This is a genomic window from Marinobacterium rhizophilum DSM 18822, from assembly GCF_000378045.1.
In the GTDB taxonomy this organism is placed as follows: domain Bacteria; phylum Pseudomonadota; class Gammaproteobacteria; order Pseudomonadales; family Balneatricaceae; genus Marinobacterium_A; species Marinobacterium_A rhizophilum.
Genome location: NZ_KB899097.1, coordinates 54630 through 112300, shown reverse-complemented (window position 1 = coordinate 112300; position 57671 = coordinate 54630). Strand labels below are relative to the sequence as shown.

Here is a 57671-nt window from a genome sequence, read left to right as displayed (position 1 = left end):
AGCACGACTCTGATCGCGCAGTGGCAACAGGGACTTGGCGGCGAGATCCGTGTCGGTGCCGGTCCTCTCATCGCCCTGGGTGCGATCAACGGCTTCTTTACGGAAGCCGTTACGGACACCCGCTCGGTACTTCATTTTGTCACGGCAACGGCTTCCACCCTGATCAGGCAGTTGCATGAAGGTGACCTGGATCTGGTGCTGACCCCAGCCAATATCGACGTGGTACAGGACAACCTGACCCGCCAGATCATCTTCCACGACGAAATGCGTATCTTCGCGGGCGTCGACTCCCCTTTTTATGGCCGTAAATCGTCCATTGAGCCCGAGATATTGAAATCTCAGCCCTGGATCGCGTCGGGCGCCAGCTCAGGAATCTTCGAAGCCCTCGATGCAGGACGTTTCAGCGGCCCGGCCCGGATGATCTTCACCGGCGGGATCGATATGGTGATATCGCTGTTGCAGCGCAGTGATGTGGTCGTGACGCTGCCTTACCGTATGACCATGCTCTCCGAGCGTCTCAACGACGATCACGTGTTGAGCGTCAAAACCCTGTTGCCAACGCGGGACATTGCCCTCTGGGTTCCTCAGCGCAACCTTGAGCGCCCGGACGTGATGGATGTCGCGGAGCGTCTGAAGCGTTACTTCCTGAATCTCGACAAAACATCGGTCGGCAGCAGCTGAAAAGCGGCAACGGAGAGGATTTCGCTGTCATTGGCATCATGGTGCCGCCCTGAATGTCTGGAAAAGGCTTCCGTTCATGTCGACTGGCGAAGCGACAGAGCGAAATTAGTTTTTCGAGTCCCGACACCCGTATATGCGGCAGTGCTGGATGCGGAGCCACCGCCCTTTGTCTGGGTGCCCTTATAACGTGCTACTACAGCGGCCGCTCTGTGCCGTTAATTGACGCTCAGACTGTATTGACTGTCAGGCGGTCATCCAAAGTGCTCTTCCACCTACAAATGCGAGGTTGTCTTTCCGGGGAGGTGGTCGCGACTGAACCTGGTTGGAAAAGGCTTGTTCATGTCCGGTGCGTTGGTAGAGCGTACGAATCTAATGAGGCGTGACAACATGGCATCCGGTTTACTTGCTCAGCTCGGCTGAATGCGGCTCGTTCTGTCAGGCGAGTTCCAAGACATACCGCTGTCTAGCACTGCCTTAACGGCAGTTAGTGGACGTCAAAAGACTTTAGTGGTTTTAGCCGACTTGTCTTGTGGGTAGGGGCGGTACAGAATGCGGTCTTATCCCGTTGAACGAACGGGAAGAATCTGTTTGTTAGCAATGGGTTGGGTGCTGCGTTAGTTGCCCTTCACCCGCTCCAAGTCGTCATCCCATCAGGCCCCACACTTTCCTGAAAGATCGCGCTAAATCAACAGATACGGACTTACTGGATCGGCTATAACGCCGAACTGCGGTTGCTGTGCTTAGGTATACCCACTGCCCGGCAATGGTCACCACGACGACACTGCCGTTACCCAGTGATCTTTTCCAGTTTAAAGACAAAAGCCTTTTACCTTTTACCTGAATCCAGCGAGCGCGGGATAAGCACGCTCAGGGAGGCCGCGAGCAACAAGGTCGCGCTCAGGCTGAAGGTGCTCTGATAACCGTAGTGGTCAAACATAATGCCGTCGACAGTCGATCCCTGCCCGGTGGCGAGCTGAGCAAAGGCCGTCATTAAACCGCGCCGAAAAGACGCGGCCAGCCTGAAAGGTTGTCGACTCGGGTAACAGGTGTCTCGGGACAGTAGGCTGGTTATTAACCCGCGTTCTTCTCGGGGCGCAGAATGCGTTGAATCGCCTGTTTAACGCGGAGTCCTTCTGCTTTACCGTTGGATCCGAGAGTCCATCCCAATTCAGTCGTGAGTACAGTCGCCTTTATGGAACGCCACCCAAACGTGATATCGAAGACTTGCGCAACAGATCCAGCGGGCTGGGGCTAGCTGAGTGAAAGGCTCAGTGCGAATGACACACCTTGTGCCGTCACCGTGCGATCGGCTCTATGATTCCGGAGGACTTTGACAGTACAAGGCGGTCATGGCTTATTTGGCAAACAGCTGACCGATGTCCTTGAAGGCTTTCAGTTCAATGGCGTTGCCGGCCGGGTCGTTGAAGAACATGGTGGCCTGTTCGCCGGGCTGTCCCCTGAACCGAATGTACGGGGAGATAACGAACTCGACACCGGCCTGCGTCAGGCGGTCGGCCGTTTCCTGCCATTCCTCCATTGATAGCACGACCCCGAAATGGCGCACCGGAACGCCATGGCCGTCGACGCTATTGGTGTGTCCCTTGCCCGTTTCCTCAGGCGCCAAATGCGCCACGATCTGATGGCCGTGAAAGTTAAAATCGATCCAGTCGGGCGAACTGCGGCCTTCGCCACAACCGAGCAGGCCCGTGTAGAAGCCGCGTGCAGCTTCGAGGTCGTCGACGGGAAAGGCGAGGTGAAAGGGGCGAATGGGTTGCGTGTTCATAGGTAACTCCCGGGTGATGTTGTACGCAGGATAGAATTTTCCAAGATAAACGAAAAACTGTATATTTTTGCGGTGAGATCAAAATAATCTTATGAGTCGCCATGATCACCGAACTCAGAACGCTTGTTGCCGTTGCTCGATATGGAACCTTTGCGGCGGCAGGGGCGCGAATAGGCCTGACCCAGGCCGCCGTCAGCGGGCAGATGAAGCGTCTTGAGGACAAGCTGGGCATGCAGCTTTTCGACCGGACCGGTCGCTCGGCAACGCTGAACCCTGTTGGCCACACCGTACTGGCGAGGGCTGGCGAGGTGCTGGCGCTTATCGAGAACCTGGCCGAACCTGCAGACTGGTCATCAAGTACGGGTCGCTTGCGCATCGGGGCCATTTCGTCTGTACAGCCGACCCTCCTCAAGCGCGCTTTAAAGGCGTTTCACACCGCGTTTCCCCGCTTTCATATTCAGGTTGTACCGGGCACCTCCCTGGAACTGCTGGACCGGCTGGATGCAGGCGAACTGGAGCTGGCCGTGATGGTGCGCCCGGGCTTCGGTTTGCCGCAGAGCCTGGTCTGGGAGCCCCTGCTTGAAGAACGTTTCGTCTTGGTCACGCCGCCCGCGATGCCGGTTTCGCATTGGCAGAAGACGTTGAATGAACAACCTTTTCTGCGCTACAGCCGCCATTCGTTTGGCGGACGTCAGGTTGAACGCCTGCTTGAGCAACAGGGGGCAGGTGTTATCGAGTGGGTCGAAATCGACGACATTCCGGCCCTGTTGAGCATGGTGGCTGATGGCATGGGTGTCGCCATACTGCCGCAAGCCGAAGCCTACGCCGACCTCTTCGATCGTGTGACTGTCACTGAACTGGAGGACGTCGGGATCGTCCGGGAGATTGGCATTCTGGCTTCGCCGGTCCGTGGCGAGCCGATTACCCAGCTCATCAACGAGTGCCGCAAGGCAAGGACAAGCGCGGCATGACTCGCCCTAGTGGCCCAGGGCGCCAGATCAGCCCGGCGCTTGAAATGCGCGCCGTGCGGTGCCCGGTGTCTCGTTGAAGCGGCTCTTGTAGGCACGCGAAAAGCTGGAGGCATCGGCGAAGCCGACTTCGAGTGCGACGGCGGCGAGCGGCATTCGGCTGTTGAGCAGCAGATAGCGGGCGCGCTGCAGTCGTCGCTGCATCAGGTACTGCTGTGGTGTGACGCCGAACTGGCGCTGGAACAGGTGATGGAAATGGCTTTCGCTCAGGTTCATGGCGTTCGCCAGTTCCATATTGCTGGGTGGCTCTGCAAGCTGGCTGTCGATATAGCGGTTCAGCTGAGTGGCGTCGAGGCGCGTCCGGGCCGGGGCTTGAGCCGTGTCGCTCAGGTACAGCTGGCACAGCTGCGTCATGAAAAGGGATACCAGCTGACAGCTGACCAGGGCATTGCTGCGGCCTGTGCCGCGCTGCAACTGCGAAGCGGCAAAATCCAGCAGTGGAAGCGTATCGGCATCCAGAACAATGAATTCCGGCCGCTGGAACAGGGTCTCGCTGAACTGCAGGCCGCAGGCCGCTTCGAGAGAGGCGATGTAGGGATCGGCCAGGGCTACGTCAATGACCAGCAACTCGCTGCTGTCACTTAACCCTTCATACAGGTGATTCGCCGAGGTCGGCACAATGGCTGCCGTACCGCTGGCAAGGCGCCCGCCTGTGTCGGTGAAGTGGCAGTTCATCCGTCCGCGCCATCCAATCAGTACCTGGGCGTAATCATGACTGTGTTCGCCGCTCTTGCGAGCGATCAGGTTGCGACGTGCCTGGCTGTTATTCATCGAATCAGGTTCCGCACCCGGTGTGCATGGAGTCGTTCCGTAGCCTGGGTATAGAACATCAGTGCCTCGGTCAATGGCAACGCATTTGGATTCGTTACCATGAAGTAACAGAATAACAGCCGGAGAAACCGTTATGCAATTGAATGCCGAGCAGGTCTGTAATGCACTGCCCTGGGACCTGATGATCGATGCGCTGAACGATATTTTTGCCCGTGACGATGTCTGTTCGCCGGTGCGACACCATCACAGCATCGACGTACCCAGTGAGCCGCAAGCCACGCTGCTGCTGATGCCGGCCTGGATCCCGGGCGAGTACCTGGGCGTCAAGCAGGTCAATGTGTTTCCCGGCAACAGCGCCCGCCATCAGCCGGGCCTGAGCAGCCATTACCTGCTCAGCTGCGGCCGAACCGGCAACCCGTTAGTGCAGCTCGAGGGTAATGAAGTCACCGCCCGCCGCACCGCTGCGGCCTCGGCGCTGGCATCGCGCTTTCTGTCCCGCGAAGACAGCCAGGAGCTGCTGATGGTCGGTGCCGGCCGCATGGGCCGCCGGCTGATTCCGGCCCACATGACAGTGCGCCCGATCTGCCGCGTCAGTGTCTGGGATCGCAACGAAGCCGCATCCCAGGCACTGGTTGACGAATTGCGGGCCGCCGATATCGATGCCCGAGTGTGTCCGACCGACCAGCTGCAGCAGGCAGCGGGTAACGCGGATATCATCAGTTGTGCGACCCTGGCCACGGATCCCGTGATTCTGGGCGACTGGCTCAAGCCCGGCGCCCACCTTGACCTGGTCGGCAGCTTTACGCCGACGATGCGTGAAACCGACAACCGGGCCATGCAGCGTAGCGCGGTCTTCGTCGATACTCGGGCAGGTGCGCTGAGCGAAACCGGCGATCTGATTACCCCGATCCGCGAAGGCGCGATTACGCCCGAGCATATCCACGCAGAATTCGCCGACCTGTGCCGCGGCCGGCACCAGGGGCGCACGTCGCTGGCGAATCCGCAAAGTGCCATCACCCTGTTCAAGTCCGTAGGCGATTCGCGCGAAGACCTTGCGGCAGCGATCCTGGCGTACCGGAACCAGGAATAGAAAAGTGCTGCCTGGGCTCATCCTTTTGGGTGGCCCTTCTTTTGTACAGGGATGTACGTCACCGATGTTTGCTCCCGCAATCTCGATATTTCCGTGAGCGCTGGCGTTCAGCCTGCGGGCTCAGACGTATACACGGCTGCAGGGGTGCGGAGCAGGGTCTATTAACATCGACAATAAAAAAGGATGAAGACGGCGATCTCTCATCTTGCGGAGTTAAGTACATGAAACAACAAGCCCCCCAAAATGCAATGCCCAACCTCTGGGTTGCACTGATACCCATCGTGCTGACCATTGGCTTGCTGGGCCTGCAGATCTTTTATTATGACGACTTCACACCCCATATCGCCCTGGCGATAGGCTTTGCCATTACCGGCCTCGTTGGCTGGTCTCAGGGGTACCGCTGGAAGGACATCGAAGCCGGCGCGTTTCATGTGTTGCACGTGGCGATGCCGTCGATTGCGACCCTGATCGTGGTCGGCATGCTGGTCAGCACCTGGATCGCCAGTGGGACGGTTCCGCTGTTGATTTATTACGGGCTCGATATGATTGATCCGGCCTGGTTCCTGGCCGCTTCCATGCTGCTGTGTTCGGTGGTGTCGCTGTCGATCGGTTCAAGCTGGACCACCGTTGGCACCATCGGTCTGGCGCTGGTCGGCATTGGTACGGCTTTCGGTATTCCGCTGTACTGGACAGCCGGTGCCGTTGTTTCCGGGTCCTTCTTTGGAGACAAGATCTCACCGCTGTCGGATACGACCAACCTTGCGGCGGCCGTGACCGAAACCAATGTGTTTGATCACATCCGCAACATGATGCCGACCACCATCCCGGCGATGGTCATTGCATTTGTGATCTACCTGCTGGTGGGCGGCCAGGCCAATGTGGACGCGTCCCAGCTGGAGCAGATTCGCCTGTACAAGGCCGGTCTGAGTGAGCATTTCGATCTCGGCTTCCTGCCGCTGATTCCGTTGCTGACGGTCATTGGCATGGCGTTTTTCAAGGTTTCGCCGATCCCAGCGCTCTTTACAGGCTTCGTGATGGGCGGCCTGGTGGCCGCGGTTAACTACGGCTATGGCTTGAACGATATCCTTACCATCGCCCACAGCGGTTTCAAGATCAGCACGGATTCCGACGCATTGGACAGCCTGTTGAACCGTGGTGGTGTTGCATCGATGACCTGGGTGGTGACCCTGATGATGTTTGCCCTGGCGTTCGGTGGGGCACTGGAAAGGACCCGTTGCCTGGAGTCGGTTGTCAGCGCAATCATGCAGCGCATCAGGGGTTTTCGCGGGTTGCAGACCAATGCGATTCTGACTTCGGTGGCGACCAACATCGTTTCCGGCGATGTTTACCTGTCGATTGCGCTGCCGGGTCGCATGTACGGACCTGAATACAACAAGATGGGGTACAGCCGCCTTAATCTGTCCCGTGCAATAGAGGAGGGCGGAACCCTGGTGTCGCCGCTGATTCCCTGGAATGCCGGCGGTGCCTTCGTGATCGGCGCGCTGGGGTTGACGGTTGTTTCCGGTGATTACAGCAACCTGCTCTATGCACCTCTGGCCTTTGCCTGCTGGTTGTCGCCGGCGATCGGTATCCTCTATGCGCAGACCGGCTGGTTCTCGCGCCGCGCCGATGACAGCGGGGTGCCAGTACCGGGCGGGCCGACGCAAGACAATGGCGCTAAACCAATGAAACAAGCTGTGAAAGGGCTCGCCTGATGAAACACCTCGGCTCGGAATCCGGGCCTGCAGGCAGGCCCGGTACGGTGGCGATTGTCGGTGGCGGGATAGTGGGGCTCTGTACGGCGCTGGAAGCTCAGCGCCAGGGGTTCGAGGTGACCCTGATTGACCGGGAGGCGCCTGGGAAGGGCGCATCCTTTGGTAATGCCGGTTACCTGGCCACCGAGCTGGTCGAGCCGCTGTCCAGTGCGAAAACGCTGCGTTCGGCGCTGTCGATGTGGCTGAATCCGCACGGGCCGCTGGCGCTGCCGCTGGGTTATCTGCACCGCATCCTGCCCTGGCTGGCACGTTTTGTGGCGGCGGCGCGTCCGGCGCAGGTGGAGCGGTCGCGCCAGGGGCTTGTGGCGTTGAACCGTGCGGCTGTGCCCGCCTGGCAGCGTTGCCTGGATGACATTGGCGCCAGTGAGCAGCTGTGCCGTTCCGGCTACCTGCTGGTGTGGGAGTCGGCCCACCGGCTCGAGGATGCCCGCCGTCATGCCGACTACTTGCAACGCTGGAATGTCCCCACCGAACTGGTGCGCGGAGCACGGCTGGCCGAGCTTGAGCCGGCGCTGGCGGGCACTGTCAGCCATGCGCTCTACTTTCCCGAGGCGTGCCAGGTACGCGAACCCTTTCGGTTGTGTCAGCTGCTGTTTGCGGCTTTTCAGGCGCGCGGTGGATCTTACCTGCAACAACCTGTTGGCGCCTTGCAGCCTGCAAGCGATGGCGTGGTGCTGCAAACGGACACGGGGAACTTGAATTTTGATCGGGCTATTGTCTGTACGGGCGCCTGGAGCAAGCAGCTGTTGCAGACGGCGGGCATCAATGTGCCGCTGGAAGCTGAACGGGGCTATCACCTGAGCTTCGATGCCGGCGTCAACTCATTGCAGCGGCCGATCGGCTCGGCGGAGCGGCGGTTTGTCATGAGCCCACTGGACTCGGGGCTGCGCGCTGTGGGGTTCACCGAGCTGGGCGGTTTGAAGCTCAAACCCGTTCGGCAGCGGTTCGCGACCTTGCGTCGGCACAGCCAGGCGTTGTTGCCCGAACTGGCCGATCCGGCTATGGACGTGCGTGAGTGGATAGGGCACCGGCCGACGCTGCCCGATTCGCTTCCAGTCATCGATTTCCACCCGCAATATGAGCGGCTGCTGTTTGCCTTCGGCAATCAGCACCTGGGCCTTACCCAGGCTGCCATCAGTGCCGAGCTCGTGGTTAGCCTGATGAAGGGTATGCAGCCACCGATTGATCCGGAGCCATACAGCGTCGCGCGTTTCTAAAACAGGAGACTGCGCTCGCTGCTGCCTTAATACAGGGTTGTCCTCATGGAGAGTGAGGGCTATAAAGTCGTCTTCTTAAGACAGGGGTGGACCGTGGGAATTTTGCTGCACAACTACAATATTGTTCGCATCACCGATGGCAGCAATATTATTGAATGCACGATCATAAAAATGTGCCTGGATTATGCGGTCGTCAAGTACAAGGGAGCGCAGTACAAAATCACCTATGACCTAGTCGATAAAGTGGTTGGCCACGAGCTCCTGCTTCCTTACAGTTAACATCTGAACCGGTGCCGCCGGGCAATCCATCCATGCTCAGGGAGCCTTGATCCTGCCCGGTATTGCCAGAGGATGCCGATGGCGGGGGCGTCCTGCCATCCTGTTCCCCTGGACCTATAATGCGACGTCTTTGACGTTTTCCATCACCACGAAGGTGGTGGTTTGCAGCACATGTGGCAGAGCGGATATTTCCTCGCCCAGAACCGCGCGATAGGAGGCCATGTCTTTCGTGCGTATCTTCAGCAAATAATCGAACCCCCCCGCAATCATGTGGCATTGCTCCACTTGTGCAATCTTGCAGACTGCTTCGTTAAAAGCCGCCAGTGCCTTGCTGCTGGTGCTGTTGAGTGTCACCTGGCAAAAGGCGATGTGGTTGCGTCCCAGTTTGCTTTGGTTAACCAGCACGGTATAGCCCGTGATGTAGCCTTCTGTTTCAAGGCGGCGCAGGCGTACCTGGCAGGGTGTCTTTGACAGACCCACCCGGGACGCGAGCTCGGTGACCGTGATCCGGGCATTTTTCTGCAATTCACTGATGATTTTCAGATCTGTTCTGTCCAGAATTCCCATAATTTCGTCTTTTGTCCAAAAAAATGTTTCTTTATGGTCGAATCGTTTTTAATTTTGCTGAAAATTAATTCTATTGTCCTGTAAGTCGAATGTATAGAGAGAAAATGCCCTCCCAGGCTCGCGTAGAATGGTGTGGTTGTCTGTCGATGCTCAGGTGATCCTGCATCCATCCGGGGTCCGTCTGGCTTGATCGGCAGATTCGTGCCTTTACGGCGACCAGTCACTGGCAGGCGCTGGCGGCCAGCAGTTATCGCAATGAGCTTGATGACCAGCTACGTGCCCTGACCCAGGGCGTGCTCGACATGGCGCAGGAGGACCGGGAGAAGCCCGGGGTTTCTGCTGTGCTTGAGTACGGGTTCAAGCACCGGCACGTGGTGCTCGCCCGCTGGCACCCAACGCTGGCCGAAATTCAGGAGATGAAAGCGGTCGACTGTGGCGTATTTTCCGTTGCATTGAGGGGTCTGCCGGAGCTTGCCTGGGAGGCTGGGCTGGAGCGCTCGACCTGCTGCGGGTCATTTGGGGTTGTCGGTTTTTTGTACAGTTTTAAGCTACGTTAAATAAGGTCGTTATTTGCAGGCCGCCTTCTTGTGGCTTGTTCGGTGGGAAGTCAACCGTGTACGTCGGCAATGCCGCCGATTTATCGCTTTTAAACACCGCAATAAGCAGCCCAAGTCAGCCGGCTCTCATGACGGCGAACATTTTCGGGCGGCTTGCTGGGTTCGATCGCCGGCTTACCGGCGCGTGGCCCCTGAGCCGCCCCAGCCTGCACATCCTTGCGTCGGTTTTTTTCGGGAGGGCATTGGTTTTCAGATTGCTGTGGATGACGCGGGCTGCAGGGCATGGTTAGGTCGAATTAACTAAAACTTAATATTTTAGTAGTCATAAATAACAAATAGTTATTTTTATAAAGTTCAATTGAATTGCCATTTTGCCATCTATAGGGAAATTGTTTTTTCGCAGGTGAGTAGAATGGATCTATTGAGATTTTCATACATAGGAGAAGGGCAGATGAATAACACAACGCTGTCGATGGCCGATTGCCGGCAGACAATTCGTAGTCACTACCTGGCGGATGAAACGACGGTTATCAAAGCATTGGTTGCCAATGCCTGCATCTCCTCCGACGTCCGTCGTCGCATCTCGGCGCGTGCTGCCGAGCTGGTCCGTGACGTTCGCGCCAATTCCACCCCGACCATGATGGAAAAATTCCTGGCGCAGTATGGCTTGACCACCAAAGAAGGCGTGGCGCTGATGTGTCTGGCCGAAGCGCTGTTGCGCGTGCCGGACAAAAGCACGATTGACGCGCTGATTGAAGACAAGATCTCCTCCGGCAAGTGGGGCGATCACCGCGGACAGTCGAACTCCTCGCTCATCAACAGCTCTACCTGGGCACTGTTGCTGACCGGTAAGCTGCTCTCGCCGGTTGACCCGCAGGGGTTGGCCAATACATTACGCGCAATGGTCAAGCGCATGGGTGAGCCCGTGGTGCGGACCGCCGTCGCGCAGGCGATGAAAGAAATGGGGCGTCAGTTCGTACTGGGACGCGATATTCAGGAAGCGGTCAAGCGCGCGAGCAAGTACGAGTCCCGCGGCTACACCTACTCCTACGATATGCTGGGCGAAGCGGCCCGCACCGATGCGGATGCACTGCGTTATCACCGCTCCTATTCAAATGCGATTGCGGCGCTGGCGCCGAGCTGTGTACACGATGAGATCCGCAACAATCCCGGTATTTCGGTCAAGCTGTCTGCACTGCATGCCCGGTATGAATTCGGCCAGAGAGACCGGGTCATGGGTGAGCTGGTGCCCCGTGCGCTTGAGCTGGCCAAACAGGCTAAAGCGGCCAATATGGGCTTCAATATTGACGCGGAAGAGGCGGATCGTCTGGACCTGTCCCTCGACGTTATAGAAGCTGTGCTGTCCGATCCTGAACTGGCGGGCTGGGATGGCTTTGGTGTCGTGGTGCAGGCCTTCGGACCGCGTGCCTCTCACGTGCTCGACTGGCTGTACGCGTTGTCCAGCAAACTGGACCGGCGCATCATGGTGCGGCTGGTGAAAGGCGCCTACTGGGATGCGGAAATCAAGCGCGCCCAGATTATGGGGCTGCCGGGCTTTCCGGTATTTACCCGCAAGGTCAACAGTGACCTGTCCTATATCGCCTGCGCCAAGAAACTGCTGGGCATGACCGATCGTATCTATCCGCAGTTCGCCACCCACAATGCCCATTCGGTTTCGGCCATTCTGGAACTGGCCGAGGGGCGGGACTGCTTTGAATTCCAGCGTCTGCACGGCATGGGTGAATCGCTGCACGATGCGATCGTCAGCAAGAAGCAGGCACGCTGCCGTATTTATGCACCCGTGGGTGCGCACCAGGATCTGCTGGCCTACCTGGTTCGGCGCCTGCTTGAGAACGGTGCCAACAGTTCTTTCGTCAACCAGATTGTCGATACCCGCATCAAGCCCGAAGATGTTGCCCGTGACCCGTTCGATGCGGTCGAGGCGATGGGGGATTCACTGTCGAGCAAGGCGATCGTTCGACCTGCCGCGCTTTACGGTGCCGAGCGTCGTAATGCCAAGGGCTGGGATATCACCGACCCGGTAGAAGTCGCGGAGATTGAAGCAGAGCGGGGTCGCTTCAAAACCTGCCAGTGGCAGGGCGGCCCGGTACTGGGCTGCGAGGTTAAGGGTGGGGAAGTGCAGGAAGTGCGCAATCCGGCTGACCCTTCAGACCTGGTGGGGCATGTCACCCAGGCATCCAAAGAAGATATCGAGGGTGCTATCGAGGCTGCACAGTCAGGCTTTGAGGCCTGGTCTGCGCTGTCGGTTGAGGAGCGTAGCGCCCGTATCCGCCGCGTAGGCGACCTGTTTGAAGCCCATGCGCCTGAGCTGTTTGCGCTGTGCACCCGGGAAGCCGGCAAGAGTCTGCTGGATGCCATCGCTGAAATCCGCGAGGCCGTCGACTTTGCCCGCTACTATCCCAACGAAGCGGAGCGCAACAAGGATTTCGGTGCCGGTCGTGGTGTGATCACCTGTATCTCGCCCTGGAATTTCCCGCTGGCCATCTTTGCAGGTCAGGTGCTTGCGGGGCTTGCGGCGGGAAATGCCGTTATCGCCAAACCCGCCGGCCAGACTGCGCTGATTGCGACCCGTGCTGTCGAGCTGATGCATGAAGCCGGGATTCCGAAAGCCGCCATGCAGCTGTTGCCCGGTGGCGGCAGCACGGTCGGCGCGGCGCTGACCTCCGACCCGCGCATTGCAGGCGTCTGCTTTACCGGATCGACTGCCACGGCACAGCACATTAACAAGGTGATGGCCCAATCCATGGCGCCGGATGCGCCTCTGGTCGCCGAGACCGGCGGTTTGAACGCCATGATCGTGGATTCAACGGCCCTGCCTGAGCAGGTGGTGCGTGACGTGCTGGCCTCGTCCTTCCAGAGTGCGGGGCAGCGCTGCTCAGCCCTGCGGATGCTCTATGTTCAGAAGGATATCGCCGATCACCTGCTGGAGATGCTGTTCGGTGCCATGGACGAGCTGCGTGTGGGTAACCCCTGGCCGCTCTCCACCGACGTGGGGCCGGTTATCGATCTGGCGTCAAAGCAGAAAATCGAGGCGCATTGCAAAAAGTTCGCGGCCAGAGGGCGCGTGCTCAAGCAGCTGCCCATTCCCGCTGAAGGCCTGTTCGTAGCGCCGACGGTGATCAAGCTCGACGGAATTCACGAGCTGGAAGAGGAAATCTTTGGGCCAGTCCTGCACGTTGCCACTTTCGAGGCTGACGAGATCGACCAGGTGGTCGACCAGATCAATGCCCAGGGCTTCGGACTGACCTTCGGTCTGCATACCCGTGTCGACAAGCGGGTCGAGCGCATCATCAACCGCGTTAAGGTCGGCAATATCTACGTCAACCGCAACCAGATCGGTGCCATCGTCGGTTCCCAGCCCTTTGGTGGCGAGGGGCTTTCGGGTACCGGTCCCAAGGCGGGTGGCCCCCAGTATGTGCGCCGCTTCATGAAGACCGAATCGGCTCAGGGGGTTGAGATTTCTGCGGCCGAAACGGTCACCGCGCAGCAGTTACAAAGTGCGATCAACCAGCTGAATGGCCAGGAATGGTCAGTGGCCAAGGATCGTGCGCAGCGGCTTGAGCCGATCTTTGGTGCCGTGCCCGCGGCGCTGGATGCCGCACCGGAAGAGATGCCGGGGCCGACCGGTGAGCTCAACCGTCTCTCCTGTCGTCCGCGCGGCGTGATTGTCTGTCTGGGACCCGACCTTGCATCGGCAATGCAGCAGGCCGGCATCGCGCTGTCGCAGGGCAATACGGTGGTGGTGGTGGCTCCTGGTGCGTCGCAGGCGCTGGGCGCGGCAGAGGCTGCAGGCATTCCCGTGAAGGGACTGGATGGCCTGATTCAGCCCGCGGCACTGCAGACCGTTGACGGTTTCGTCGCCGTGGTCAGCGCGGCCCCGCTGCAGACGCTGCGCGAATACCGCGTGGCTCTGTCGCAACGCGACGGCGCCTTGTTGCCGCTGCTCACTCAGCAGGATGCGCCCGAGCGTTTTGTGATCGAGCGTCATCTCTGTGTCGATACCACCGCCGCGGGCGGCAACGCAAGCCTGATTGCCGCCTCGGAATAAGTTCCCCAGGCACCTGACGGCTGGCTCCCTGCCATGAAGGCAGGGCGACAGCCGTCGTTTTTCACTGCAACGCATGAGGAGATGCGGTCTTGGAAAATTCCCGCGCAGTATTCGTAGATACACCGTCTCACGGCTTTTACAGCCATGAGTCCGAAGCACAGAAGACGTCCGACGACCTTAAGCCGCGCGATGCGCAGCTTGACTGGGACGACGAAGATACCTGCTTTATCCGTTCTTCCAACTGAACCACAGCAGGCTCAATTTTGAGCCTGTACGGTGGAACGGTTGGTTCCACGCCTCTGATCACAGGGGCACATCTAATAACCAATAACTAAAAATCTTATCAGCGATGGCGGTTCGTACCGCTGCATCGTTCGTCATTTAATTGCCAGCGGACTTGATACGCCCGACGTTGTATCCCTGATGTTTTCTGATCCATCTGTATGGATCGGTTACTAAGCGGGGGAGTGTCACGCCTTGGTAGCTGCAAAACAGCGGCGACCAGAGTGAGGTGGGTCATGTCATTACTAATTAGAACAAGAATTGACTAGAGCAACCCCAAAAAGCGATTACATGAGGTGAACTAACATGACAGATCCATCGAAAACGGAAAGCAGACTGCCCAGTCTTCCATTGGCCCTGACGCCCATTGTCCTGACGCTGTTGGTACTCGGTATTCAGCTATTCTATTTCGGCGATTTTACCCCGCATATTCCCCTGGCGCTTGGTTTGTCGATCACGGCCCTCGTCGGAATAAAGCTCGGGCTGAAGTGGCGCGATATCGAAGACGGTGTTTTTCACGTCATTCATGTTTCCCTGCCCTCTGTGTCCGTGCTGATCTGTGTCGGCATGATAGTTGGCGTATGGATTGCCAGTGGCACCGTTCCCACGCTGATTTACTACGGCCTTACTCTGCTGACGCCGCAAATATTCCTGGCCGCAGCGATGCTGCTCTGCTCTGTCGTTTCACTGGCACTGGGCACATCCTGGGGTACCGTCGGCACTGTGGGTCTGGCTCTGATGGGTATCGGGGCCGGTTTTGATATTCCGATGTACTGGACAGCCGGCGCGGTGGTCTCGGGAGCCTTTTTTGGCGACAAGGTCTCGCCACTGTCGGACACGACCAATCTCGCCCCGGCCGTGACCGGAACGGACGTCTTCTCTCACATCAAGAACATGATGCCGACGACAATCCCGGCCATGCTGATCGCCTTCGCGATTTATCTCTTCGCGGGCTTTGCCCTCATTGAGCAGGATGGTGCCTCCTTCGACAAGATCAATGCCATTACCGCGTCCTTGCAGGACAACTTCACGATCTCGGCCTGGCTGCTGCTGCCCGCTGTTCTGGTTATTGTGCTGGCCGTCAAGCGTATGCCCCCCATTCCGTCGCTCTTCGCGGGCGTTCTGGCGGGTGCCGCAACGGCGATGCTGGTGCAGGGTGCCGGGCTGCACGATGTCTTTACGTATGGTAACAGCGGCTATTCGATCGATACCGGTGTCAGTGAGATAGACAGCCTGCTCAACCGGGGGGGTATCCAGTCGATGATGTGGACGATTTCCCTCGTGCTTATCGCACTGGGCTTTGGCGGTGCGCTGGAAAAGACCCGCTGCCTCGAGGCGATCATTGGCGTGATCATCACCAAGGTGCGCGGGTTTGCAGGTGTGCAAACTGCGGCCGCAGCTACCTCGGTTGCTACCAACCTGGTTGCCGGTGACCCTTACCTGTCCATCGCGCTGCCGGGTCGCATGTATGCACCGGTCTACAGAGGCATGGGGTATTCGACCCTGAACCTGTCACGCGCGATCGAGGAAGGCGGTACTCTCGTCTCGCCGCTGGTTCCCTGGAACGCCGGCGGTGCCTTCGTGATCAGTGCGCTGGGGCTTGGTATTGCGGATGGGAATCTTGAAAACCTGCTGTACATCCCGCTGGCCTTTGCATGCTGGGTATCTCCGCTGATCGGCATAGCCTATGCCAATCTCGGAATGTTCTCGCCACGCGCAAGCGAGGCTGAACGCAGGGCCTGGGCAGAAAACGATGAGCTCATTACCGATCTGAACGATGTCGACTGGGTTGATGACGGTGTGACAGCTGCAACTTCCCCGGTACGCTAGCCGTTATTTAATCTGATGTGCAAAAAGGGTTCATTCTGAACCCTTTTTGCAGTTCGGCGCCGATTTTCGCGAGACCCGAAGAGAGGGCGGACTGCGCGTCGGAACCCGTTTCATTACGTTGGTCATTTGCTTGCCAGGCGAGGGCTGCCGGATTTTCAAGATTACCCCTGGGTGAGATTCACTCTAAACTGAGAGTAACTGGCGAGAGGCTTGTTGTGAAAACACCGACGGTCATGTCCAGGCGGCGGACCTGTTAAGCCTGCCGGTGGTAAAGGGAAAGTCTGAATTTTCTCGCAAGGAAGCTTCCCCTTGGATGGGAGCTGTGATGAAAGTCGTTGTTCTGTCGCGCAACAGGAAACTCTACTCTACCCGGCGCCTTGCCGAGGCCTGCGCGTTGCGCGGTCACGAGGTGGAGGTGATCAACCATCTCAAGTGCTATGTCGATATCGCCTCAAATCGCCCCAGTGTTCATTACGGTGACGAAAGGCTGCCCGTTTACGATGCGGTGATTCCGCGTATTGGCAGCACTGTCACCGAATATGGTACTGCGGTTCTGCGACAGTTCGAGATGATGGGCACCTATCCGTTGAATGAGTCAGTGGCTATTTCGCGCGCCCGTAACAGTCTGCGCTCGCTGCAACTGCTTGCAAGGGGCGGAATCGGACTGCCGTTGACCGGGTTCGCCTGCTCAACCGAGAGCACTCAGGAGCTGATCAGGATCGTGGGCGGAGCACCGCTGGTGTTGAAGTTGTCGCAGAGTTCCCGGGGCAAGGGCGTGTTCCTGGCCGAGACGGAACAGGCCGCGCAAACACTGATCGATGCGTTTCGCGAGCTTGATGCCAATTTTCTGGTGCAGGAATTTATCAAGGAGTCCCACGGCAGCCGTATCCGCTGTCTGGTTATCGGCGAAAAGGTGGTGGCGGCGATGAAGTACACGGCAAGGCCCGGTGAGTTCCGTTCAAATCTTCATCGCGGCGCCAGTACAGAAGTGGTGCGCCTCACGCCGGAAGAGCGCTCAACCGCGGTGCGGGCGGCAAAAATCATGGGACTCAATCTGTCGGGGGTGGATCTCCTGCGCTCCTACCATGGTCCTGTCGTGCTGGAAGTCAGTTCCACGCCGGGACTTAGAAGCATCGAAGAAACGACGGGCAAGGACATCGCCAGGCTGATTGTTGATTTTATCGAGAAAGTTGCCAAACCTCACCACACCCGCGCCCGGGGGCAGGGATAGGCCTTGGGGCTGTCATCAACGCTCAGCGGACGGCTTTCTAGCGCCGAATGCCTCGTGGGTTGGTTTCAGGGGCGCGAGGGCGGTGTTGGTGTTTCTGGCTGTCCTTGTGCTGTTTGTCTCGCGTGCCTTACTGTCTGCAATGGCGGTGGATTGCATTATAATGTTCAGCTTTGTCACTGTGGCGCTGTTGGCGCTTGCCGGGTGTTGTCGAGCTTATGAGTTGTAAAGAGACTGTGCGCGTTTTGTTGGTCTGTTTGGGTAATATTTGTCGTTCTCCGACCGCTCACGGGGTCCTTGAGCATCGCCTGCAGGAAGCTGGGCTGGATTGGGTCGGCGTCGATTCGGCCGGTACGGCGGCTTATCACCTGGGTAAGGCGCCGGATGCGCGCTCGACTGCCGCCGCGGCACAGCGCGGTGTGAAGCTTGCACACTTGCGTGCCCGCCAGGTGGTTGCGGCGGATTTCGACACCTTCGATCTGATACTGGCCATGGATGCACAGAATCTCGATGACCTGCGCGAAATGGCCCCCTCGGGTTGCCTTGCATCCGTGCGGCTGTTCATGGATTTCGCCCCCGACGCCACTGTGAGCGAGGTGCCCGATCCCTACTATGGGGGAGTGTCCGGTTTTGAGCAGGTGCTCGACCTGGTCGAAGCGGCATCCGCTGGCCTGGTGGATCAGTTGCATCGCGGAGTCTGGCGATGAGCAAGCTCGAGCACAATGTGGATTTGAGTCGGTACAACAGCTTTGGCTTTGCCGCCCGCGCCGAGAACTTTGTTCGGGTTGAATCACTGGTGCAGTTGCAGGATGCGGTTGTGCTGGCCAGGCAGAATCGCTGGCCCATGCTGGTGCTTGGGGGTGGTAGCAACCTTGTGCTGCGAGAGCGCGTACCGGGTCTGGTCATTCAGATGGGGATTGTTGGGCGGCAGGCTCAGCCTGTGGGCAGGGACGAGGTCCTGGTGACACTGGGCGCCGGTGAAATCTGGCACCCCAGCCTGATCTGGATGCTGGATCAGGGTTACTACGGGCTGGAAAATCTGGCGCTGATTCCTGGTACTGTGGGTGCTGCACCCATGCAAAACATTGGCGCCTACGGCGTAGAGCTGGAGCAGGGTTTTAATTCTCTGCAGGCGCTGGATACCGAAACGGGCGTGCTCAGGCGTTTTAGCCGCGAGGAGTGTTGCTTCGGCTACAGGGACAGCTATTTCAAATCTGCAGCGCCAGGCAGGTATATCATCGTTGATGTCAGCTTTAGCCTATCGCTGCAGCCTCGGCCGGTGCTGCGTTATCAGGTGCTGGTGGATGAATTGCAGGCGCGGGGAATTGAGCAGCCGCACCCCAGGGACCTGTTTGAGGTGGTGTGCGATATTCGCAGGTCCAAGCTGCCCGATCCAGTCGCTGTGGGCAATGCCGGCAGTTTTTTCAAAAATCCGCTGATATCGGAGACGCACTACGCTGACCTGCAGCGGCAGTACCCGGCACTGGTCGCTTATCCGGCAGGGAAAGATTACAAGCTGGCAGCCGGCTGGCTGATAGAGCAGTGCGGCTGGAAGGGGCACACCCGTGGATCGGTCGGGGTGTATGCGCGTCAGGCGCTGGTGCTGGTCAATTTGGGAACCGGTACGGCAAGTGAGTTGATGCTGTTGGCGGACGAGATCGTGCAGTCGGTTGAAGCGCGTTTCGGTGTGACGCTTGAGATGGAGCCGCGACTCTACCCGGCCTGATTGGCAGGCTCGCGGTCGCAACGCGTGCCTGAACCCGAATGAGGGCTGAGAACTGAGTAATAAAAAAGCCGGCTTAATAGCCGGCTTTTTAGTGTGTAGCACTCAGTGATCAGGAGTGCTGGTTCTCAGCTTTTTCGTCCTGTGCTTTCTGCTGGCTACGACGTTTCTCCCGGGGGTCGTTGGGCGCACGACCTGCACGGCGACGGCGACGCGGCGCGTGCCGTTGTGCTTTTGCATCGGTGTCGGTTGTGTCAGCGGCAACCGGCTCAGCAATGGCATCTTCAGGTGCCGGTTCCGATGCTGCATCAGGCGCTTTGGCGTCAACGGTCGTTTCAGGCACCTGGGCATTGGCTTCGGTTTCAGCGTCGGCTGCCGGAGCTTCAGCTTTTACGTCCGCTTCAGATTCCGCCGGGGCCAGATCTGCCGCCTTGGCTGCTTTTTCGGGTTCAGCAGATTCAGGTTCAGCAGCCTCAGGCGCAGCTGTCTGTGCCGAGTCTTCTGCAACGCTAGTCGATTCCACAGCGGCAGGCTCCGTCGATTCCGGCTGGAGGGCTGCAACAGTGTCTTCTTTCTCCGCTTCTTCAACGATTTCTTTCGCGGCTTCAAGCTCAGCTGATGCGGTTTCCGTTATATCTGCTGTTGCAGTATCAGCTTTTATCGCAGCTTCTTCAGTAGCTTCAGTAGCTTCAGTAGCTTCAGTAGCTTCAGTAGCTTCAGTAGCTTCAACCACTTCAGCAGCGGCCGTCAGCGGCGCGTTAGCGTCGCTTGGGGTGCCCCGTGCTGCAGCGGGTTCTTTGGCAGTTTCGGCTGCAGCCGTCTCTTCCGCTGTCTCTGCAGCTGTCGCAGCTGAGGTCTTGGCGGTGGCTTCAGCAGCCTGCGGTGCTGTTTCCATTTCAGCCGTTTCAGCCGTTTCAGTCACCTCAGTTGCCGCAGGGGCTGTTTCTGCTTCGGATTCAGCCGTGTGCTTTGCAGTCGTTTCGGTGGCAGCAGCCTGTACATCAGGCTTGGCATCACCTTGTGCCGGTGCGGACGTATCCTGCGCAGCTACCGGTGTGGCGGCGGTGTCTGCTGCCGCTTGTGCAGCAACAGCGTCTGCCTCGTCCTGAGGTGCAGCGGGTGCCACTGCAGCTACGGCGTCCGCTGTCTGGGTGCGTTCAGCAACTCGTTCAGAACCGCGACGACGACGACCACGGCGGCGACCGCGGGTTTCGCTGTCATCGCTGCTCTCCCGTGCTTCGCGCTTCTCTGCGGCCGGCTTGGGCTGGGGCGTCTCTTCGACTTCAGGCGCGCTGCCGGTATCCGGCGATTCGGTGCTGGCGGCGGCCTGTGCGGGGCGCTGCTCTTCGCCCGTCTCGGCGCTGCGGGCAGCGTGTTCTGTGCGGGACTCGTCACTGTCACTCTTGCGGCTGCGACGGCGACGACGCGGCTTGCTGGGCTTGGTTTGCTCCTCTGCGCTGGGCGGCGGAGCACTGTCGGCCTGCTGCGGTGTGATGGTGATTATTTCGTCCGAGTCTTGCTGCGAACGGCGACGACGGTCATTGTCCCGGCTGTCGCGGCGACGCTTGGGCTTGCTGCGCTCCTGAGTGGCAGAAGGGGACGTGCGGCTGCGTTCTTCGCGGTTCTGGCTGGGCGCCCGGCCCTGGCGAATCTCAGGCAGTGGCGTGGGTTCCGGCTCAGCCTTTTCTGTTGTTGTTCCAAACAGGCTCTTGAAGAAGCCGGTCAGTTTGCTACCCAGGCTTACAGGCGCTGCAGGCGCTGTGGGTGCTGTGGGTGCCGCCTTGGGGGCAACGGGTGTGCGCTCGACAGGTTTCGGCGCTGCGGCGGGCTCGGGCTGGGTGACCGCTTCAGGTGCTGCAGCGGGTGCAGGCGAGGCGGGGGCTACGCCCTGTACCGCGGCTTCTTCGCGCTTGACAGCCTTGGCTGCAGTCGAGGTGAACTCTTCCTGCTTGGGGGGCGGCTGCAGGTTGTAGCTGGCGTCGTTGGTGGTGGCCACTGTGTGGTCATCACGCAGGCGCACGACTTCATAGTGCGGCGTCTCCATATTTGGATTCGGCACAATGACAATGCGCACGCGGTGGCGCAGTTCGATTTCGTGTACTTCGTGACGCTTTTCGTTCAGCAGGTATGTCGCCGCCGTGACCGGCAGGATGGCACGGATCTGGGATGTGCGATCCTTGGAGGACTCTTCCTCAATCAGGCGCAGGATCGACAGGGCCAGGGATTCGGTATCCCGAATGGAGCCCTGGCCGTTGCAGCGCGGACACACAGTACCGCGGGATTCGGCCAGTGACGGGCGCAGGCGCTGACGGGACATTTCCAGCAGGCCGAAGCGGGAAATGCGGCCCATCTGTACGCGGGCGCGGTCCAGCTTCAGGGAGTCTGCCAGACGGTCTTCCACGGCGCGTTGGTTCTTTATCGGTGTCATGTCGATGAAGTCGATCACCACCAGGCCGCCGATATCGCGCAGACGCAGCTGGCGAGCGATTTCTTCCGCCGCTTCGAGGTTGGTGTGCAGTGCGGTCTCTTCGATATCGCTGCCCCGAGTGGCACGGGCCGAGTTGATGTCGATGGACACCAGGGCTTCGGTCGGGTCGATCACGATCGAGCCGCCGGAGGGCAGGGTGACTTCGCGTTCAAAGGCTGTCTCGATCTGGGATTCGATCTGATAGCGATTGAACAGCGGGGTCTGCTCTTTGTAGAGCTTGATTTTGTTCTCGAAGCTCGGCATCACGTGGCGGATGAACTGACGCGCTTCTTCGAACACCTTATCGCTATCGATCAGCACTTCGCCGATGTCGTTGCGCAGGTAATCGCGGATTGCGCGGATCACCACATTGCTTTCCTGATAAACCAGGAAGGGAGCGTTGCGCTTGGTGCTGGCTTCGGTGATGGCTTCCCACAGGGTGGCCAGATAGTTAAGGTCCCACTGCAGTTCTTCCGAGCTGCGACCCACACCTGCGGTGCGGATGATAATGCCCATTTTTTCAGGCACTTCAACGCCGGACAGGGCTTCTTTCAGCTGGCTGCGCTCTTCTCCTTCGATGCGGCGTGAAATACCGCCTGCACGAGGGTTGTTCGGCATCAGAACCAGGTAGCGACCGGCCAGGCTGATGAAGGTGGTGAGGGCTGCGCCCTTGTTGCCACGCTCTTCTTTTTCAACCTGAACAATGACTTCGGTGCCTTCCTTAAGAACATCCTTGATGTTCGGGCGTCCGCCGCGTTCGGGTTGCTTGCTGAAGTAGTCACGGGAAATTTCCTTCATGGGAAGGAAACCGTGGCGATCGGCACCGTAATCGACGAAAGCAGCTTCAAGGCTCGGTTCTACGCGGGTGATCTTGCCCTTGTAGATGTTGGCCTTTTTTTGTTCGCGGTTGGATGACTCTATATCCAGATCGTATAGCCGCTGCCCGTCAACGAGGGCGACCCGCAACTCTTCTGGCTGAGTTGCGTTTATTAGCATTCTTTTCATGTAGTTAGCATTCTTTAAATAGGGGACTGCACGTCTGGCCACTGGTCGAGCTGTATGACCGTATCTTGTTGGTACGGTCCGGTCTTGTGACGCGGTCAGTGTGACGCGGCCAGCGGCTGATGGTGCCGCCTGGCAATGTGTAGACTCGTATCGTCGGTGGAGGAAACGCCAGCCAATATAGTTCTAAGTTCTTTGCTTGTTGCTGCCGCTTTGGCAGGTTCTGGGCTGGTGTACATCTTCACCTGCAACCGGACCGCTCAGGACCGGTGGCTGGAGTGCATTCCCGAAAACTGTTGTTGAATAGGTCTATTATGCCGGCACTCGGGCTTCTGCGCCCGCCGCATCGCCAGCAATTGCTCGGGGAGGGTCAGGCGGTTCGATAAATTTGCATTCTCTAAGAGCCAACCGCACACGGCAGCGGTAGAATATATCAGCTATCCCTAAAGGCATCAATCAGAGCGCTCTATCCTATTAATATGTCAAAAAATATTGCGGCCGCGCCGGTCAGTGTCCAGTTTGTTGAAGTGACGGAAGATCAGGACGGTCAGCGGATCGATAACTTCCTGCGTACGGCACTCAAGGGTGTCCCCAAAAGCCTGATTTACCGCATCGTTCGCAAGGGCGAGTTGAGGGTGAACAAGAAGCGGGTGAAACCTGATTACAAGGTACAGTCCGGCGACCTGGTCAGAATACCGCCGATTCGAGTGTCTGCGCCGCGTGAGGACGCACCCGTCAAGCAGGGACTGGTTGATGTGCTGGAAGCGGCGATCCTTTACGAAGACAATGAGCTGATTATTATTAACAAGCCGTCAGGGCTGGCGGTACACGGTGGCAGCGGCGTGAGTCTCGGGTTGATCGAGGCGCTGCGTCAGATTCGTCCAGAGCAGCGTTTTCTGGAGCTGGTGCACCGGCTTGATCGTGATACATCAGGCTGCATCATGGTGGCCAAGAAACGTTCGATGCTGAAGTTTCTGCATGAGGGCTTGCGTCAAAAGGGCCGGATCACCAAAATCTATCAGGCATTGGTGGTTGGGCGCTGGTCGACACGCACCCATAAGGTCGATGCGCCGCTGAACAAGAATGAGCTCAAGTCTGGCGAGCGTATCGTCAAGGTGCAGCCCGAGGGCAAGCCGTCGCTGACGCTGTTCCGTGTACTGCGCCGCTTCGGCGTCAGTGCGACGCTGGTTGAAGCACAGCCGGTCACCGGGCGCACCCACCAGATCAGGGTGCATGCCCAGTTTGCGGGCCACCCGATCATCGGTGACGAAAAGTATGGTGTAGATGAGTTAAATCGAGAGATGAAAACACTTGGTATACGGCGGCTGTTCCTGCATGCGGCGCAGCTGCGCTTAACCCTGCCAAATGGAGAACGCCTGCGAGTGGAGGCTCCTTTGGAGTCGCAGTTGCTGGAAGGCTTGACCAAGCTGCAGGAAGACGGGTCTGATGGTGTGGATGTCCAGGAAGGATCAAATGAGTAATAACGAGTTGAAACAACAGGTGTTCCGAGTGGCTGATCAGCTGCTGCTCAGTGGTCAGTCTCCGACGGCGGTGCTGATTCAGCGTCAATTGGATGCAGAAGACGGCGAGATTGAGCCTTGTCTGGCGTTGTGGTGGCAGACTTTGTCTGAACGCGTGGGTCTGGATGCTGCGGTGACGCCCATTCCGGAAGTGCCGGATAGCCTGGCGGCTGCTTTCTCCCGTGTCTGGCAGCAGGCGGTTCAGGAGGCCTCCTCCGCGGTGACGCTGGTTAAGCGCCATGCCGAATACGGTGCTGAAGCGGAGCGCCGTGTATCGGAAGATGCGCTCAAGCAGTCCCATGACCATTATCAGGAGCTCGAGGCGCGCTATCGCGAGCAGGTTCTGAAGCTTGAAAGGGCCGTCAGTGCCGGTAAGACGGCGGAGGCGGAGGTCGCGCATCTGAAGAACAGTCTGACGGCCGAGGCCGCACGTTTTGCCAAGGAAGAGGCTCAGCGCCTGCATCTCGAGCAAGAGCTTGAGCACCTGCACAAGACCTATGAAGATGCCAAGCGCAGCTTCGATCTGCGCATCAAGGAGGAGCAGCGCTACAACCTTGAAGCACTCGCCAAGAGTGAGGCAGATGTAAAGCACTACCGTTCCTTGCAGGAAAAACTGCGTGACGAGTTTGGCAAGAAAGAGTCCGTGCTGGCGCGGGACATCAGTGACCTGCAGGCATTGCAGGCCAAAAAGGATAGCCGGATCGACACGCTGCAGGCCAGCATCCGCAGTCTTGAAGATGAGTTGAAATCCGCGCAGCAGGAAATTGCCGTGCAGCAGCGCGAGCTGGCCAAGGTGAACGCGAGCCTTCTGTCTGAGGTCAATCGCAGCAAGCGGTTGGAGGACAAGGTCAAGGAGCTTGAAGGCGATATCAAGCAACAGGTGCAACGTGGTGCCAGCGCCGCAAGTGAAGCGGCACGGCGGGAAAATGCGCTGCGGGCGCAGGTCCAGGCTCGGGAAGAAGAGCTGCTGCGGGTGAACGCCAAGGTGGTTGCGCAGGAGAAGCGCCTGATAACCCAGGATGAAGAGCTCAAGCGAATGACAGCCCGGCTTTAGGGGCGGGCCTTCAGTCTGGATCTTCGGTTGGGACGCTGTTCATCTTATTCTATACTGTTATAAGTCGCTGTTTTTTTGAACCTGTAGCGATATGTTAACAGCCAGAATGCGAGGTCAGGCAGGCCAATGAAGCTTCAGCAATTGCGTTATATCTGTGAGGTTGCCAAGCATGATCTCAATGTTTCGGCGACCGCGCAGAGCCTGTATACATCCCAGCCCGGCATCAGCAAACAGATTCGCCTGCTTGAGGATGAGCTTGGGGTGGAGGTCTTTGCTCGTAGCGGCAAGCACCTGACAAGGGTCACCACGGCTGGCGAAGCCATACTGGCGGTGGCCGGCGAAATCCTGCAGAAAGTCGAAAGTATCAAGCAGGTGGCGCAGGAGTTCAGCGATGAGCGCAAGGGCAGTCTTGCCATTGCCACTACGCACACTCAGGCGCGTTATGCGCTGCCCTGGTCCATTACCCAGTTCATCAAAAGCTATCCCGATGTATCGCTGCACATGCATCAGGGTACGCCGATGCAGATTTCCGAGATGGCCGCCGACGGTACCGTGGACTTCGCCATCGCCACCGAGGCCATGTCCCATTTCAGCGACCTGATCATGATGCCCTGCTATCGCTGGAACCGTTCGGTCGTCGTCCCCCAGGACCATCCTCTGTGCCAGGTCTCCAGGCTTACGATCAAGGAATTGGCGGCCTATCCGCTGGTAACCTATGTATTCGGCTTTACCGGGCGTTCCAAGCTCGATGATGCTTTTATCCGCGAGGGGCTGACCCCCAAGGTCATTTTTACCGCCGTCGACTCCGATGTGATCAAGACCTATGTGCGGCTCAAGCTGGGTGTTGGCATCATCGCCACCATGGCCTATGAGCCGGATATTGACAGCGATCTGGTGGCGCTGGATGCCAGCCATTTGTTCGAGGCATCCACGACGCGCATCGGCTTTCGCAAGGGAACTTTCCTGCGTGGCTATATGTACTACTTTATCCAGAAGTTTGCCCCGCACCTTACCGAGGATGTGGTGCGACAGGTGCAGGCCTGCTCGAGCCGGGCTGAAATCGATGCCATCTTTGACGGCCAGGTGCTGCCGGAGATGTGATTCTGGCGGGTCGCTGCAACCCGGGTTGCGAACCTGAAGGGCAGGGGGTAGATTGACGGGCTGGTGATTTCGCCTGTCAATTACGCAAGGAGAGTGCTGTGGAGCTGGCCTGTCTTGATCTGGAAGGTGTACTGGTCCCGGAAATCTGGATCGCATTTGCAGAAGAAACGGGTATTGATGCCCTCAAAGCCACCACCCGGGATATTCCTGACTACGATGTGCTGATGCAGCAGCGTCTGCGCATTCTCGACGAGCATGGCCTTACGCTGCCGCAAATTCAGCAGACGATCAGCCGCCTTCAGCCACTGGAGGGGGCGAAGGAGTTTATCGACTGGCTGCGCGAGCGATTTCAGGTCGTCATACTGTCCGATACTTTCTATGAGTTTGCCGCGCCGCTGATGCAGCAGCTGGGCTATCCGACCTTGTTGTGCCACAAGCTGGAAACCGACGAGCAGGGTCGGATTACCGGCTACCGGTTGCGGCAAAGGGATCCAAAGCGCCAGTCCGTGCGGGCCTTTCAGCTGCTGAACTACCGGGTCATTGCCGCCGGTGATTCGTATAACGATACCACCATGCTGTCTCAGGCCGAGGCCGGTATCCTGTTCCATGCGCCGCACAATGTGATCGCCGAATTCCCGCAATTCCCAGCGGTGCAGACATTTGATGATCTCAAGCGCGAATTTATCAGCGCGAGCCAGCGAGACCTTAACCTGTAACCTTTGTGGAACACCTCGCTTAAATTTTTTGCAGGTATAGGCAGGGTGATCGCACGGCCGATGCGCTAAACTTCATCAATAGGGTGCGTGCGTCTGTTGAGCCGTTATTAGTTTGTAGCAGGCATGTACCAGTCTGGAGATTGCGTCGTACTCCAACTCGGAATTCCTTGTAGTGCTTGAATGTCAGGGATGGTGGTTGTTCGCTGCAAGGGGTTGGTTTCGGTCACTGCCTGTAGAGGGTGGCAGCGAAAGCAAGTCCTGCCTGACGCCCTGCCGGATGTAGGGCTCACCGGTCGCGCATAAGCGCGGCAGTGGCGGGGCAGAGGAAAACGCGATGCGCCATCTGATGTCCTTTTTTGTCTTCCTTGTGCTTATTTTCTCCCCGTTGAGTGATGCTCAGGCATTGCCGCCGCTTGATCCAGGGCGGACTCATGCCTCACCACCGCCGGCGTATGCGCCCGACCGGGTACTGGTCAAGTTTAAGCCGGGCCTCGCAGAATCCGAGGTGGCGGCGCTGGCTCGTCAGTCGGGGGATCGTCATCTGCGTTCGATCCCAGGGCTTGATGTGCATGTGCTTGAGGTTCCTGCCGGATCAGTGCTGGGCCGGGTAGCCCTTTATCAGCGTAATCCGAACGTGCTTTATGCCGAGCCGGATTTTTATCGCATCTTGATCGAGCCAAATGAAGGCACTGATCCGCCCCCGCCCGATGGTACCGGCAATGATCATTTCTCCGACCAGTGGGCGTTAAACAATACTGGTCAGTTTCATGCGATTTCCGACCCGGATGAGGGTATTGTCGAAGTAAGGGGTTCGTCGGACGCAGATATCGACGCACCGCAGGCCTGGGATATCACAACCGGTTCGGCTGCCGTCAAGATTGGCATTCTGGATACCGGGGTAGACTGCCGGGACGGGGCTAACCCTTTGGGTAGTCTTGAATTTTCTGCCGGAAAATGTGTTGAGCAGGTCAACTTTGTTGCCGAAGAGGAAAATCTGCTCGATTACATCGGCCATGGCTCCCATGTCGCGGGCATCGCGGCCGCGGCGACAAATAATGGCATTGGTGTTGCCGGGGTGGGTTGGAACAGCTCGGTTGGGAGTCTCAAAACCTGTTTTTCATACAAATACTACCCGTACCCTGAACTTGAGCCATGGTGCGGCTGTTATGTATATATTGGCGTCTGTCCGGTGTCGGCATCGGCTACCGCTATTCAGTACGCCGCCGACAACGACTATCACGTCATCAACATGAGCTACGCCAGTGACGAATTTGACGTCAATGGTGAGCCGGTAAGCTACGGTAATTATTCGCAGACGGAGGCTGATGCTGTTGCCAATGCCTGGGCTTCAGGTGTGGTATTGGTGGCCGCCGCGGGCAACGAAGGGACCGACACTCAACTATATCCGGCCGCCTACCCTGAAGTGATCGCGGTTGCAGCGACGGACCATGACGACAACGTGCCCGATTTCTCGAGTTTTGGCAGTAGCTGGGTATCACTGATGGCGCCGGGTGAGAATATCCTTTCTACCGTCCCCAATGACTTCTGCATTTTCTATGCGGATATACTGGGGCTGGTATTTGATCCGAACAGCGACGTCTGTCTCGACTGGTATTCCGGCACTTCGATGGCCAGTCCCCATGTGGCCGGTGCGGCGGCATTAGTTTGGGCGCACCTGTTCTCGGCCAGTCTGGCCGATCCTGGCAGTTGTACCGATGCCGACGGTATCACGCCCTGCAACCAGGCGGTACGCAACCGCCTTGAATCCGGCGCAGACACGGCAGGTGCGCTGGGACAGAATATGCTGGCCTGGTCGATGCACGGGCGGCTGAATGTCCAGGCCGCGCTGCTGGCGGGTGCCGAGCCGCCTGTGCTACCTGCTGAAGACCCCCCGCCGCCGCCAGGGGGCTTCACTGCTGTAGCCGGCGATGACAGCGGCAATGGCGTGGCGCTGCTGAGCTGGAGTTACGGCGTCGATCCGGGCGCCTTCGAGGTGAAGCGTGACAGTATCCATCCGAAGAATGGTCGGGTCACTGAAACGGTTTTCAAGACGCTTGCCGGCGGTGTGCGTGACGATATGGACGACCCGCCTGAGGGGCTTTACCGTTACAGCCTTCGGGCGCTTGATGGGGGGCAGGCATCCGACTGGGCAGAGATGCCTGTCACCGAAACTGTCACGGTCGTGGACAGCAGTGGTGGCGGTGGAAGTACAGGGGGCGGCGGAAAAGGGGGTGGCAAGCCTAAAAAGTAAGGTCTATGCGCCTTTACGGCAGGTCGCCTCGAGCGTCTTCAGCAGGTTGTTCACCTTGCTGTAGGTTTCCGCGTATTCCTGCTCGGTGATTGAATCGGCGACGATACCGCCGCCGGCCCAGCAGTAGATGCGGTCCTGTTCGCACAACAGGGTGCGGATGGTGATGCTGGTGTCCATGCGACCGCACAGGCTGATATAGCCGATGGAACCGCAATAGATGTTGCGTCTTTGCGGTTCCAGTTCGTCGATGATTTCCATGGCGCGGATTTTGGGTGCGCCGGTGATCGAGCCACCCGGGAAACAATGTTCCAGCAGATCCAGCGGCTGTTGCTGCTCGGCCAGTGTACCGGTCACCGTGGTGACCAGATGGTGCACATTGGCGTAGCTTTCCACGGTAAACAGACGCGGCACTTTCACAGATCCCAGCGCGCAAACCTTGCTCAGGTCGTTGCGCATCAGATCCACAATCATCAGATTCTCGGCGCGGTCCTTGCGTGACTCGCGCAGCTCCTCTTTCAGCAGTGCGTCTGAGTCCCGGTCGCCGCCCCGTGGCCGCGTGCCCTTGATGGGCTTGGTCGTCACCTGGCCCCGATCGGTACACAGAAACTGCTCGGGTGACAGTGACAGTACCGCACCATCGCTGCTTTCCAGGTAGGCCGAGTAGGGTGTCGGTGCCGCCTGGCGCAGCATCTGATAGGCCTGCCAGGGGTCGCCATCAAAGCTGGAGCTAAAGCGCTGGGTGAAATTGACCTGGTAGCAGTCACCAGCGCGTATGTAGGCATCAATGCGCGCCAGTGCCTGATTGTAGTGCTCGGGGGGCAGGTCGTTGTTAAAGTTTGCGCGCAGCTGAAATGCCGCTGCAGTGGCAGGCGCAGCTGAGGCTGCTGTTACATGTTTCAACCGCTCCAGTACCGCCTCTATTTGCTGCGCCTTGCAGCTCGGGTGGGCGATCAGCTCTGCGCGGGCCTGGTGGTGATCCACGATGATGGCCCAGCTATAAAAACCCATGCGCATTTCCGGAAACGCGATGTCATCCTCTGCCAGCGCAGGCAGCTGCTCCAGAGCGCGTCCCAGGTCATATCCCAGATGACCAATCAGGCCACCGCAGAACGGCAAATCGTCTTGCGCATCAGGCGACGGGTGTTCGCCCAGCAAGCGTCTTAGTGCATTAAAGGGGGAGCCAGGCAGAGCTTCGATGGCGCCATTGCGCACAAGCTCAAGGCTGCCGCGGTTGTAGCGCACCAGAAAGTCCGGCGCGGCAGAGAGTATGTCGAAGCGGCCGTAAGGGCTGAGCGGCCGGCCGCTGTCCAGCCAGACCGGACTGCCAAGGTCGCGAATCGCTTCGAAGAGGGGGCTGCTGTCTTCGCGGTAGTCTAATGCTGTACGACTGATCACGTGCCTGAGTTCTGCCTGCCGGTATAAAGCGGCAATTCTACCCGCGGTGCACAGGCAATGCACGAGGCGGATGCTGATGCGACTGTCGTCAGCACAGGATAAGGCTGCGCAATAGTGCCCAGAGGCTATAATTGCCCTGCGATGCTCGAAGTGTCGACACTTTTTCTATCGAGCGTTCGTCCGGTGTTGAACTAACGCGGCTACCGGCCTGTTCGCTTAATCAAGGATCTTTACATGCGTCACCCTTTTGCCATCGAAAAACACTGTCTGAAACTGGCGGATCAGCACCTGACCTATAGGCTTTATCATAACCCCGAGGCACCTGCCGATCGGCATCTGGTGCTGCTGCACGGTGCCGGTGTGGCCGGTCTCGATACCTGGCACGCGCTGATTGCGTTCACTTCCCAGTGGCGCTGGATTCTCGTGCCTGATCTGCGCGGCATGGGCGACACGCACAGTCCCGATGGTCACGAGCATCCCTACAGCATTCATACGCTAGTGGCGGACCTGGCAGCGCTGGTGGGCCATCTTGGATGGGATGCTTTCGACCTGGGAGGCTATTCCCTGGGCGGGCTGGTGGCCATGCTGTTCAAGCAGCAGCACAGTGCGTGGGTGCAAAAGCAGTACTTGCTTGAGTCCGCTGTGCTGGATCGCCCCGACTGGGGCAGCACCGTAGCACTGCGCCAGCGTTACACCCATGCAGCGGCGCACCTGAGCGGCGAGGATGCCAGGCAGGGCATTTATCAGTTTCTCGATGCGATTTCGCCGGATCGAAAGATCAAGCCCGAGGCCGAAGCAATGATGGTTGCCCGCCTGGCGGCGCGCCCGCAGGGCTTTGCCAATGCGCTCAATGCTGTTACCCGCGCGATCAATGAGCTGGACCGTGATGCGCTCGTGGCCGCCCAGGGGGATGTCAGCAGCTTTATTGGCGGGCGCAGCGTCGATCCCATGCATCAGTATCACCGTCACCTGGCTGAGCGATTGCCCAACTGGCACTACTTTCTGGTGGCGGGTACCGATCACTCTCTGCCGTTTCAGAAGCCGCGTCAGATCGCGGCGACGATGGAGGCCGAGCTGCTACGGCATCTGGGATCGAGTGGCATCTAGTGTTGGGCGATTCGCTGCCCGGCGTGTACACACTTCGTATAGTGTCGACAATTTATATCAATATGGCTGTTGAACTATTCTTTATGTGGCGCTAAGGTTGTCTGTATTGAACATTGTCGACAGTCTTCACTTTGTGAGCCCTTATGACAGACAAAACAATTGTACGATCCCTTCAGATGGAAACCCGAACACTGGCGGATCGCGTCTGTGAGGAAATCGTCACCGCGATCGTCAAGGGCGAGATGCCGCCGGGTTACAAGATAAGCGAACCTGAGCTTGCACGCGTTTATGGCATCAGCCGGGGTCCGTTGCGTGAAGCCATGCGTCGTCTCGAAGGCCTGCGCCTGATTGAGCGCAAGCCCCATATCGGTGCCCGCGTGGTGAAGCTGTCGGCAAATGAACTGGTTGAGATCTACCGGGTGCGTGAGGCCCTTGAGGGCATGGCGTGCCGGCTGGCGGCCGAGTTCATGACCGAGGCCGAAATTCAGGGGCTGCGGGACCTGCTGGATGCGCATGAGCGTTCGGTGGAAGAGCTCGAAGGCAGGGCCTATTTTCAGAAAGAGGGCGATCTGGATTTTCATTTCCGGATCGTACAGGGCAGCAAGAATGCCAAGTTGCTGGAGATTCTCGGCAGCGATCTTTATCACCTGGTACGCATGTACCGCTATCAATTCAGTGTCTCCAGTTCGCGTCCCAAACGGGCGCTCAAGGAGCATCGCCAGATCGTGGATGCGATCGATGCGCGGGACCCTGAGCTGGCGGAATTGCTCATGCGTCGACACATCAGTGCGGCGCGTCGCAACATCGAAAATAAACTTGAATCAGTGAATTCAACTCTGGGGGAACATCATGGCTGACAAACTTACTGCAGGCGGACGCTTTCGCAAGGCACTGGCTGAAAACAAGCCGCTGCAAATCGTGGGCACTATTAATGCCTATCACGCCATGATGGCAACCCGTGTCGGGCACCAGGCCATTTACCTGTCCGGTGGCGGCGTGGCCAATGCTTCTTACGGCCTGCCGGATCTTGGCATGACCTCCATGAATGATGTGCTCGAAGATGTGCGACGCATCTCCAATGCGGTGGATACACCCCTGTTGGTGGACATCGATACCGGCTGGGGCGGCGCCTTCAATATTGCCCGCACCGTGCGGGAAATGATCAAGGGTGGCGCGGCGGCCGTGCATATCGAAGACCAGGTCGCCCAGAAGCGTTGCGGTCATCGTCCCAACAAGGAGATTGTTTCGCTGGAAGAAATGGTAGATCGGGTCAAAGCGGCGGTGGATGCCCGTACCGATGACGATTTCTTCATTATCGCCCGTACCGATGCCTTCCAGATGGAGGGGCTGAATGCGGCCGTAGAGCGCGCCCAGGCCTGCCTGGAAGCCGGTGCCGACGGGATCTTCGCTGAAGCGGTACATACGCTGGAGGATTACCGCGCCTTTACCGATGGCATCCAGGGAGCGCATCTGCTGGCCAACATCACCGAATTCGGCGCCACGCCGTTGTTCAACAAGCAGGAACTGGCCGAGAACGGCGCCAGCATGGTGCTTTACCCGCTGTCGGCTTTCCGGGCGGCCAACAAGGCGGCGCTGAATGTGTTCGAACATCTGCTGCACGATGGTGATCAGCGCGCTGTCGTCGACAGCATGCAGACCCGCATGGAACTTTACGATTTCCTGAATTATCACGAGTTTGAGCAGAAGCTCGATGCGCTCTTCGCCGAAGGCAAGAACAAGTAGCAGCGATGCCGGCCGAAGAGGGGTGTGACCCGCTCGTCGCTCGCTGTACCCAATTCGAACAACCGGGCAGTACAACGGCTGTTGCCGGTAAAAAAAATAAGGAGAGACAGGATGGCTGAAGCAAAACAACTGAGCGGCGCCGGTCTTCGTGGTCAGTCTGCTGGCGCAACGGCGCTGTGCACGGTGGGGCAATCCGGGGCTGGCCTGACGTACCGGGGCTATGATATTGCGGAACTGGCCGACAAGGCTCAGTTTGAGGAAGTCGCCTATCTGCTGCTGTATGGCAAGCTGCCCAACCGGGCCGAGCTGGACGCCTACATTACGCGGCTCAAGGGCTATCGCGACTTGCCCCAGGCGCTGAAGGCGGTGCTTGAACAGATTCCGGCCGACGCTCATCCCATGGACGTGATGCGCACCGGATGCTCGATGCTGGGCAACCTGGAAACTGAACACAGCTTTACCGACCAGCATGATCATATCGATCGTATGCTGGGCTGCTTTCCGTCGATCATCTGCTACTGGTACCGTTACAGCCACGATGGCGTGCGCATCGACACTCGGGCACCCGAGGTCGACTCCATTGGCGGGCACTTCCTGACCCTGTTGCGGGGCGAAAAGCCGAACGAGCTGCACGAGCGCGTCATGAACGTGTCGCTGATTCTGTACGCCGAGCATGAATTCAATGCCTCGACCTTTGCCGCCCGCGTCTGTGCCTCCACGCTGTCCGATATTCATTCCAGCGTCACGGCTGCCATCGGCACGCTGCGTGGCCCGCTGCATGGCGGTGCCAACGAAGCGGCGATGGAAATGATTGAGCACTGGACCTCGGCGGATGAGGCTGAGCGCGAAATCCTGGGCAAACTCGAACGCAAGGAAAAGATCATGGGCTTCGGTCACGCGATTTACCGCGAATCCGACCCACGCAATGCACTCATTAAAAAGTGGTCCAAGCGTCTCGCCGAAGAGGTGGGTGATACGGTGCTGTACCCCGTCTCTGAACGCTGTGAAGCCGTGATGTGGCGCGAGAAGAAACTGTTCTGCAATGCTGACTTCTTCCATGCATCGGCGTATCACTTCATGGGCATTCCCACCAAGCTGTTCACGCCGATCTTCGTGTGCTCGCGCGTCAGCGGCTGGACCGCCCATATTATCGAGCAGCGTGAAAACAACCGCATTATTCGACCGAGTGCCGACTACACCGGCCCCGATCATGCTGACTGGATCGCGATCGAAGATCGCACCTGAGCCTGCAGGCGATCGCCGTGCGATCGCCTCGCCCACCTTTTTGCTCAGTAACGCGGCAGCCGGCGTAGACGCCCGGATGCTGATGCCCGCCGGCTCGCGTTGCTGAGTGCTACTCGATGGAGTCCCGGCGCAATGAACACTCAATACCGCAAATCCCTGCCAGGCACCGACCTGGATTATTTCGATACCCGGGCAGCTGTCGACGCGATCCAGCCCGGCGCCTATGACAAGCTTCCGTACACATCCCGCGTGCTGGCGGAAAACCTGGTGCGTCGCTGCGACCCCGCCACCCTGACCGACTCGCTGAAGCAGTTTATCGAACGTAAGCGCGAACTGGATTTTCCCTGGTTTCCGGCGCGTGTCGTTTGTCACGACATTCTTGGCCAGACGGCGCTGGTGGATCTTGCCGGCCTGCGCGATGCCATTGCCGAGCAGGGTGGTGACCCCTCGCAGGTTAACCCCGTGGTACCGACCCAGCTGATCGTTGACCACTCGCTGGCCGTGGAGCACGGTGGCTTTGAAAAAGATGCGTTTGAAAAGAACCGCAGCATCGAAGACCGCCGTAATGAAGACCGTTTTCACTTTATCAACTGGACCAAGAAGGCGTTTAAGAACGTTGATGTGATACCGCCCGGTAACGGCATCATGCACCAGATCAACCTGGAGAAAATGTCTCCGGTGATTCAGGCCCGCGATGGCGTGGCCTTCCCGGATACGCTGGTGGGCACGGACAGCCATACGCCGCACGTCGATGCACTGGGCGTTATTGCCATCGGTGTTGGCGGCCTGGAAGCTGAAAGTGTCATGCTGGGGCGGGCGTCCTGGATGCGCCTGCCTGACATTATTGGTGTGGAACTGACGGGAACCCGCCAGCCCGGCATTACGGCCACCGATATCGTGCTGGCGGTCACCGAATTCCTGCGCGCCCAGAAGGTGGTGTCTTCTTACCTTGAGTTCTTCGGTGAGGGTGTTGCCGCACTGACCCTGGGGGATCGGGCCACCATCTCCAATATGACGCCGGAATTCGGCGCCTCGGCGGCGATGTTCTACATCGACGAGCAGACAATTGATTACCTGCGCATTACCGGCCGTGAAGACGAGCAGGTCAAGCTGGTGGAAAATTACGCCAAAACCACCGGCCTCTGGGCGGACAGTTTGAAAAATGCCGAGTACGAGCGCGTGCTGACGTTCGACCTGTCCAGCGTCGGTCGCAATATTGCCGGCCCATCGAATCCGCACAACCGGGTACCGACCTCCGAGCTTGCCGATCGCGGTATCGCCGGCACGGTGGAAAACGAACCGGGACTCATGCCGGATGGCGCGGTGATCATTGCCGCCATTACCAGCTGTACCAATACCAGCAATCCGCGCAACGTGATTGCCGCGGGCCTGCTGGCACGCAATGCCAATGCCCGCGGCCTGGTGCGCAAGCCCTGGGTGAAAACCTCGCTGGCGCCGGGATCAAAAGCGGTGCAGCTGTACCTGGAAGACGCAGGGCTGCTGCCCGAGCTCGAACAGCTGGGATTTGGCATCGTCGGCTTTGCCTGCACCACCTGCAATGGCATGAGCGGGGCGCTGGATCCCAAGATCCAGCAGGAAGTGATTGACCGCGACCTGTATGCGACAGCGGTGCTGTCGGGTAACCGCAATTTTGATGGCCGCATTCATCCCTACGCCAAGCAGGCCTTCCTGGCCTCGCCGCCGCTGGTGGTCGCCTACGCCATCGCAGGCACCATCCGCTTCGATATTGAAAAGGATGTGCTGGGCATCGACAAGGACGGCCAGCCCGTCACCTTGAAAGATCTCTGGCCGAGTGATGAAGAGATTGATGCCATCGTGCGCGAGAGCGTCAAGCCTGAGCAGTTCCGCAAGGTGTACATACCGATGTTTGCCGTGGAAGATGACAACGGTGAGCAGGTGACGCCACTGTATGACTGGCGGCCGCAAAGCACCTATATCCGTCGCCCGCCATACTGGGAAGGGGCACTGGCAGGTGAGCGTAGCATGAAAGGCATGCGCCCGCTGGCGGTGCTGGGTGACAACATCACCACGGATCACCTGTCGCCGTCCAATGCGATTCTGCTCGACAGCGCCGCCGGCGCCTACCTGCACAAGATGGGCCTGCCGGAGGTGGACTTCAACTCCTATGCGACCCACCGCGGCGATCACCTCACGGCACAGCGTGCGACCTTCGCCAATCCCAAACTGTTCAATGAAATGGTGCAGGAAGACGGCAAGGTCAAGCAGGGATCCCTGGCCCGCATCGAGCCTGAAGGCACGGTCACGCGCATGTGGGAGGCGATCGAGACCTACATGGAGCGCAAGCAGCCCCTGATCATTGTGGCCGGCGCCGACTATGGTCAGGGCTCGTCCCGAGACTGGGCGGCCAAGGGTGTGCGTCTTGCTGGTGTTGAGGTCATTGTGGCGGAAGGTTTCGAGCGTATTCACCGTACCAACCTGGTGGGCATGGGTGTCCTGCCACTGGAGTTCATGCTGGGAGAAAACCGGCATACGTACGCCATTGACGGTACCGAGACCTATGACGTGGTGGGTGAGCCGACACCCCGCGCGGAGCTGACACTGGTGATCAATCGCCGCAATGGCGAGCGCGTCGAGGTACCGGTGCGCTGTCGCCTGGATACCGCTGAAGAAGTGTCTATCTATGGCGCCGGTGGCGTGTTGCAGCGCTTTGCGCAGGACTTCCTTGAGTCCAGTGTCAGTGCCTGATCGGTTCGAGCGGGCGCCCTGGCGGCGCCCGCTTTCTTTAGGAGTTCAGTAATGTCCCAAGTACCCCAGATTCACGCTCCACAGATAAAGATTCCTGCCACCTATATGCGTGGCGGTACCAGCAAGGGTGTGTTCTTCAGCCTTGACGATCTGCCTGAATCGGCCCGTGTGCCCGGTGCTGCGCGCGATGCGCTGCTGCTGCGCGTTATCGGCAGTCCTGATCCTTACGGCAAGCAGACTGACGGCATGGGTGGTGCCACGTCCAGTACCAGCAAGACCGTTATTCTGTCCAAAAGTCAGCAGCCGGAGCATGATGTCGATTACCTGTTCGGTCAGGTCTCTATCGACAAGCCCTTTGTCGACTGGAGTGGCAACTGCGGCAATCTCACCGCGGCGGTCGGTTCCTTTGCCATCAGCAGTGGGCTGGTCGATGCCGGTCGCATCCCCGAGAACGGCGTGGCGATTGTGCGCATCTGGCAGGCCAACATCGGTAAGACCATCATCGCCCATGTGCCGATGACCGACGGTGCGGTACAGGAAACCGGTGACTTCGAACTCGATGGTGTGACCTTCCCGGCGGCGGAAGTGCAGGTCGAGTTCATGGACCCGGCCGACGGCGAGGGCGCGATGTTCCCGACCGGTAATCTGGTCGACGATCTCGACGTCCCCGGTGTTGGTACCTTCAGGGCCACGCTGATCAATGCCGGCATTCCGACCATCTTTCTGAATGCCGAAGATCTTGGTCACCGCGGCACCGAACTGCAAGATGACATTAACGGCGATGCCGAGATTCTGGCGCGCTTTGAATTGATTCGTGCGCACGGCGCGGTGCGCATGGGGCTGATTGAGCACGTTGATCAGGCGGCTACGCGCCAGCATACGCCCAAGGTGGCCTTTGTAGCCAAACCGGCCGACTACCTGTCGTCAAGCGGTAAAGCCGTACAGGCCTCGGAGCTGGATCTGCTGGTACGGGCGTTGTCCATGGGCAAGTTGCATCACGCCATGATGGGCACCGCCGCCGTTGCCATTGGTGCTGCTGCCGCCATTCCCGGTACCCTGGTGAACCTTGCCGCCGGCGGTGGCGCGCGTAATGCCGTGACCTTTGGTCACCCGTCGGGCACCCTGCGCGTAGGTGCCGAGGCCCGGCAGGTCGATGGCGACTGGGTCGTGACGAAGGCGGTCATGAGCCGCAGCGCCCGTGTGTTGATGGAAGGCTGGGTCCGTATTCCCGGCGATTCGTTTTAAACGCCGCTATCCTGCAGGGTAACGGGGCGGATTTTTCGTCCCCGTTTTGCCGCTTTTTGCCTTTTTCGTCAGGGGAGGAGCAGGATGATGGCGGATGCTTTCGATCTGAACGAGCGCCCGGATTATGACCAGGTTATCCAGGATATAGCGGACTACGTACTGGACTACCGAATCGACAGTGCGGTGGCGCTGGATACGGCGCGCAACTGCCTGATGGATACCCTGGGCTGCGCTCTGCTGGCCCTGCGCTTCCCCGAGTGCACCAAGCACCTGGGGCCCATCGTGGAAGGGACCCTGGTGCCCAATGGCGCGCGTGTGCCCGGCACGCAGTTTAGGCTGGATCCGGTCAAGGCCGCGTGGGACATCGGTTGTCTTGTCCGCTGGCTCGATTATAACGACACCTGGCTTGCCGCCGAGTGGGGCCATCCATCCGATAACCTGGGTGGCATTCTGGCCGTGTCCGACTACCTGTCGCAGCAGCGCATGTCGCAGGGCAAGGCGCCGCTTGGCATGCGCGATGTCCTGGATGCCATGATCAGGGCCCACGAGATTCAAGGGGTGATCGCGCTGGAAAACGCCTTCAATCGTGTGGGTCTCGATCATGTGCTGTTGGTGCGTGTCGCCTCTACCGCCGTCGTCACCAAACTGATGGGCGGGGACCACGAGACCATTATGGCGGCCCTGTCCCAGGCCTGGGTCGATGGTGCTGCGCTGCGCACCTATCGTCATGCCCCCAATGCAGGCTCACGCAAGTCCTGGGCGGCGGGTGATGCGAGCGCCCGTGCCGTGCGCCTGGCCGACATGTCGATGCGCGGCGAGATGGGGATTCCCGGCGCGCTGACGGCCAGGCAGTGGGGCTTCTATGACGTGTTGTTCAGCAAGACCAACGCCGATCAGCGGATTAAGCCCCAGGACCTGCGCCGGTTCAGTATTTCACGCCCCTATGGCACCTACGTAATGGAGAACGTGCTGTTCAAGGTTGCCTTCCCGGCTGAGTTCCATGCCCAGACTGCCGTCGAGGCCGCGGTGCAACTGCATCCGCAGGTCAGGGGCAGGCTCGATCAGGTCGACAGGATCGTTATTCGTACCCATGAATCTGCTATCCGCATCATCTCCAAGGTGGGTGCCCTGGCCAACGCGGCCGATCGCGATCACTGCCTGCAGTATATGACCGCCGTGCCGCTGATCTTTGGCAATCTGCTGGCCGAGCATTATGAGGATTCCTTTCATGCCGCCAACCCTGTCATCGACGTGTTGCGTGACAAGATGGAGGTCATTGAGGAGCCGCGTTTCAGTGCCGAGTATCTCCACGCCGACAAGCGCTCCATTGCCAATGCCGTGCAGGTGTTCTTTGTCGATGGCAGTCACACGGCCGAAGTCATCGTGGAATACCCGCTGGGCCACCGTCGTCGGCGCAACGAAGGTATTCCGTTGCTTGAAGACAAGTTCAGGGCAAACCTGGCGACACGCTTTCCCGCGGCCCGCTGTGAGCGGATTTTTGCACTGTGCAAGGACCCGGCGGCGCTGGGCGCGATGCCGGTCAATGCGTTCATGGACCTGCTGGTGATCTGATTCTTGGCCGCAGATCGAGCCTGTTTGCAGGAATAGGAACTGAAAGGCCGGTTACGGCTGTCGGACCAGCTTGGCCTCGGAAATGATGCGCGTGGCAATTTCCTCCACCGAAAAGGTGGTGGTATTGATGCAGGGCAGGCGTTCCTGGCGGAACAGCCGCTCGATGGTGCGTACCTCCAGCGTGCATTGATCGAGTGAGGCATAGCGGCTGTTGGGTCGCCGCTCATGGCGAATGGCGGCAAGCTGGAACGGGTCGATGGTGAGTCCGTAAAGTTTGCTCCGGTGCGCCTCCAGGCAGGCGGGCAGGCTCTTGAGCGACAGGTCTTCTTCCGTGAAGGGGTAGTTGGCGGCGCGGATACCGTATTGCAGCGCCATATAGAGGCAGCTGGGTGTCTTGCCCGAGCGGGACACGCCCACCAGAATGATGTCGGCCCGGTCATACTGCTGGGTGCGGGCGCCGTCGTCATTGTCGATGGCAAAGTTGACCGATTCTATACGGTTCTTGTAGAGGTGCATTTGCTGGATGGCGTGGGTTTTGCCGACCGTGTAGTTTGAATGGACCCCGAGTTCTTTTTCCAGTGGCTTGAGAAAGGTGGCGAATACATCAATCATCATGCCGTTGCACTGGGCGATATAGTTGCGGATCTCGTCGTTGACGATGGTATCCAGAATTATCGGGCGCACCTGGTCGGCTTCAACGGCGGCATTGATCTGCAGCGCCACGGCGTGCGCCTTCTCGAGAGTATCGATATAAGGCAGTGTGACCTTGTTGAACTGGATCCCATCGAACTGCGACAGCAGGCTGTTTCCCAGCGTTTCGGCGGTAATGCCGGTGCCGTCCGAGATAAAGAAAGCAGTACGTTTCATGGCGTGCATCCGGGCGTCAAGGGTCGATAAATGAAGTTGAAGCGGCATGAAAACCGCTTAATTTTGGCACTATAACAGATTCTAATGAGGTTAAATTAGCCCTTCGGTAGCGGCGATTTTCTAATAAAAGTGCAGTATTATCCCGGCTGATTCCGTGTAAATGGGCGGTTTGGCGGTACTCACAACGGGCAACAGGAGAACGCATTTTGCAGCATTATGTACAGCGCCTTGACCAGGTTGGTATGGCAGATGTCGATACAGTGGGCGGAAAAAATGCATCGTTAGGTGAAATGATCAGCCAGCTGAGTTCGGCGGGTGTCAGGGTACCAACGGGCTTTGCGACCACGGCGAAGGCATATCGCGATTTTCTGGCGTTCGATGGCCTTTCGCAGCGTATTGACGAGACGCTCAAAATGCTGGATGCCGACGATGTTCAGGCGCTGGCGAGTACCGGCCGAAAGATTCGCCAGTGGATTCTGGATGCGCCGCTGCAGCCGGAGCTTGAGCGGGCCATTGAAACCGCCTTTGCCGAAATGACGAAAGACAATGAGCAGATGGCGGTGGCCGTGCGTTCTTCCGCCACGGCCGAAGACCTGCCGGATGCCTCTTTTGCCGGGCAGCAGGAAACCTTTTTGAACATCCGCGGCCTGGATAACGTCAAGCACGCGATTCGTGAAGTCTTCGCTTCACTGTATAACGACCGGGCCATTTCCTACCGGGTACACCAGGGCTACGAACACATTGATGTTGCGCTCTCCGCGGGTATTCAGCGCATGGTGCGCAGTGAAACCGGTGCCGCCGGCGTCATGTTCACCCTGGATACCGAATCCGGCTTCCAGCACGCAGTGTTTATTACGTCGGCCTACGGTCTGGGCGAGACCGTGGTGCAGGGGGCCGTGAATCCCGATGAGTTCTATGTATTCAAGCCGACCTTGAGCCAGAATGTGCCGTCCATTTTGCGCCGCAACCTGGGCTCCAAGGCGATCAAGATGATCTATACCGCCGAAGGGCGCGCCGGCCGGGCGGTGGAAACCGTCGAGGTACCCGTGGAGGCGCGCAATCAGTTCTCCATTACAGATGCCGACGTCGAAGGGCTGGCGCGCATTGCGGTGACTATCGAAAACCATTATGGCCGGCCGATGGATATCGAATGGGCCAAGGACGGAGACGACGGCCAGCTGTATATCGTGCAGGCGCGCCCGGAGACGGTCAAAAGCCGTGCCCAGAGCAACGTGATTGAGCGTTACATGCTCAAGGAAACAGGCAAGGTGCTGGTCCAGGGGCGCTCCATCGGTCATCGCATTGGAGCCGGTCCCGTGCGTCTGGTGAACGACCTGAGCCAGATGCACCTGGTACAGCCGGGTGATGTACTGGTTACAGACATGACGGACCCGGACTGGGAGCCGGTCATGAAGCGCGCAGCGGCCATTGTTACCAACCGCGGCGGCCGTACCTGCCACGCGGCCATCATTGCGCGCGAACTCGGTATTCCCGCCATCGTGGGGTGTGGTGATGCCACCGAGCTGCTGAGCGAAGGGCAGCAGGTAACGGTGTCCTGCGCCGAAGGTGATACCGGGCTGATTTATGAGGGACAGCTGAACTTTGAGCATCAGACCAGCAGTGTGGCGTCGATGCCGCCGTTGCCCTTCGATGTGATGATGAACGTGGGTAACCCCGACCGCGCCTTTGATTTTCAGGCGCTGCCCAATGCCGGTGTGGGGCTTGCCCGGCTGGAATTCATCATCAACCGCATGATCGGCGTGCACCCCAAGGCACTATTGAATTTCGACAGCCAGAAGCCGGACCTGCAGCAGACCATCAGGCGTCGTTGCGCCGGTTATGCGAGCCCGGTGCAGTTTTACGTCGACAAGCTGGTGGAAGGCATCTCCACCCTGGGGGCGGCGTTCTATCCGAAGAAAGTCATCGTGCGCATGTCGGATTTCAAGTCCAATGAATATGGTCACCTGATAGGCGGTGCCGAGTTTGAGCCGGACGAAGAAAATCCCATGCTGGGTTTTCGCGGTGCCGCACGCTATATCGCAGAGTCGTTCCGTGACTGTTTCGAGCTCGAATGCCGCGCGCTGAAATATGTACGCGACACCATGCGACTGACCAATATCGAAATCATGATTCCGTTCGTACGCACGCCGGGTGAAGCGCGCCGTGTAGTGGAGCTGTTGGCCGAAAACGGGCTGCGACGGGGCGAAAATGGTCTGCGCCTGATCATGATGTGCGAGATTCCTTCCAACGCGCTGCTGGCCGACCAGTTTCTGGAGTTCTTTGATGGTTTCTCCATCGGCTCCAATGACCTGACCCAGCTGACCCTTGGGCTGGACCGTGACTCCGGTGTTATTGCGCACCTGTTCGACGAGCGCAATGAGGCGGTCAAGCGCTTGCTGTCCATGGCCATCGAGGCGTGCCGCCGTCAGGGCAAATATATCGGCATCTGTGGTCAGGGGCCGTCCGATCACCCGGATCTGGCGCAGTGGCTGATGGAGCAGGGTATCAGCAGCGTGTCGCTGAACCCGGATTCAGTGCTGGATACCTGGTTTTTCCTGGCCAATCATCTGCCGGAAACACGACAGACCATGGCGTAACTGCAACAAAGACGCGGTTGAATGAATGGCTGCATCAAGGCAGTGTTTTATTCCCCCCTGTTTAAAATGATTCAACAATGATTCGGCGGCCTTCGGGCCGCTCTTTTTGCCAGGTTTTTTATACCGTTATCTTGTGTTGCGGTTTAGATAACGCACTCGACATGGGCCGGCATTGGCATGGCGGCGAAGGTCTGTCGCAGCAGTTGCAACATGGCATGGGCCGCGGGGCTGAGGGAGCGGCCACGCCGACGGATGATATAGAGATCGCGGTACAGCGCGGGCTCTGATAGCGGCCTGAAGCCCAGCTGTGCGAACGAGCGTGTACCGGCTGCAAGTGCGGGTAATACGGACAGCCCTATGCCTGCTTCTACCAGTGCGGCCAGGCCTGCAGGGTTGGATACTTCGATGGCCGGCCGGTCCAGGCCCTCCCTTAGTGTATCCCCGGCGGGAGTCTGGGCCAGTTGGGCGCGAATGCCGGTATCGGTGGAGAGCAGCAGCAGTTCTTCGCTTGCCAGTGCCTTCCAGGGCAGGGACGTGAGCGATTTTGCGCCGGCCTGGTTAAAGCGATGTCCCTCGCTGAACACCACCCCAAAGCGGTCACGCAAAATGGGGGTATAGCTCAGGTCGGGCTGATCGGAGTGGTTGCCCCCAACGCCGAAATCCACGTCATTGGCCAGTACATGTTGCTCAATGCCGGCGGCGCTGTCATCGCGCAACAGAATGCCGATGTTGGCGTGGTGTTGGCGGTAGGCTTTTACCACCGTTGGCATCAGGCAGGCGATGGTGGATGGCGATGCGGCTATGCCGACCTGGCCGTGCTGGTATTCCGCGACGGCCTGCAGATCGGACAGTGCCGTGTCAAAGTCCGATAAAAGTCGCTCGGCCACCGGCAAAAAGCGTTCCCCTTCTGGGTTGAGCAATACCCGCCGCGTGGTTCGATCCAGCAATGTCAGGCCGCTTTGCTGTTCCAGCTGTTTGATGGTGGCGGTCAGCGATGACTGAGTCAGGTGCAGGTGCTTGGCGGCTTCGGTAAAGCTGCCCTGGTGAGCGACAGCGACAAAGGCCCGCAGGTGCCGGATTGAAATATTATTCGCCATTACTTATTAATCTATAAAATTTTAGCGTTTGAATGATAAATGTGAATTCTGCATCATAGTTCACATACAGACAATCCCGCGCATCCCTGCGCAAGCGATGCGATAACGAGGACCCGCGAGCCCATGATCCCGCACATCAGGCACACTGACACCACGGCGACCCTTTACCTGGAGTTTATCGAGCAGTTACAACAACAGGGGTTTGGCGGCGATACCAACCCGGATTATGCCAACCGGGTGGTGCAGTCCACCGACAACAGCATCTACCAGCTGCTGCCGCAGGCGGTGGTCTATCCGGCCGGTGTCGAGGATCTGATGCTGATCGCGCGGCTCTCGAATCAGCCTCGCTTCAGCAGCATACGCATGAGTGCGCGCGGTGGTGGTACCGGGACCAATGGTCAGTCGCTCAGCGATGGCCTGATTGTCGATATCTCCCGGCACATGAACCGGATCATTGAAATCAATGTCAAGGAACGCTGGGTGCGGGTGCAGGGCGGGGTGGTCAAGGATCAGCTCAATGCTGCGCTCAAGCCCCATGGCCTGTTTTTTGCCCCTGAGCTGTCCACCAGCAATCGCGCCACCCTGGGTGGCATGATCAATACAGATGCCAGCGGTCAGGGATCCTGCCTGTACGGCAAGACGCGCGACCATGTGCTTGAGCTGCGCTCGGTGCTGCTGGATGGCAGCTTCTGGGAGTCAAAGCCGCTGACGGAGGCCAAGCTGCAGAAGATCCAGGCGCGGGACGACCTGGTGGGTGAGGTGCACCGTCTGGTGGACGGCATCTACGCCGAGAAAAAGGAGCTGATTGAGGCTCGCTTTCCAAAGCTGAATCGTTGCCTGACCGGCTATGATCTGGCGCATATTCGCGATGAGCAGGGGCGTTTCGACCTCAATTCGGTGTTGTGCGGATCAGAAGGCTCGCTGGCCTTTATTGCCGAGGCCAAGCTGAATGTCCTGCCGATTCCCAAATATTCCGCCCTGGTCAATATCAAGTACGACAGCTTTGAAAGCTCGTTGCGCGATGCCAAGGCGCTGACGGCCTGGGGCCCGACGTCGCTCGAAACCGTGGATTCCCGAGTGCTGAACCTGGCCATGGGCGATATTGTCTGGGACTCGGTGCGTGACTATTTCCCGCACAACGCAGGTGAGCCCAGCATTCAGGGCATCAACCTGGTGGAATATACCGGGGACGATGAAGCGCAGCTGCGTGATGACGTGGCCAAGTTGGTGGCGCATCTGGAGGAGGTGAGCGGTCAGCCAGGCAGGAGTTTCGGTCATACGGTGGTCTTTGGTGCCGCCGAGATCGGCAAGATCTGGGGTATGCGCAAGAAGGCTGTGGGTCTGCTGGGAAATGCGGAGGGGGACCGGCGCCCGATTCCCTTCGTTGAGGATACGGCCGTACCGCCGGAAAATCTGGCGGACTTCATCATGGAGTTCCGTGCCGTGCTGGACCAGCGTGGCCTGACCTATGGCATGTTTGGTCATGTGGATGCCGGCGTGCTGCATGTGCGCCCGGCCATCGACATGAAGGATCCGGCGCAGGAGGGCATGATTCGCGAGGTCACCGATGAGGTGGTACGGCTGACGCAGAAATACAAGGGCTTGCTCTGGGGTGAGCACGGCAAGGGCGTGCGTTCCGAATACGCGCCTGAATTCTTCGGTGAGCTGTACCCTGAATTGCAGCGCATCAAGGGCGCATTTGACCCGCATAACCAGCTCAACCCCGGCAAGATCGCGACACCGATGATCGAGGGCGCGCAGCTGCTGAAAATCGACGAAGTACCCACCCGGGGACAGCATGACCGGCAGATCGGCGAAGCGGTGCGCAAAAGCTATGATTCGGCCATGAACTGTAACGGCAATGGCGCCTGCTTCAACTATGATCCCAATGACGCCATGTGCCCGTCCTGGAAAGGCACCCGCGAGCGGATTCATTCACCCAAGGGACGCGCGTCGCTGGTGCGTGAATGGTTGCGCCTGATGTCGAATCAGGGGGTGGATCTGAACGAGGCCGGCGCGCAGGTGCGCAATTCCTCGTTTGTTAGAGGGTTGCCGCAGCGCATTCGCAACAGCCTGCGCAAGCGTCGCGGCGAGTATGACTTTTCCAACGAGGTGCATGCATCCATGATGGGCTGCCTGGCCTGCAAGTCCTGCGTGGGTCAGTGCCCCATCAAGGTCAATGTGCCGGATTTCCGCGCCCGCTTTCTGGAAGTTTATTACGGCCGCTATCTGCGCCCGGTGAAGGACTATGTGGTCGGTAGCCTCGAATACATGATTCCGACCCTGGCCCGCTTTCCGGGGCCCTACAACTGGGCCATGCAAAACGTGCTGATGAAGCGCTTCTTCAGCCGTCAGGTCGGCATGGTGGACAGCCCGGCCATCTCAACCAGTGATCTGCAGTCGGGCCTGCGCCGGCGAGGTATTGAGCTGGCGACGCCTGAACTGGTTCAGGGTCTGTCCGACGCCCAGCGCAGCAAGGCGGTGGTCATCGTGCAGGATGCCTTCACCAGTTACTTCGAAACCGGACTGGTACTGGATCTTGTGGACCTTCTTAGCCGGCTGGGCTTCTATGTGCTGGTGGCGCCGTTTCGGCCAAACGGCAAGCCGCTGCATGTGCATGGCTTTATGGGGGCATTTGAGAAGGCAGCGCGACAAAATGCCAGCATGCTCAATGCCCTGGCCGGCAGCGGCCTGCCGCTGGTGGGTATAGATCCGTCCATGACCCTGACGTACCGGCAGGAGTACGCCTATGCGCTGAAGTCAGACGAACTGCCGCCGGTGCGCCTGATACAGGAGTGGCTGGTTGAGCAGCAAGAGGTGCTGGACGCTGCCCGCAAAGGCATGCCGGCGGCCCATTTCAAGCTGCTGGCGCACTGTACCGAAAAGACCTCGGCGGCGCCGTCCATACGCAGCTGGCAGCAGATATTTTCGGCGCTGGGCCAGCGTCTGGAACTATTGTCGGTGGGCTGCTGCGGCATGTCCGGCACCTATGGTCACGAGAGTGCCAACCTGGAAACCTCGCGGCGTATCTATGATCTGAGCTGGCGGGAGCCGGTGAATGATGCACAGAACCATGAGCGTCTGGTCGCCACGGGCTATTCGTGTCGCAGCCAGGTCAAGCGTTTTGATGAGCAGGAAATACCCCATCCGGTGCAGGCCCTGCTGGAACAGCTCTGTCAGGCCCGGGCCTGATCGCCGACCTTGAGTTGAATGTGATTGAGTGCGATTAAAAAAGGCGCCCGTGCAAAACACGGGCGCCTTTTTTGCGGGGGAAGGGGTTACCCTGTTCGCAGCTTACTTTTCAACGAAAGCGCGTTCGATGACGTAGTGGCTCTGTTCGCCATGGCGCGATTCGCTAAAGCCCCAGTCATTCAGAATGTCGCAGGTTTCCTTGAGCATGCTCGGGCTGCCGCAGATCATGAAGCGGTCATCCTCGAGGGTAGGCTGTGGCAGCCCCAGGTCGCGGAACAGCTTGCCGCTGCGCATCAGGTCTGTCAGGCGACCCTGGTTGCGGAATGGCTCGCGGGTGACCGTCGGGTAGTACAGCAGCTTTTCGCGGATTTCTTCGCCGAAAAATTCGTTGTTGGGCAGTTCTTCCAGTATGGTCTGCTGATAGGCCAGCTCGGATACGGAGCGAACGCCATGGGTCAGAATCACGCGGTCGTACAGCTCATAAATTTCCGGGTCGCGGATAATGCTCATGAAAGGGGCAAGGCCGGTACCGGTGCTGAGCAGGTAAAGATTACGCCCGGGCAGCAGATGATCGGCTACCAGCGTGCCTGTGGGCTTGCGGCTGATCAGCACTTCGTCACCTACTTGCAGGCGCTGCAGGTGAGAGGTGAGCGGGCCGTCCTGTACCTTGATGCTGAAAAATTCCATTTCGTCTTCGTAGTTGGCACTGGCAATACTGTAGGCGCGCATCAGCGGGCGCCCTTCGAGCTCCAGCCCGATCATGGTGAAATGGCCGTTCTTGAAGCGAAAACCCGGATCACGGGTTGTGGTGAAACTGAACAGGGTTTCGTTCCAGTGGTGTACGGCGGTAACCTTTTCGCGGTTGAGATTGCTCATTGTGCCTTTTCCTTCACCCTAATCGGCGATGCTTATAACCTAATGACAGCAAGAGTAGCGCTATCTATAACCAGCTGTAAAAATGAATTTTTCAATAACCTTTATCGGTTTTAGCGATTATGAAGTACACCCTGCGTCAACTTCAGGTGTTTCTGGCCGCTGCCCACAGCCAGAACATCACCCGCGCAGCCGAGGAACTGGCAATGTCGCAGTCCGCTGCCAGTGGGGCCCTGCGCGAGCTGGAAACCCATTTCGACATTCAGCTGTTCGACCGTGTGGGCAAGCGTCTGCAACTGAATGAACTGGGCCGTCTGCTGCAGCCCCGCGTCGAGGCACTGCTGGCCCAGGCGCTGGAGCTGGAAACGGCGCTGCAGCAGCATGCCGAAGCCGGGCCGCTGAAAGTCGGTGCCACGCTGAGCATTGGCAATTATCTGGCGGTCGGTATCATGGCGCGCTACATGGTGGATCACCCCGATGCCAGGGTCTCTCTGGATGTGGAGAACACGGCGATCATTGCCGACAAGGTGCGTAATTACGAGCTGGATATCGGCCTGGTCGAAGGTGAGGTCCAGCATGCGGATCTGGAGGTTATTCCCTGGCGCGAAGATGAGCTGGTGGTGTTCTGCGCCGCTGATCATGCCCTGGCGCGCTGTAGCGAACTGAGCGATGAGCAGTTGCTGGCGGTACCCTGGATACTGCGCGAAGCCGGTTCAGGCACGCGGCAGGCGTTCGATCGTGCGCTGTACGGGCTGATGCCGCAGCTGCATATTCTGCTTGAGCTGCAGCATACCGAAGCGATCAAGCGGGCGGTGCAGGCAGGGCTCGGGGTGGGCTGCCTGTCCCGGGTCACGCTGGAGGATGCCTTTCGCCGCGGAGACCTGGTGCCGCTTAAGGTACCGGGGCGGGACTTCAGGCGGCTGTTTTACTTTGTCATTCACCGGCAAAAATACCGCAGCGCGGGGTTGGTGCGCTGGATTCAGCTCTGTCGTGAAAGTTAAGCCTTCTTGGTGCTGTCATCGGGTGGCGCACTGGATGGTGCTGCACGCTTGAAGGCGCTGAATATATCCAGCGGCAGCGGAAATACGACGGTGTTGCTGTGGGCGCCGGCGATCTCGGTCAGGGTCTGCAGATAGCGCAGCTGCAAGGCCTGTGGCTGGGTCGCGAGAATATTGGCAGCATCCAGCAGTTGTTGCGACGCTTCGAATTCCCCCTTGGCATGAATCACCTTGGCGCGTCTTTCCCGCTCCGCCTCAGCCTGGCGTGCAATGGCGCGAATCATGCTCTCATCAAGGTCGACATGCTTGAGCTCGACATTCGATACCTTGATGCCCCAGGCGTCGGTTTGTTTGTCGAGTATGGCCTGGATGTCGGCGTTGAGTTTTTCGCGACCGGCCAGCATGTCGTCGAGTTCGTGTTGCCCCAGCACTGAACGCAAGGTGGTTTGAGACAACTGGCTGGTGGCTTCAAGAAAGTTCTCTACCTGGATGATGGCGCGCTCCGGGTCGACAACGCGGAAGTAAACCACTGCGTTGACCTTGACCGAGACGTTGTCGCGGGAGATGACATCCTGGGTGGGGACATCCATGACGACGGTGCGCAGGTCGACGCGGACCATTTGCTGCACCAGCGGCACCACGATGATCAGCCCGGGTCCCTTCACCCTGTAGAAGCGGCCGAGCAGAAAAATGACGCCGCGCTGGTATTCGCGCAGAACGCGAAACATCGACAGCAGGAACAGGACGACAAGCACAATGACGGTGGTGGTGAAGTATAAGGTCATGTTTCCCTCCGCAGCTTCTTTACCGACAGGCGCAGCCCGCGCGCTGTCAGGATCTCGACGGGGTCGCCGGGTTGCAGCGGCTCAGTGCAGTCCGCTTGCCAGAGCTCGCCCCGAACCCTTACCAGTGGCTGGCCTTCGTGCAGTTCCTCGACCACGGCGTTCACACCCGTCAGGGCGTCGATTCCGGAGACGACGGCCTGGTGGCGCGAACGCCATACCATGCCGAGCATGAAAATCAGCATGGCGGCGCTGCTCAGTGCCAGTGCCAGGATCACGGGCAGCGCGATCTGGTACGCGGGCAGCTGGGTGTCCATCAGGATAATGGAGCCGACGACGAATGCGATCAGGCCGCCGAGCCCCAGCACGCCGAAACTTGGCGCAAAGGCCTCGGCCACCATCAGGGCCACGCCCAGTATGACAAGCCCGAGACCGGCATAGCTCACCGGCAGTACCTGAAAGGCATAGAGTGCCAGCAGGATGCAGACTGCACCGACGATGCCGGGCAGGCCCACGCCCGGATTGGAGAACTCGAAAATCAGCCCGTAGATGCCAAGCAGCATCAGCACGTAGGCGACGTTGGGGTTGGTGATGACTGCCAGGAACTCGCTGCGCCAGTCGGGCTGGAGTTCGACACGGGGGGCGTCGGCGAGCTTGAGCGTTCTGTTCTGGCCGGCAATGTTGACCGTGCGTCCCTCAAGCTGGGCGATGAGGTCGTCCAGATCGCTGGCGATCAGGTCGATGACCCCCAGCTCCATGGCCCGACTGGACGCGATGCTGGCGCCCTGGCGCACCGCTTGTTCGGCCCAGTCGCCGTTGCGGCCACGCAGCTCGGCGAGACCCCTGATATAGGCCACAGCATCATTGATCAGCTTGCGTTCCATCGCCGTGCCCGGCGCATTGGCGGCTGTGTCTTTGTCGTCAGTGGCGCCGTTCTGCCCGTCGCGCTCAGGTTGTGATGCGGGCAGCGTGGGCGACGCGATCTGCACCGGTGTCGCGGCACCAAGGTTGGTTGCGGGGGACATGGCTGCAATGTGACAGGCATAGAGCACATAGGTCCCGGCGCTGGCGGCCCGGGCACCGCCAGGGTGTACGTAGCCGATCACGGGTATGGGCGAGCCGAGGATGTTGCGGACCAGGTCACGCATGGACAGGTCGAGCCCGCCTGGCGTATCGATGCGAATGATCACCGCGCGCGCGCCGGCTTTAGCAGCGTCGTCGATGCCGCGGCTCAGATAATCGGTACTGGCGGGGCCCAGTACTCCCTTGAGGTCAAGCACCCAAATGCCGCCGGACACGGGTGGAGGAGCGGCAGAGAAGGGCGTCAACGTGCAGGTCAGGCCGAACAGCAGCAACAGGAGCGACAGCAGACGCAGGTATTTCGCACAGGCTGACTGGGTTTGCATACCTTCAGTATAGATGTCCCGCTCCAATTCAGATCCGCGCTCAGTCAAGGTGCGCCGGGGCGACAGCACAGGTTCATGTTGGCTGTGGTATAAGGCGCCATCTCTTGTTGGATGGATCGCTTGGTATGTGGCAGGTTTTTCTTCAGTTCCTGATGCTCGGGTGCATCAGCTTCGGCGGTCCGGCCGCCCATATCGGTTATTTTCGCAACCGTTTCGTGGAACGGCTCGAATGGCTCGATGACAAGGCATTCGCCGATCTCCTGGCGCTGTGCCAGTTTCTGCCGGGCCCGGCCTCCAGTCAGTTGGGGTTCGCGATCGGTTACCGGTGCGCCGGTCTTGGCGGCGCACTCTGTGCGTTCGCAGGATTTACATTACCTGCGCTGCTGCTCATGTTGCTGCTGGGCAGTGGAGGGGGATGGTTGGTGCAGCAGTCCTGGTTCGACGGTCTGCTGCACGGCCTAAAGCTGCTGGCATTTGTTGTCGTGGCCGATGCTGTTTTGGGTATGTTTCGAAGCTTCTGCCGGCGTCGTGGTGCGGCCGCCATTGCTGTCCTCAGCGCGGCGGCGCTACTTTGTGTGCCGGGAATCATCACACAGCTGCTGGTGCTGTTGCTGGCGGCAGGTCTCGGGGCCGCTTTGCTGCTCCAGCGCAGTGCTGAGGGCCTGATGCCAGATCAGGGCGGTGCCAATTACTGGGCGCTGGGCGGCTTTGCGGTCTTGCTGTTGCTGGCCCTGGCTGTTCCCGCAACGGGCCTGCCAGGTCTGGTCGGCGACTTCTACACCGCCGGCAGCCTAGTGTTCGGCGGCGGTCATGTGGTGCTGCCGTTGCTGCAGGGGCTGGTCGGAGATGCACTGGCGCCGGATCGTTTCCTGCTCGGATACGCGGCGGCGCAGGCCGTCCCAGGCCCGATGTTCACCCTTGCGACCTTCCTTGGCTACGAGCTCGCACCGGGAGCGCCACTGGCCGGTGCGTTGCTGGCAACCCTGGCCGTTTTTCTGCCGGGGTTTCTGCTACTGCTTGGCGTGCTGGGGCGCTGGCATCGTCTGGTATCGCAGCCGCAGCTGTGCGGTGCAATTGCCGGCGTCAATGCGGCGGTGGTCGGGCTGTTGCTGGCGGCACTCTACCAGCCGGTATTCGTCAGCGCGATACTGTCCGGACAGGACCTGGCGCTGGCCCTGGTCGGCTTCTTTCTGCTGCGGGGCCTTGGTCTTGGGGTGATCTGGCTAGTGCCACTGGCCATGCTTGCCGGCGTTGCGACGGGGTACGCGTAACGCTTCCCTGTCACGGTTTGGGCTTTCGTGCCAGAAACCGGTCGAGCTGGTTGGCGAAGGCCTGGCGATCGGCATTGCCGAGTGCAGCCGGTCCTCCGGTCTGAATGCCGGAACTGCGCAGGGTATCCATAAAGTCGCGCATCGACAGGCGCTGACGGATATTTTCCCGTGTATAGAGCTCGCCCCGGGGGTTGAGCGCCCAGGCGTTCTTGTCAATGACCTCGGCTGCCAGTGGAATATCGGCCGTGATGACCAGGTCGCCGGGCTGGAGCTTGCTGACAATGGTGTTGTCGGCAACATCAAACCCGCTGGCGACCTGTATGGAATCGATCAGGTTACCGGGCGGCGTACTCATGAACTGGTTGGCGACCAGCGTTGTGCGCGTGTTGGTACGCTGCGCCGCACGGAACAGGATATCCTTGATGATTTTGGGGCAGGCGTCGGCGTCGACCCATATGTGCATGCTGAGGGTGCTCCTTAAAGTCGCGGTGGGCGAAAATGTCCGTGTGGGCCCTATTATCCGACGTTACCCTGCCTTGGTGGTAGTGCATTTGTGTCGCCGATCATCGATCATGGCATTTTTACGGTGGCCTGTGGGCGGCTTATATTCACTTCAAGGAGTCAGTGATGGACGATCTTTTACCCGAGCTGTGTGATCATTTCGAAGCGCTGGTACAGGTGGTTGAACCCATGTTCGGCAGTTTCGGCGGTCGTGGTGCCTTCGGTGGCGAGATTGTCACCATCAAGGCATTTGAGGATAACTCCCGAGTACGTGAGCAGGTGGCGCTGCCGGGTGAAGGCAAGGTGCTGGTGGTGGACGGTGGCGGTTCCATGCGCCGGGCCATGCTGGGCGACATGCTGGCCGAAAAGGCCGCCGATAACGGTTGGGAAGGCATCGTGATTTATGGCTGTATTCGCGATGTCAACGCAATTGCCGATCTGGACCTGGGTGTGCAGGCGCTGGGCAGTCATCCCATGAAAACCGAGAAGCGGGGCCTTGGCGATGTCAATGTGCCGGTGACCTTTGGCGGAGTCACCTTCCGCCCGGGTGAATACGTCTACGGTGACAACAATGGGCTGCTGGTCAGTCCGCGCAAGCTTGAACTGCCGCACGACTGAGCCCGGTTGTGCCCGTGGCCAGCAAGCGTGTGGCGCTGGTTGGTCCCCTTTTTCTGGCCGTTTGTTACAGGCTGCCAGTCTCGTGGTTTTCAATATTTTTCATGCGTTTAGTCATTCGGCCATCGCGGTCACGGGTCAATGGCGCGTGAGGGTTGCCCGGGGGGGACCTGAGTCAGGCGTCTACACTGAGGATGCGGACCCAGCTGTGTCGCTGTTCATGTTGGATTCAACAACCGGGCGCACCATGGGCGTGTGCTGCATGGCATAGTCCGGGCGGGGTTCCGGTCCATGGCAACGGAGGCGGATGAATGAAGACGGCTGATGTACTGGTAATAGGCGCGGGCCCCTGTGGTCTGTTTCAGGTGTTTGAGCTTGGCCTGCAGGGGCTTGGTGCCATTGTGGTTGAGGCGCTGGACCAGCCGGGGGGGCAGTGTGCCGAGCTTTATCCGCAAAAGCCCATTTTCGATATTCCCGCTATCCCTGAAATCAGCGGTGCACAGCTGACGCAAAACCTGATGCGCCAGATCGAACCCTTTAAAGCGCAGTTCTGCTTTGGTGAGCGTATCGAGGCGCTTGAGCCGCGCGGCGAGCGCTTCTGGCTGCGTGGCAGCCGAGGAACCGAGTTTGATGTTGCCGCCGTGGTGATCGCAGCCGGTGCCGGTGCCTTTCAGCCCGTGCGGCTCAAGCTGGACGGTGTCGAGGCTTTCGAGGGACGTCAGCTGTTTTACGCGGTCAAGGACAGGGCGCAGTTTCGCAACAGGGATCTGGTGATTTTTGGGGGCGGCGATTCGGCGCTGGACTGGGCGCTGTCTCTGGTGCCAGAGGCACGCTCCGTGGTACTGGTGCATCGTTCTGAGCGTTTTCGGGCTCAGTCTGCGCTGGTGGATCAGATGCATGAGCTTTGTGCGCAGGGACACATGCGTTTCGTGGCCGGGCGGGCAAGCAGTTATCGTCAGACCAACGGCGATCTGTCCGCGGTAGAACTGGCTGACAGTGAAGGCGGGAAGCAGTGGCTGGAGGCGGACAGTCTGCTGGTATTCTTTGGCATGGTGCCTGATCCGGGGCCTGTCAAGCACTGGGGGCTGGCCATGGAGGCCAATCAGGTGCAGGTTGGCACCGAGCGCTTTGAAACCTCCATCCCGGGCGTATTCGCCATCGGCGATATCAATACTTATCCCGGCAAGAAAAAGCTGATTCTAAGCGGTTTTCATGAGGCGGCGCTGGCCGCCTTTGCCATCAAGGCCCGGCTGGAGCCTGGCAAGAGGGTGCATCTGCAATACACCACCACCAGCCCGTTGCTACGCCGGCGTCTGGGAGTTGAGGCTGATCGCGATTAAGGCGCCGCCTGTCTTGATGTGCCTGCGCGGGCTCAACCGGTCTTGCTGATCAACTGATGCTGCATGCGCGGGTTGTTGAGCATGTCGGCCAGGCTGTACTGGCCAAGGCTTGCCATAAAGGCGCGTTGCGCCTCGGCCAGGGCATTTTGCAGGTTGCAGATGCCGGCCAGGCGGCAGGGCTGGGATTCGCAATCAATCAGCGGAGCGGTGCCTTCGCTCTGGCTGACGATGGCGCCAAGGTTGATGTCTGCTGGAGGTAGGTTGAGCTTGAGGCCGCCATTTTTCCCGCGATAGGTTTTCAGATGCCCGCTTTTGGACAGCGCATGTACCACCTTGCGCAGGTGCTCTACCGATATCTGATAAAAGTCGGCAATCTCGTGCAGTGTTGTCAGGCGATCGTTGTTGATCGCGACATAAAACAGTACCCGCAGGGTGTAGTCCGTGAAGCGACTCAGTTGCATCGTAGTATCCCTAAAATGTTTTATAAATATACGTTGGTCTGCCGGGGTGCTGCAACTTTGCCGTCTTGCACCGGCTGACGCATTACTGCATTCTTTGCCGCCTTGGGAATTATAAGGGAGCTGTCGTGTACAAACTGCTGATTTTCGACTGGGATGGAACCGTCATCGATTCTGCAGCTCGAATTATTTCGAGTATGCAGCGTTCCGCATTTGACCTGGGCCTGGACCCACTGGATGCTGAAGCGATCCGCAATATTATCGGTCTTGGCTTGCCCGAGGCGATACGGGCTCTGGTGCCGGGTATCGATGTTGTGGGCATTGAGGCGATGCGCGAGCGTTATGCGCACTATTATGTGTCCGGCGACGACACCCCCGCTCACCTGTTCGCGGGAGCCCGTAGCACGCTCGAAAACCTGCATCGCAAGGGATATCGGTTAGCCGTGGCGACCGGCAAGAACCGGCGTGGACTGGATCGGGTGTTTGCGCAGACGGGGCTGGGCAGTCTGTTTGAGCTGTCCCGCTGTGCTGATGAGACCACCTCCAAGCCCGACCCGCATATGCTGCACGAGATATTGCAGCAAACCGGCGTCAGTGTCGCTGAGGCGCTGATGGTGGGCGATACCGAATATGATCTGGAAATGGGGCGTCGGGCGGGTATGGCGACCGTTGCCGTGAGCTATGGTGCGCACCACATTGACCGACTCAAGCCCTGGCGTCCGGTGCTGGAAATAGACAATTTCCCGGAGCTTGAACATTGGCTCGACGGACTGAATAAAACCTGACAGGAGCACCTCGTGGCGGATAACCCCTGGGACGAAAAAATGGATGACAAGTTGCAAGCGACGGTGGACAAGGCGCAGGAAGGTGGCAAGCGCGAATGGCGCCTGATTGAAAAACTGCTGATGGGGTTGCATGCAGAGCAGCGCCGCAGCCGGCGTTGGGGCATCTTTTTTAAACTGCTGACCTTTGCGTATCTGTTCGGGATCCTGGCCATCTTCCTGGTGGGCAAGGACGTGGGGCATGATGTACTGGTCAAGGAGCACACGGCGATTATTGATGTGCGCGGGCCCATCGCCGATGGCGAAGAGGCCAGTGCCGACAAGCTGGTCGGGGCCTTGCGTTCTGCGTTCAAGGAGCCCAAATCACGTGCCGTGATCATGCGTATCAACAGCCCCGGCGGCAGTCCGGTGCAGTCGGGGTATGTCTATGACGAAATCAAGCGTCTGCGGGGGCTCTATCCGCAAAAGAAACTCTATGCCGTCATCAGCGATATAGGTGCATCGGGCGCCTATTATATTGCGGCTGCAGCGGATGAAATTTACGCTGACAAGGCCAGTCTGGTGGGATCCATCGGGGTGACCTCTGCGGGCTTTGGTTTTGTCGAGCTCATGGACAAGCTGGGCATTGAGCGCCGCGCCTTGGTTTCTGGTGAGCACAAAACCTTTCTGGATCCCTTCAGTCCGCTGAAAGACAGCGAACGGCGCTTCTGGGAGGAAGTGCTTGGTACCACCCATCAGCAGTTCATCAATAAGGTGCGTGAGGGGCGTGGTGACCGCCTTAAGGGGGATGAGCGTGTGTTCAGCGGTTTGGTCTGGACGGGCGAGCAGGCGCTGAAGCTGGGGCTTGTTGATGGTCTTGGCAGCAGC

The 57671-nt window shown here is 59.0% G+C and carries 46 protein-coding genes (2 of these 46 cut by a window edge); 33 read left to right on the top strand and 13 right to left on the bottom strand.

The window, feature by feature from the left end:
• Nucleotides 1-681, top strand: the 3' portion of a protein-coding gene (locus tag F451_RS0111780) for a LysR family transcriptional regulator (protein ID WP_020681572.1). The gene continues 231 nt to the left of window position 1, outside the view; the window shows 681 of its 912 coding nt (coding positions 232-912); its start codon lies beyond the left edge, outside the window; its stop codon occupies nt 679-681.
• An 826-nt stretch (nt 682-1507) separates the two neighbouring features.
• Here F451_RS0111780 and F451_RS27755 read toward each other — a convergent pair.
• Both F451_RS27755 and F451_RS0111770 read right to left on the bottom strand, forming a co-directional pair.
• Nucleotides 1508-1672, bottom strand: a complete 165-nt coding sequence (locus F451_RS27755; RefSeq protein ID WP_020681571.1) for a hypothetical protein — start codon at nt 1670-1672, stop codon at nt 1508-1510.
• Between the two features lie 363 nt (nt 1673-2035).
• Nucleotides 2036-2464 (bottom strand): VOC family protein, encoded by a 429-nt coding sequence (locus F451_RS0111770; RefSeq protein ID WP_020681570.1) that lies wholly within the window; start codon nt 2462-2464, stop codon nt 2036-2038.
• 101 nt (nt 2465-2565) lie between these two features.
• Here F451_RS0111770 and F451_RS0111765 point away from each other — a divergent pair, with 101 nt between their 5' ends.
• On the top strand, nt 2566-3435 hold the full coding sequence (locus F451_RS0111765) for a LysR family transcriptional regulator (RefSeq protein ID WP_020681569.1): 870 nt from the start codon (nt 2566-2568) through the stop codon (nt 3433-3435).
• Between the two features lie 27 nt (nt 3436-3462).
• Here the strand turns inward: F451_RS0111765 and F451_RS0111760 are convergent, their stop codons facing one another.
• The gene (locus F451_RS0111760; protein WP_020681568.1) at nt 3463-4263 is read right to left on the bottom strand and encodes a helix-turn-helix transcriptional regulator; all 801 of its coding nucleotides are present in this window, start codon (nt 4261-4263) and stop codon (nt 3463-3465) included.
• Between the two features lie 133 nt (nt 4264-4396).
• Between F451_RS0111760 and lhpI the strand changes: the two genes are divergently transcribed.
• From lhpI to F451_RS0111740, 4 genes are all read left to right on the top strand, one after another.
• Nucleotides 4397-5353, top strand: coding sequence for a bifunctional Delta(1)-pyrroline-2-carboxylate/Delta(1)-piperideine-2-carboxylate reductase (gene lhpI, locus F451_RS0111755; protein ID WP_020681567.1), 957 nt, complete (start codon nt 4397-4399; stop codon nt 5351-5353).
• Between the two features lie 221 nt (nt 5354-5574).
• The gene (gene nhaC / locus F451_RS0111750; protein WP_156826456.1) at nt 5575-7068 is read left to right on the top strand and encodes a Na+/H+ antiporter NhaC; all 1494 of its coding nucleotides are present in this window, start codon (nt 5575-5577) and stop codon (nt 7066-7068) included.
• Entirely contained in the window at nt 7068-8345 is a 1278-nt protein-coding gene (locus F451_RS0111745; RefSeq protein WP_020681565.1) for an NAD(P)/FAD-dependent oxidoreductase, read from the top strand. The genes nhaC (F451_RS0111750) and F451_RS0111745 overlap by 1 nt, the downstream gene beginning before the upstream one ends.
• A gap of 93 nt (nt 8346-8438) precedes the next feature.
• Nucleotides 8439-8624 carry a hypothetical protein gene (locus F451_RS0111740; protein WP_026291715.1) on the top strand — a complete coding sequence of 62 codons (186 nt, stop codon included), beginning with the start codon at nt 8439-8441 and terminating at the stop codon, nt 8622-8624.
• Nucleotides 8625-8738: 114 nt separating this feature from the next.
• Here the strand turns inward: F451_RS0111740 and F451_RS0111735 are convergent, their stop codons facing one another.
• Nucleotides 8739-9191: an Lrp/AsnC family transcriptional regulator gene (locus tag F451_RS0111735; protein ID WP_020681563.1), complete on the bottom strand. Its 453-nt coding sequence runs from the start codon at nt 9189-9191 to the stop codon at nt 8739-8741.
• A 164-nt stretch (nt 9192-9355) separates the two neighbouring features.
• Here F451_RS0111735 and F451_RS0111730 point away from each other — a divergent pair, with 164 nt between their 5' ends.
• The 7 genes from F451_RS0111730 (at nt 9356) to murB (ending at nt 18883) form a co-directional block, all read left to right on the top strand.
• The gene (locus F451_RS0111730; RefSeq protein ID WP_156826455.1) at nt 9356-9748 is read left to right on the top strand and encodes an NAD-glutamate dehydrogenase domain-containing protein; all 393 of its coding nucleotides are present in this window, start codon (nt 9356-9358) and stop codon (nt 9746-9748) included.
• A 451-nt stretch (nt 9749-10199) separates the two neighbouring features.
• Nucleotides 10200-13817: a bifunctional proline dehydrogenase/L-glutamate gamma-semialdehyde dehydrogenase PutA gene (gene putA / locus F451_RS0111725; RefSeq protein ID WP_020681561.1), complete on the top strand. Its 3618-nt coding sequence runs from the start codon at nt 10200-10202 to the stop codon at nt 13815-13817.
• 89 nt (nt 13818-13906) lie between these two features.
• The gene (locus F451_RS27745) at nt 13907-14062 is read left to right on the top strand and encodes a hypothetical protein (protein ID WP_020681560.1); all 156 of its coding nucleotides are present in this window, start codon (nt 13907-13909) and stop codon (nt 14060-14062) included.
• 343 nt (nt 14063-14405) lie between these two features.
• Nucleotides 14406-15929: a Na+/H+ antiporter NhaC gene (gene nhaC, locus F451_RS0111715; RefSeq protein WP_040879750.1), complete on the top strand. Its 1524-nt coding sequence runs from the start codon at nt 14406-14408 to the stop codon at nt 15927-15929.
• A gap of 325 nt (nt 15930-16254) precedes the next feature.
• Entirely contained in the window at nt 16255-17160 is a 906-nt protein-coding gene (gene rimK / locus F451_RS0111710; RefSeq protein WP_020681558.1) for a 30S ribosomal protein S6--L-glutamate ligase, read from the top strand.
• Nucleotides 17161-17375: 215 nt separating this feature from the next.
• On the top strand, nt 17376-17864 hold the full coding sequence (locus F451_RS0111705; protein ID WP_040879749.1) for a low molecular weight protein-tyrosine-phosphatase: 489 nt from the start codon (nt 17376-17378) through the stop codon (nt 17862-17864).
• Nucleotides 17861-18883 (top strand): UDP-N-acetylmuramate dehydrogenase, encoded by a 1023-nt coding sequence (murB, locus tag F451_RS0111700; protein WP_020681556.1) that lies wholly within the window; start codon nt 17861-17863, stop codon nt 18881-18883. Before F451_RS0111705 ends, murB begins: the two co-directional genes overlap by 4 nt.
• A 109-nt stretch (nt 18884-18992) precedes the next feature.
• On the opposite strand, the gene rne is transcribed toward murB, so the two are convergent.
• Nucleotides 18993-22352 carry a ribonuclease E gene (rne, locus tag F451_RS0111695; protein WP_026291714.1) on the bottom strand — a complete coding sequence of 1120 codons (3360 nt, stop codon included), beginning with the start codon at nt 22350-22352 and terminating at the stop codon, nt 18993-18995.
• A gap of 476 nt (nt 22353-22828) precedes the next feature.
• Between rne and rluC the strand changes: the two genes are divergently transcribed.
• The 5 genes from rluC (at nt 22829) to F451_RS0111670 (ending at nt 28991) form a co-directional block, all read left to right on the top strand.
• Nucleotides 22829-23830, top strand: coding sequence for a 23S rRNA pseudouridine(955/2504/2580) synthase RluC (rluC, locus tag F451_RS0111690; RefSeq protein ID WP_020681554.1), 1002 nt, complete (start codon nt 22829-22831; stop codon nt 23828-23830).
• A complete protein-coding gene (locus F451_RS0111685; RefSeq protein ID WP_020681553.1) occupies nt 23823-24923 on the top strand; it encodes a DNA-binding protein in 1101 nt (366 codons plus the stop codon). The genes rluC and F451_RS0111685 overlap by 8 nt, the downstream gene beginning before the upstream one ends.
• A 126-nt stretch (nt 24924-25049) precedes the next feature.
• Entirely contained in the window at nt 25050-26024 is a 975-nt protein-coding gene (cysB, locus tag F451_RS0111680) for an HTH-type transcriptional regulator CysB (protein ID WP_020681552.1), read from the top strand.
• 98 nt (nt 26025-26122) lie between these two features.
• Nucleotides 26123-26740: a bifunctional phosphoserine phosphatase/homoserine phosphotransferase ThrH gene (gene thrH, locus F451_RS0111675; RefSeq protein WP_020681551.1), complete on the top strand. Its 618-nt coding sequence runs from the start codon at nt 26123-26125 to the stop codon at nt 26738-26740.
• Nucleotides 26741-27074: 334 nt separating this feature from the next.
• Nucleotides 27075-28991 carry a S8 family serine peptidase gene (locus F451_RS0111670; protein ID WP_020681550.1) on the top strand — a complete coding sequence of 639 codons (1917 nt, stop codon included), beginning with the start codon at nt 27075-27077 and terminating at the stop codon, nt 28989-28991.
• 3 nt (nt 28992-28994) lie between these two features.
• Here the strand turns inward: F451_RS0111670 and pabB are convergent, their stop codons facing one another.
• Nucleotides 28995-30386, bottom strand: coding sequence for an aminodeoxychorismate synthase component I (gene pabB / locus F451_RS0111665; RefSeq protein ID WP_020681549.1), 1392 nt, complete (start codon nt 30384-30386; stop codon nt 28995-28997).
• 234 nt (nt 30387-30620) lie between these two features.
• Between pabB and F451_RS0111660 the strand changes: the two genes are divergently transcribed.
• The 7 genes from F451_RS0111660 (at nt 30621) to prpD (ending at nt 40025) form a co-directional block, all read left to right on the top strand.
• Nucleotides 30621-31493, top strand: coding sequence for an alpha/beta fold hydrolase (locus F451_RS0111660; RefSeq protein WP_020681548.1), 873 nt, complete (start codon nt 30621-30623; stop codon nt 31491-31493).
• A 176-nt stretch (nt 31494-31669) separates the two neighbouring features.
• Nucleotides 31670-32350: a GntR family transcriptional regulator gene (locus F451_RS0111655; protein ID WP_020681547.1), complete on the top strand. Its 681-nt coding sequence runs from the start codon at nt 31670-31672 to the stop codon at nt 32348-32350.
• Nucleotides 32343-33236 (top strand): methylisocitrate lyase, encoded by an 894-nt coding sequence (prpB, locus tag F451_RS0111650; RefSeq protein ID WP_020681546.1) that lies wholly within the window; start codon nt 32343-32345, stop codon nt 33234-33236. The genes F451_RS0111655 and prpB overlap by 8 nt, the downstream gene beginning before the upstream one ends.
• 111 nt (nt 33237-33347) lie before the next feature.
• Complete coding sequence (prpC, locus tag F451_RS0111645; RefSeq protein ID WP_020681545.1) at nt 33348-34481, top strand: bifunctional 2-methylcitrate synthase/citrate synthase; 1134 nt, start codon at nt 33348-33350, stop codon at nt 34479-34481.
• Between the two features lie 132 nt (nt 34482-34613).
• The gene (gene acnD, locus F451_RS0111640) at nt 34614-37208 is read left to right on the top strand and encodes a Fe/S-dependent 2-methylisocitrate dehydratase AcnD (RefSeq protein WP_020681544.1); all 2595 of its coding nucleotides are present in this window, start codon (nt 34614-34616) and stop codon (nt 37206-37208) included.
• A 51-nt stretch (nt 37209-37259) separates the two neighbouring features.
• Nucleotides 37260-38453, top strand: coding sequence for a 2-methylaconitate cis-trans isomerase PrpF (gene prpF, locus F451_RS0111635; RefSeq protein WP_020681543.1), 1194 nt, complete (start codon nt 37260-37262; stop codon nt 38451-38453).
• Nucleotides 38454-38540: 87 nt separating this feature from the next.
• The gene (gene prpD, locus F451_RS0111630; protein WP_026291712.1) at nt 38541-40025 is read left to right on the top strand and encodes a 2-methylcitrate dehydratase; all 1485 of its coding nucleotides are present in this window, start codon (nt 38541-38543) and stop codon (nt 40023-40025) included.
• Nucleotides 40026-40076: 51 nt separating this feature from the next.
• Here prpD and ppsR read toward each other — a convergent pair whose 3' ends face one another.
• Nucleotides 40077-40892, bottom strand: a complete 816-nt coding sequence (gene ppsR / locus F451_RS0111625; protein ID WP_020681541.1) for a posphoenolpyruvate synthetase regulatory kinase/phosphorylase PpsR — start codon at nt 40890-40892, stop codon at nt 40077-40079.
• A 206-nt stretch (nt 40893-41098) separates the two neighbouring features.
• On the opposite strand from ppsR, the gene ppsA reads away from it, so the two are divergent.
• Nucleotides 41099-43489 (top strand): phosphoenolpyruvate synthase, encoded by a 2391-nt coding sequence (gene ppsA, locus F451_RS0111620; protein WP_020681540.1) that lies wholly within the window; start codon nt 41099-41101, stop codon nt 43487-43489.
• A gap of 143 nt (nt 43490-43632) precedes the next feature.
• Here the strand turns inward: ppsA and F451_RS0111615 are convergent, their stop codons facing one another.
• Nucleotides 43633-44586 carry a LysR family transcriptional regulator gene (locus F451_RS0111615; protein WP_020681539.1) on the bottom strand — a complete coding sequence of 318 codons (954 nt, stop codon included), beginning with the start codon at nt 44584-44586 and terminating at the stop codon, nt 43633-43635.
• Between the two features lie 123 nt (nt 44587-44709).
• Here F451_RS0111615 and ydiJ point away from each other — a divergent pair, with 123 nt between their 5' ends.
• The gene (gene ydiJ / locus F451_RS0111610; protein ID WP_020681538.1) at nt 44710-47778 is read left to right on the top strand and encodes a D-2-hydroxyglutarate dehydrogenase YdiJ; all 3069 of its coding nucleotides are present in this window, start codon (nt 44710-44712) and stop codon (nt 47776-47778) included.
• A gap of 102 nt (nt 47779-47880) precedes the next feature.
• Here ydiJ and F451_RS0111605 read toward each other — a convergent pair whose 3' ends face one another.
• On the bottom strand, nt 47881-48654 hold the full coding sequence (locus tag F451_RS0111605) for a ferredoxin--NADP reductase (RefSeq protein ID WP_020681537.1): 774 nt from the start codon (nt 48652-48654) through the stop codon (nt 47881-47883).
• A gap of 119 nt (nt 48655-48773) precedes the next feature.
• Between F451_RS0111605 and F451_RS25435 the strand changes: the two genes are divergently transcribed.
• On the top strand, nt 48774-49652 hold the full coding sequence (locus F451_RS25435; protein WP_020681536.1) for a LysR family transcriptional regulator: 879 nt from the start codon (nt 48774-48776) through the stop codon (nt 49650-49652).
• Here the strand turns inward: F451_RS25435 and F451_RS0111590 are convergent.
• Both F451_RS0111590 and F451_RS0111585 read right to left on the bottom strand, forming a co-directional pair.
• Nucleotides 49649-50434, bottom strand: a complete 786-nt coding sequence (locus F451_RS0111590) for a slipin family protein (protein WP_020681535.1) — start codon at nt 50432-50434, stop codon at nt 49649-49651. The genes F451_RS25435 and F451_RS0111590 overlap by 4 nt on opposite strands.
• Nucleotides 50431-51837 (bottom strand): NfeD family protein, encoded by a 1407-nt coding sequence (locus tag F451_RS0111585; protein WP_083928419.1) that lies wholly within the window; start codon nt 51835-51837, stop codon nt 50431-50433. Before F451_RS0111585 ends, F451_RS0111590 begins: the two co-directional genes overlap by 4 nt.
• Nucleotides 51838-51962: 125 nt before the next feature.
• Between F451_RS0111585 and chrA the strand changes: the two genes are divergently transcribed.
• Nucleotides 51963-53108, top strand: a complete 1146-nt coding sequence (gene chrA, locus F451_RS0111580) for a chromate efflux transporter (protein ID WP_020681533.1) — start codon at nt 51963-51965, stop codon at nt 53106-53108.
• A gap of 10 nt (nt 53109-53118) precedes the next feature.
• Here the strand turns inward: chrA and F451_RS0111575 are convergent, their stop codons facing one another.
• Nucleotides 53119-53571: a YaiI/YqxD family protein gene (locus tag F451_RS0111575; protein WP_020681532.1), complete on the bottom strand. Its 453-nt coding sequence runs from the start codon at nt 53569-53571 to the stop codon at nt 53119-53121.
• 164 nt (nt 53572-53735) lie between these two features.
• Between F451_RS0111575 and F451_RS0111570 the strand changes: the two genes are divergently transcribed.
• Together F451_RS0111570 and F451_RS0111565 are read left to right on the top strand one after the other, a co-directional pair.
• Complete coding sequence (locus tag F451_RS0111570; RefSeq protein ID WP_020681531.1) at nt 53736-54227, top strand: putative 4-hydroxy-4-methyl-2-oxoglutarate aldolase; 492 nt, start codon at nt 53736-53738, stop codon at nt 54225-54227.
• Between the two features lie 308 nt (nt 54228-54535).
• Nucleotides 54536-55564, top strand: a complete 1029-nt coding sequence (locus F451_RS0111565) for an NAD(P)/FAD-dependent oxidoreductase (RefSeq protein ID WP_020681530.1) — start codon at nt 54536-54538, stop codon at nt 55562-55564.
• A 32-nt stretch (nt 55565-55596) separates the two neighbouring features.
• On the opposite strand, the gene F451_RS0111560 is transcribed toward F451_RS0111565, so the two are convergent.
• The gene (locus tag F451_RS0111560) at nt 55597-56025 is read right to left on the bottom strand and encodes an RrF2 family transcriptional regulator (RefSeq protein WP_020681529.1); all 429 of its coding nucleotides are present in this window, start codon (nt 56023-56025) and stop codon (nt 55597-55599) included.
• A gap of 125 nt (nt 56026-56150) precedes the next feature.
• Between F451_RS0111560 and F451_RS0111555 the strand changes: the two genes are divergently transcribed.
• Nucleotides 56151-56807, top strand: a complete 657-nt coding sequence (locus tag F451_RS0111555; RefSeq protein ID WP_020681528.1) for an HAD family hydrolase — start codon at nt 56151-56153, stop codon at nt 56805-56807.
• A gap of 12 nt (nt 56808-56819) precedes the next feature.
• On the top strand, nt 56820-57671 hold the 5' portion of the coding sequence (locus tag F451_RS0111550; RefSeq protein WP_020681527.1) for a S49 family peptidase. Its footprint extends 156 nt past the window's final position; only the first 852 of its 1008 coding nucleotides appear in the window; the start codon lies at nt 56820-56822; its stop codon lies off the right edge, out of view.

Excerpts from the sequence above, each read along its gene's own strand:
- F451_RS27755 (WP_020681571.1), bottom strand. The coding sequence starts at position 1,672 with ATGACGGCCTTTGCTCAGCTCGCCACCGGGCAGGGATCGACTGTCGAC.
- prpC (WP_020681545.1), top strand. The coding sequence starts at position 33,348 with ATGGCTGAAGCAAAACAACTGAGCGGCGCCGGTCTTCGTGGTCAGTCT.
- acnD (WP_020681544.1), top strand. The coding sequence starts at position 34,614 with ATGAACACTCAATACCGCAAATCCCTGCCAGGCACCGACCTGGATTAT.
- F451_RS0111590 (WP_020681535.1), bottom strand. The coding sequence starts at position 50,434 with ATGACCTTATACTTCACCACCACCGTCATTGTGCTTGTCGTCCTGTTC.
- F451_RS0111760 (WP_020681568.1), bottom strand. The coding sequence starts at position 4,263 with ATGAATAACAGCCAGGCACGTCGCAACCTGATCGCTCGCAAGAGCGGC.
- rne (WP_026291714.1), bottom strand. The coding sequence starts at position 22,352 with ATGAAAAGAATGCTAATAAACGCAACTCAGCCAGAAGAGTTGCGGGTC.
- ydiJ (WP_020681538.1), top strand. The coding sequence starts at position 44,710 with ATGATCCCGCACATCAGGCACACTGACACCACGGCGACCCTTTACCTG.
- cysB (WP_020681552.1), top strand. The coding sequence starts at position 25,050 with ATGAAGCTTCAGCAATTGCGTTATATCTGTGAGGTTGCCAAGCATGAT.
- prpF (WP_020681543.1), top strand. The coding sequence starts at position 37,260 with ATGTCCCAAGTACCCCAGATTCACGCTCCACAGATAAAGATTCCTGCC.
- nhaC (WP_156826456.1), top strand. The coding sequence starts at position 5,575 with ATGAAACAACAAGCCCCCCAAAATGCAATGCCCAACCTCTGGGTTGCA.
- F451_RS0111765 (WP_020681569.1), top strand. The coding sequence starts at position 2,566 with ATGATCACCGAACTCAGAACGCTTGTTGCCGTTGCTCGATATGGAACC.
- F451_RS0111575 (WP_020681532.1), bottom strand. The coding sequence starts at position 53,571 with ATGCACATATGGGTCGACGCCGACGCCTGCCCCAAAATCATCAAGGAT.
- rluC (WP_020681554.1), top strand. The coding sequence starts at position 22,829 with ATGTCAAAAAATATTGCGGCCGCGCCGGTCAGTGTCCAGTTTGTTGAA.
- nhaC (WP_040879750.1), top strand. The coding sequence starts at position 14,406 with ATGACAGATCCATCGAAAACGGAAAGCAGACTGCCCAGTCTTCCATTG.
- F451_RS0111735 (WP_020681563.1), bottom strand. The coding sequence starts at position 9,191 with ATGGGAATTCTGGACAGAACAGATCTGAAAATCATCAGTGAATTGCAG.
- putA (WP_020681561.1), top strand. The coding sequence starts at position 10,200 with ATGAATAACACAACGCTGTCGATGGCCGATTGCCGGCAGACAATTCGT.
- chrA (WP_020681533.1), top strand. The coding sequence starts at position 51,963 with ATGTGGCAGGTTTTTCTTCAGTTCCTGATGCTCGGGTGCATCAGCTTC.
- F451_RS0111585 (WP_083928419.1), bottom strand. The coding sequence starts at position 51,837 with ATGCAAACCCAGTCAGCCTGTGCGAAATACCTGCGTCTGCTGTCGCTC.
- F451_RS0111605 (WP_020681537.1), bottom strand. The coding sequence starts at position 48,654 with ATGAGCAATCTCAACCGCGAAAAGGTTACCGCCGTACACCACTGGAAC.
- prpD (WP_026291712.1), top strand. The coding sequence starts at position 38,541 with ATGGCGGATGCTTTCGATCTGAACGAGCGCCCGGATTATGACCAGGTT.
- lhpI (WP_020681567.1), top strand. The coding sequence starts at position 4,397 with ATGCAATTGAATGCCGAGCAGGTCTGTAATGCACTGCCCTGGGACCTG.
- F451_RS0111615 (WP_020681539.1), bottom strand. The coding sequence starts at position 44,586 with ATGGCGAATAATATTTCAATCCGGCACCTGCGGGCCTTTGTCGCTGTC.
- murB (WP_020681556.1), top strand. The coding sequence starts at position 17,861 with ATGAGCAAGCTCGAGCACAATGTGGATTTGAGTCGGTACAACAGCTTT.
- F451_RS0111570 (WP_020681531.1), top strand. The coding sequence starts at position 53,736 with ATGGACGATCTTTTACCCGAGCTGTGTGATCATTTCGAAGCGCTGGTA.
- prpB (WP_020681546.1), top strand. The coding sequence starts at position 32,343 with ATGGCTGACAAACTTACTGCAGGCGGACGCTTTCGCAAGGCACTGGCT.
- F451_RS0111670 (WP_020681550.1), top strand. The coding sequence starts at position 27,075 with ATGCGCCATCTGATGTCCTTTTTTGTCTTCCTTGTGCTTATTTTCTCC.
- rimK (WP_020681558.1), top strand. The coding sequence starts at position 16,255 with ATGAAAGTCGTTGTTCTGTCGCGCAACAGGAAACTCTACTCTACCCGG.
- F451_RS0111560 (WP_020681529.1), bottom strand. The coding sequence starts at position 56,025 with ATGCAACTGAGTCGCTTCACGGACTACACCCTGCGGGTACTGTTTTAT.
- F451_RS0111685 (WP_020681553.1), top strand. The coding sequence starts at position 23,823 with ATGAGTAATAACGAGTTGAAACAACAGGTGTTCCGAGTGGCTGATCAG.
- F451_RS0111705 (WP_040879749.1), top strand. The coding sequence starts at position 17,376 with ATGAGTTGTAAAGAGACTGTGCGCGTTTTGTTGGTCTGTTTGGGTAAT.
- ppsR (WP_020681541.1), bottom strand. The coding sequence starts at position 40,892 with ATGAAACGTACTGCTTTCTTTATCTCGGACGGCACCGGCATTACCGCC.
- F451_RS25435 (WP_020681536.1), top strand. The coding sequence starts at position 48,774 with ATGAAGTACACCCTGCGTCAACTTCAGGTGTTTCTGGCCGCTGCCCAC.
- F451_RS0111660 (WP_020681548.1), top strand. The coding sequence starts at position 30,621 with ATGCGTCACCCTTTTGCCATCGAAAAACACTGTCTGAAACTGGCGGAT.
- F451_RS0111745 (WP_020681565.1), top strand. The coding sequence starts at position 7,068 with ATGAAACACCTCGGCTCGGAATCCGGGCCTGCAGGCAGGCCCGGTACG.
- F451_RS0111565 (WP_020681530.1), top strand. The coding sequence starts at position 54,536 with ATGAAGACGGCTGATGTACTGGTAATAGGCGCGGGCCCCTGTGGTCTG.
- F451_RS0111770 (WP_020681570.1), bottom strand. The coding sequence starts at position 2,464 with ATGAACACGCAACCCATTCGCCCCTTTCACCTCGCCTTTCCCGTCGAC.
- F451_RS0111655 (WP_020681547.1), top strand. The coding sequence starts at position 31,670 with ATGGAAACCCGAACACTGGCGGATCGCGTCTGTGAGGAAATCGTCACC.